Annotated in this window: 48 protein-coding genes, 2 pseudogenes, 1 riboswitch and 2 other annotated features (1 of these 53 only partly in view); of the genes and pseudogenes, 40 read left to right on the top strand and 10 right to left on the bottom strand. The window is 29.1% G+C overall.

The annotated features are described in order from the left end of the window. Nucleotides 1-1,079: the 5' portion of a type I glutamate--ammonia ligase gene (locus BM027_RS06805; protein WP_090089985.1), read on the bottom strand. It extends 820 nt beyond the left edge of the window; the window shows 1,079 of its 1,899 coding nt (coding positions 1-1,079); the start codon lies at nt 1,077-1,079; its stop codon lies beyond the left edge, outside the window. Nucleotides 1,080-1,498: 419 nt separating this feature from the next. On the opposite strand from BM027_RS06805, the gene murI reads away from it, so the two are divergent. From murI to BM027_RS06775, 6 genes and pseudogenes are all read left to right on the top strand, one after another. Then, on the top strand, nt 1,499-2,278 hold the full coding sequence (gene murI, locus BM027_RS06800; RefSeq protein ID WP_090089982.1) for a glutamate racemase: 780 nt from the start codon (nt 1,499-1,501) through the stop codon (nt 2,276-2,278). A gap of 142 nt (nt 2,279-2,420) precedes the next feature. Then, nucleotides 2,421-2,945, top strand: a complete 525-nt coding sequence (locus BM027_RS06795; RefSeq protein ID WP_090089979.1) for a peptidylprolyl isomerase — start codon at nt 2,421-2,423, stop codon at nt 2,943-2,945. Between the two features lie 134 nt (nt 2,946-3,079). After that, a complete protein-coding gene (locus BM027_RS06790) occupies nt 3,080-3,448 on the top strand; it encodes a DUF3783 domain-containing protein (protein ID WP_090089977.1) in 369 nt (122 codons plus the stop codon). A 1-nt stretch (nt 3,449) separates the two neighbouring features. After that, nucleotides 3,450-4,121 carry a helix-turn-helix domain-containing protein gene (locus BM027_RS06785; protein ID WP_090089974.1) on the top strand — a complete coding sequence of 224 codons (672 nt, stop codon included), beginning with the start codon at nt 3,450-3,452 and terminating at the stop codon, nt 4,119-4,121. A gap of 545 nt (nt 4,122-4,666) precedes the next feature. Then, a pseudogene (locus BM027_RS18695) lies at nt 4,667-6,496 on the top strand (S8 family peptidase); the annotation flags it as partial. Between the two features lie 231 nt (nt 6,497-6,727). Beyond that, entirely contained in the window at nt 6,728-8,056 is a 1,329-nt protein-coding gene (locus tag BM027_RS06775; protein ID WP_090089970.1) for a peptidoglycan-binding domain-containing protein, read from the top strand. 51 nt (nt 8,057-8,107) lie between these two features. On the opposite strand, the gene BM027_RS06770 is transcribed toward BM027_RS06775, so the two are convergent. After that, nucleotides 8,108-9,034 (bottom strand): radical SAM protein, encoded by a 927-nt coding sequence (locus BM027_RS06770; RefSeq protein ID WP_090089969.1) that lies wholly within the window; start codon nt 9,032-9,034, stop codon nt 8,108-8,110. A gap of 341 nt (nt 9,035-9,375) precedes the next feature. Continuing rightward, the gene (locus BM027_RS06765) at nt 9,376-10,434 is read right to left on the bottom strand and encodes a YkvI family membrane protein (RefSeq protein ID WP_090089966.1); all 1,059 of its coding nucleotides are present in this window, start codon (nt 10,432-10,434) and stop codon (nt 9,376-9,378) included. 135 nt (nt 10,435-10,569) lie between these two features. On the opposite strand from BM027_RS06765, the gene BM027_RS06760 reads away from it, so the two are divergent. The 5 genes from BM027_RS06760 to BM027_RS06740 all read left to right on the top strand — a co-directional run bounded on the left by BM027_RS06760 (nt 10,570) and on the right by BM027_RS06740 (nt 15,803). After that, on the top strand, nt 10,570-11,643 hold the full coding sequence (locus BM027_RS06760) for a hypothetical protein (protein ID WP_090089964.1): 1,074 nt from the start codon (nt 10,570-10,572) through the stop codon (nt 11,641-11,643). Nucleotides 11,644-12,009: 366 nt separating this feature from the next. Beyond that, nucleotides 12,010-12,957 (top strand): tRNA modification radical SAM protein MnmL/YtqA, encoded by a 948-nt coding sequence (mnmL, locus tag BM027_RS06755; RefSeq protein WP_090089961.1) that lies wholly within the window; start codon nt 12,010-12,012, stop codon nt 12,955-12,957. Next, nucleotides 12,954-13,679, top strand: coding sequence for a 2-phosphosulfolactate phosphatase family protein (locus tag BM027_RS06750; protein WP_090089959.1), 726 nt, complete (start codon nt 12,954-12,956; stop codon nt 13,677-13,679). Before mnmL ends, BM027_RS06750 begins: the two co-directional genes overlap by 4 nt. A 416-nt stretch (nt 13,680-14,095) precedes the next feature. Then, a complete protein-coding gene (locus tag BM027_RS06745; protein ID WP_090089956.1) occupies nt 14,096-14,920 on the top strand; it encodes a nucleotidyltransferase domain-containing protein in 825 nt (274 codons plus the stop codon). A gap of 103 nt (nt 14,921-15,023) precedes the next feature. Further along, nucleotides 15,024-15,803 (top strand): TrmB family transcriptional regulator, encoded by a 780-nt coding sequence (locus tag BM027_RS06740; protein WP_090089954.1) that lies wholly within the window; start codon nt 15,024-15,026, stop codon nt 15,801-15,803. A gap of 329 nt (nt 15,804-16,132) precedes the next feature. On the opposite strand, the gene BM027_RS06735 is transcribed toward BM027_RS06740, so the two are convergent. Together BM027_RS06735 and BM027_RS06730 are read right to left on the bottom strand one after the other, a co-directional pair. Next, nucleotides 16,133-17,308, bottom strand: a complete 1,176-nt coding sequence (locus tag BM027_RS06735) for a class I SAM-dependent rRNA methyltransferase (RefSeq protein WP_090089951.1) — start codon at nt 17,306-17,308, stop codon at nt 16,133-16,135. A 64-nt stretch (nt 17,309-17,372) separates the two neighbouring features. After that, entirely contained in the window at nt 17,373-17,585 is a 213-nt protein-coding gene (locus BM027_RS06730) for a (2Fe-2S)-binding protein (RefSeq protein ID WP_090089949.1), read from the bottom strand. Nucleotides 17,586-17,970: 385 nt separating this feature from the next. Beyond that, nucleotides 17,971-18,222, top strand: a binding site (T-box leader). A gap of 137 nt (nt 18,223-18,359) precedes the next feature. On the opposite strand from BM027_RS06730, the gene ileS reads away from it, so the two are divergent. The 3 genes from ileS to BM027_RS06715 all read left to right on the top strand — a co-directional run bounded on the left by ileS (nt 18,360) and on the right by BM027_RS06715 (nt 24,125). Next, the gene (gene ileS / locus BM027_RS06725; protein ID WP_090089946.1) at nt 18,360-21,473 is read left to right on the top strand and encodes an isoleucine--tRNA ligase; all 3,114 of its coding nucleotides are present in this window, start codon (nt 18,360-18,362) and stop codon (nt 21,471-21,473) included. A gap of 183 nt (nt 21,474-21,656) precedes the next feature. Continuing rightward, the gene (locus tag BM027_RS06720; protein WP_090089943.1) at nt 21,657-22,655 is read left to right on the top strand and encodes a LacI family DNA-binding transcriptional regulator; all 999 of its coding nucleotides are present in this window, start codon (nt 21,657-21,659) and stop codon (nt 22,653-22,655) included. 81 nt (nt 22,656-22,736) lie between these two features. Beyond that, nucleotides 22,737-24,125: an MATE family efflux transporter gene (locus BM027_RS06715; protein WP_090089941.1), complete on the top strand. Its 1,389-nt coding sequence runs from the start codon at nt 22,737-22,739 to the stop codon at nt 24,123-24,125. Nucleotides 24,126-24,216: 91 nt separating this feature from the next. Here the strand turns inward: BM027_RS06715 and BM027_RS06710 are convergent, their stop codons facing one another. After that, nucleotides 24,217-24,402: a hypothetical protein gene (locus tag BM027_RS06710; RefSeq protein WP_090089939.1), complete on the bottom strand. Its 186-nt coding sequence runs from the start codon at nt 24,400-24,402 to the stop codon at nt 24,217-24,219. A gap of 110 nt (nt 24,403-24,512) precedes the next feature. Here BM027_RS06710 and BM027_RS06705 point away from each other — a divergent pair, with 110 nt between their 5' ends. The 23 genes and pseudogenes from BM027_RS06705 to BM027_RS06600 all read left to right on the top strand — a co-directional run bounded on the left by BM027_RS06705 (nt 24,513) and on the right by BM027_RS06600 (nt 48,698). After that, a complete protein-coding gene (locus BM027_RS06705; RefSeq protein ID WP_090089937.1) occupies nt 24,513-25,088 on the top strand; it encodes a nucleoside recognition domain-containing protein in 576 nt (191 codons plus the stop codon). A 13-nt stretch (nt 25,089-25,101) separates the two neighbouring features. Then, the gene (locus BM027_RS06700) at nt 25,102-25,629 is read left to right on the top strand and encodes a spore maturation protein (RefSeq protein WP_090089935.1); all 528 of its coding nucleotides are present in this window, start codon (nt 25,102-25,104) and stop codon (nt 25,627-25,629) included. Between the two features lie 198 nt (nt 25,630-25,827). Further along, nucleotides 25,828-26,163: a phasin family protein gene (locus BM027_RS06695; RefSeq protein ID WP_090089933.1), complete on the top strand. Its 336-nt coding sequence runs from the start codon at nt 25,828-25,830 to the stop codon at nt 26,161-26,163. 61 nt (nt 26,164-26,224) lie between these two features. Next, a complete protein-coding gene (locus BM027_RS06690) occupies nt 26,225-27,835 on the top strand; it encodes an ABC1 kinase family protein (RefSeq protein ID WP_090089930.1) in 1,611 nt (536 codons plus the stop codon). Between the two features lie 269 nt (nt 27,836-28,104). Next, the gene (locus BM027_RS06685; protein WP_090089927.1) at nt 28,105-29,880 is read left to right on the top strand and encodes an aminopeptidase P family protein; all 1,776 of its coding nucleotides are present in this window, start codon (nt 28,105-28,107) and stop codon (nt 29,878-29,880) included. 260 nt (nt 29,881-30,140) lie between these two features. Then, a pseudogene (locus BM027_RS18875) lies at nt 30,141-31,112 on the top strand (HPr family phosphocarrier protein); the annotation flags it as partial. Nucleotides 31,113-31,193: 81 nt separating this feature from the next. Beyond that, nucleotides 31,194-32,234: a sigma-54 interaction domain-containing protein gene (locus BM027_RS18870; RefSeq protein ID WP_423230323.1), complete on the top strand. Its 1,041-nt coding sequence runs from the start codon at nt 31,194-31,196 to the stop codon at nt 32,232-32,234. Nucleotides 32,235-32,409: 175 nt separating this feature from the next. After that, nucleotides 32,410-33,114 (top strand): MIP/aquaporin family protein, encoded by a 705-nt coding sequence (locus BM027_RS06675; RefSeq protein ID WP_090089923.1) that lies wholly within the window; start codon nt 32,410-32,412, stop codon nt 33,112-33,114. Between the two features lie 333 nt (nt 33,115-33,447). Further along, nucleotides 33,448-34,443, top strand: coding sequence for a dihydroxyacetone kinase subunit DhaK (dhaK, locus tag BM027_RS06670; RefSeq protein ID WP_090089920.1), 996 nt, complete (start codon nt 33,448-33,450; stop codon nt 34,441-34,443). A gap of 25 nt (nt 34,444-34,468) precedes the next feature. Then, nucleotides 34,469-35,104, top strand: a complete 636-nt coding sequence (gene dhaL / locus BM027_RS06665; protein WP_090089917.1) for a dihydroxyacetone kinase subunit DhaL — start codon at nt 34,469-34,471, stop codon at nt 35,102-35,104. A gap of 5 nt (nt 35,105-35,109) precedes the next feature. Continuing rightward, entirely contained in the window at nt 35,110-35,499 is a 390-nt protein-coding gene (dhaM, locus tag BM027_RS06660; protein WP_090089914.1) for a dihydroxyacetone kinase phosphoryl donor subunit DhaM, read from the top strand. A 183-nt stretch (nt 35,500-35,682) separates the two neighbouring features. Continuing rightward, nucleotides 35,683-35,922: a binding site (T-box leader), on the top strand. 61 nt (nt 35,923-35,983) lie between these two features. Then, nucleotides 35,984-37,912 (top strand): methionine--tRNA ligase, encoded by a 1,929-nt coding sequence (gene metG, locus BM027_RS06655; RefSeq protein WP_090089911.1) that lies wholly within the window; start codon nt 35,984-35,986, stop codon nt 37,910-37,912. Between the two features lie 84 nt (nt 37,913-37,996). After that, nucleotides 37,997-39,640 carry a methionine--tRNA ligase gene (gene metG, locus BM027_RS06650; protein ID WP_090089909.1) on the top strand — a complete coding sequence of 548 codons (1,644 nt, stop codon included), beginning with the start codon at nt 37,997-37,999 and terminating at the stop codon, nt 39,638-39,640. A 214-nt stretch (nt 39,641-39,854) separates the two neighbouring features. Continuing rightward, nucleotides 39,855-40,640 carry a TatD family hydrolase gene (locus BM027_RS06645; protein ID WP_090089906.1) on the top strand — a complete coding sequence of 262 codons (786 nt, stop codon included), beginning with the start codon at nt 39,855-39,857 and terminating at the stop codon, nt 40,638-40,640. 283 nt (nt 40,641-40,923) lie between these two features. After that, nucleotides 40,924-41,970: a 3D domain-containing protein gene (locus BM027_RS06640; RefSeq protein WP_090090078.1), complete on the top strand. Its 1,047-nt coding sequence runs from the start codon at nt 40,924-40,926 to the stop codon at nt 41,968-41,970. A gap of 231 nt (nt 41,971-42,201) precedes the next feature. Then, nucleotides 42,202-42,759, top strand: a complete 558-nt coding sequence (gene rnmV, locus BM027_RS06635; RefSeq protein ID WP_090089903.1) for a ribonuclease M5 — start codon at nt 42,202-42,204, stop codon at nt 42,757-42,759. Continuing rightward, nucleotides 42,760-43,602, top strand: coding sequence for a 16S rRNA (adenine(1518)-N(6)/adenine(1519)-N(6))-dimethyltransferase RsmA (rsmA, locus tag BM027_RS06630; protein ID WP_090089901.1), 843 nt, complete (start codon nt 42,760-42,762; stop codon nt 43,600-43,602). It begins immediately after the preceding gene. Between the two features lie 109 nt (nt 43,603-43,711). Next, complete coding sequence (locus BM027_RS06625) at nt 43,712-45,145, top strand: DUF7922 domain-containing protein (protein ID WP_090089899.1); 1,434 nt, start codon at nt 43,712-43,714, stop codon at nt 45,143-45,145. Between the two features lie 14 nt (nt 45,146-45,159). Continuing rightward, nucleotides 45,160-45,732 carry a hypothetical protein gene (locus BM027_RS06620; RefSeq protein WP_090089896.1) on the top strand — a complete coding sequence of 191 codons (573 nt, stop codon included), beginning with the start codon at nt 45,160-45,162 and terminating at the stop codon, nt 45,730-45,732. A 95-nt stretch (nt 45,733-45,827) separates the two neighbouring features. Continuing rightward, nucleotides 45,828-46,601, top strand: a complete 774-nt coding sequence (locus BM027_RS06615) for a prolipoprotein diacylglyceryl transferase (protein ID WP_090089893.1) — start codon at nt 45,828-45,830, stop codon at nt 46,599-46,601. Further along, a complete protein-coding gene (locus BM027_RS06610) occupies nt 46,588-47,424 on the top strand; it encodes a YhfM domain-containing protein (protein ID WP_090089890.1) in 837 nt (278 codons plus the stop codon). The genes BM027_RS06615 and BM027_RS06610 overlap by 14 nt, the downstream gene beginning before the upstream one ends. Before the next feature lie 14 nt (nt 47,425-47,438). Beyond that, nucleotides 47,439-48,281: an Mrp/NBP35 family ATP-binding protein gene (locus tag BM027_RS06605; protein ID WP_090089887.1), complete on the top strand. Its 843-nt coding sequence runs from the start codon at nt 47,439-47,441 to the stop codon at nt 48,279-48,281. Nucleotides 48,282-48,506: 225 nt separating this feature from the next. Beyond that, nucleotides 48,507-48,698, top strand: coding sequence for a ferredoxin (locus BM027_RS06600; protein ID WP_090089885.1), 192 nt, complete (start codon nt 48,507-48,509; stop codon nt 48,696-48,698). Between the two features lie 64 nt (nt 48,699-48,762). On the opposite strand, the gene thiT is transcribed toward BM027_RS06600, so the two are convergent. The 4 genes from thiT to BM027_RS06580 all read right to left on the bottom strand — a co-directional run bounded on the left by thiT (nt 48,763) and on the right by BM027_RS06580 (nt 51,435). Further along, nucleotides 48,763-49,437: an energy-coupled thiamine transporter ThiT gene (thiT, locus tag BM027_RS06595; protein ID WP_090089882.1), complete on the bottom strand. Its 675-nt coding sequence runs from the start codon at nt 49,435-49,437 to the stop codon at nt 48,763-48,765. Between the two features lie 133 nt (nt 49,438-49,570). Beyond that, nucleotides 49,571-49,671, bottom strand: a riboswitch (TPP riboswitch). A gap of 21 nt (nt 49,672-49,692) precedes the next feature. Continuing rightward, nucleotides 49,693-49,899: a hypothetical protein gene (locus BM027_RS06590; RefSeq protein WP_090089880.1), complete on the bottom strand. Its 207-nt coding sequence runs from the start codon at nt 49,897-49,899 to the stop codon at nt 49,693-49,695. A gap of 233 nt (nt 49,900-50,132) precedes the next feature. Further along, a complete protein-coding gene (locus BM027_RS06585) occupies nt 50,133-50,585 on the bottom strand; it encodes a PadR family transcriptional regulator (protein ID WP_090089876.1) in 453 nt (150 codons plus the stop codon). Nucleotide 50,586: 1 nt separating this feature from the next. Continuing rightward, nucleotides 50,587-51,435 (bottom strand): DegV family protein, encoded by an 849-nt coding sequence (locus tag BM027_RS06580; protein ID WP_090089874.1) that lies wholly within the window; start codon nt 51,433-51,435, stop codon nt 50,587-50,589. Nucleotides 51,436-51,912: 477 nt separating this feature from the next. On the opposite strand from BM027_RS06580, the gene BM027_RS06575 reads away from it, so the two are divergent. The 3 genes from BM027_RS06575 (at nt 51,913) to BM027_RS06565 (ending at nt 57,533) form a co-directional block, all read left to right on the top strand. Then, entirely contained in the window at nt 51,913-54,021 is a 2,109-nt protein-coding gene (locus BM027_RS06575; RefSeq protein WP_090089871.1) for an anaerobic ribonucleoside triphosphate reductase, read from the top strand. 405 nt (nt 54,022-54,426) lie between these two features. After that, entirely contained in the window at nt 54,427-55,593 is a 1,167-nt protein-coding gene (nifV, locus tag BM027_RS06570) for a homocitrate synthase (RefSeq protein WP_090089868.1), read from the top strand. 17 nt (nt 55,594-55,610) lie between these two features. Next, the gene (locus BM027_RS06565; protein WP_090089865.1) at nt 55,611-57,533 is read left to right on the top strand and encodes an aconitate hydratase; all 1,923 of its coding nucleotides are present in this window, start codon (nt 55,611-55,613) and stop codon (nt 57,531-57,533) included. Nucleotides 57,534-57,671: the final 138 nt, after the last annotated feature.

Below are 57,671 nucleotides of genomic sequence, written 5' to 3'. Positions count from 1 at the left end.
GAATTATTTGTTGAAGAAATAAATGGATTTATAACTTCATAGTTTTTAAGAATTCCCATAACAGCACCATATCCTATTACACTTAAAAAGTGATCTTTAGGACCATTAAAGATATTAAGCCTCTTTCCGTTCTTTAATTTTAAGCTAACACCTAAATGTGTATGCATTCCAGAACCTGCAACTTCTTCAATTGGTTTTGCCATAAATGTTACCTCAAGACCGTTTCTCCTAAATGTTTCTTGAGCTAATATTCTTACAAACAATTCATTATCAGCAGCTTGAAGAGCATCAGAATATTTCCAGTCAATTTCTATTTGTTCCATTACGTGGTCAAAATTACCTGATGAAGTTAATCTAGCTCTTACACCACCAACTTCTTTATGACCCATTTCAGGTTCAAATCCGTAGTCTTCCATTAAAAGCAGAGTTTCTTCCAATGCGGTTCTTACAGCACCTTTAGTTCGTGTCCAATAATGTTCATGTAGTACTTGAGAAGTTGACAACTCTTCAACTTCAGCTATGTCATTAGGAGTTTTAACCCAAAATTCTAACTCAGTAGCTGATGTAATAATTATTTCTTCCACATCATCAGCAGTAATTCCATAAACTTTTAATATTTCAGGTTTAGTAGTAAATATATTAGTAAGACTTTCTTTAAATGTAGATACAGCTGCACTTAAGATATGTCTAGAATCAACTGGTTTATTATCATGGTATAGGAAACAAGGTATTCTTAATGTTCCAACAGGACTGTTAGTAACTGTATCAATAAAATTAAAGTTATAATCAACAAACCAATTACAATTTAAATCAGTAATCATATCAACTTTAGCATTATTTAAAGTTGCAATGCCAGGTAAAACTACAGAAGAACCATCTGTTTGAACTGCAATTCCATTTAAAAATGAATCAATATCATCTAAGAAAAGTTTAACAGGAATTTTTTCATCAGTATCATTACCTGATAAATCAATTCCTACAAATGATACAAATTTAATTTGAGTATGCTCCTTTAAGATAGCATTTAAATCCTTAGCATTGTGATGTTCTTTCTTAATAACATAAAGTAAATTGTTCATATAATCAGCTATTACAGAATACTCCTGTAATAAGCTTTTCACATCCTTCCATATATAAAATTGTATAAAAATCAATAAATATCGAATAAAAAATTAAAAATGTATTAAAACATTCGTAAATTTAACTATATGGAAATTCTATTATAAGTACAGAGTGGTGTCAATATGTTTAAGGCTAAATTTAAAAATTAACTATGTATAGTATAATTAGTTGAAGAATAGGACATATAGCTGTTTTAAAATGAAATATAGCATAAAATTTAATTATTAATAAGCACTATATATTGTATGCTTAAAATTATTTTTTAAATAAAAATTAATCTAAAAGTATAGTGAAAAAGCAATTCTATATAGATTTATTCTTAATAAAGTAATAAAATATTTATTAGATAATATAAGGAAAATGGAGTGTGGACACTTTGGATATTAAAAATAGGCCTATAGGTTTTTTTGATTCAGGAGTAGGCGGATTAAGTGTAATGAAAGAAGCTATTCGTTTAATGCCTAATGAAGATTATATATATTTTGGTGATTCAAAAAATGCACCTTATGGAATCAAGGGATTAGAGGAAGTTAGAACGCTTACAACTAAGGCAGTAGAATTATTATTGGAAAAACATGCAAAAGCTATTGTTGTAGCATGTAATACCGCAACAAGTGCTGCAATAGATTTGATTAGGGATAAGTATAAAGATATTCCAATTGTGGGAATAGAACCAGCACTAAAGTTAGCTGTAAGGTATCATAGAAAAGGTAGCATAATAATAATGGCAACACCAATGACATTAAAAGAAGAGAAATTTAAGCATCTTATGGACAAATATAAGGAAGATTATGATATAGTATCATTACCATGTGCTAAATTAGTTGAATTCATAGAGCATGGAATTTTACAAGGTGAGGATTTAGAGAATTATTTAAAGGAAAAATTTAAGCCATATTTAATTAATGATATAGGTGTTGTTGTTTTAGGATGTACTCATTATCCATTTATAAAAGAAACATTATATAAAATAATGGATAAAACTATACCTATTATTGATGGAGGGCTTGGAACTTCACAAGAATTAAAAAGAAGATTAGAAGAAAAAAATTTATTAACTGATAGACAGCAACAAGGGAATATAGTTATACTAAATTCTAATAAAAGCAATGAAATAATTGATCTTTCTAAAAGATTAATAGATATAATAGATTAATACTAAATAATTCATATGTCTTATATTAATTATTTAGTTAATAATAATATTAAGTTTGAGGCACTATAAGAATAATAAAATAGTATTTTAAAATGTTTGGTTAAATACTTTTATAATGCCTAATGTTGAAAGGAGAATTTTCATGAAAAATCCTATTGTTACAATAACTATGAAAAATGGAGGGGCTATTAAGGCAGAATTATATCCAGAAATAGCACCGAATACGGTAAATAATTTTATTGATTTAATTAATAAAGGATTTTATGATGGAGTAATATTCCACAGAGTTATTCCAGGTTTTATGATTCAAGGAGGATGTCCAGAAGGTAATGGAATGGGTGGCCCTGGATATGGCATAAAGGGTGAATTTACATCTAATGGATTTAAAAATACGTTAAAGCACTCAAAAGGTGTATTATCTATGGCAAGAACTATGGATCCTAATTCAGCAGGAAGTCAATTCTTTATTATGGTAGCAAATTCTCCACATTTAGATGGTCAATATGCATCATTTGGTAAAGTTATTGAAGGTATTGATATTGTTGATGATATAGTTGCTACAAAGACTGATAGAGCAGATAGACCTTATGAAGATCAAGTAATGGAAAGTGTCAAGGTAGATACTCAAGGAGAAACTTATAAAGAACCAGAAATAATTGAGGAATAAATTTTAGAATTATATAGTATTTAGGCACATTAAAATAAATAACAAGTCAGTATGACACTAAAATATACGTCGCATCTTTGACTTATTATTTTCTTTAATAAGCCTTATTACAAGGGTGTAAAGGTGGTGTAAGTATGATCCAGAATATTAAATGCATATTAGTTTATGGATTAGAAGATAATGAAATTGTTAAAATAAAGCAACGATATGGTAAAGTTATTAAAGTCACAAGTGATATGAGCCAAATGAAGGTTAAAGATATCATATCGGGGTTGAACATAGTTGATGAATCTCAAGATATGCCCAAAGAATATATGATAGTGTTTAATGGATTTAACGAAGGTGAATTAAAAGCAGCAATTAAGTATATAAGAAGTTTCATTAATGGTGGCGTGCTTGCTGTAACTACACCTACTTCTTGTAATTGGTCTTTTAAATATTTATTAGAACACTTGATAGAGGAAAGAGAGTGGTTCGAAACTCAACAAAAAGGGAGAGAATAATGTGAGCCGTGTAGGGGAGAAAATAAAACAAGCAAGAGAAAAAAGTGATATATCTGCTAAAGTTCTAGCTAAAAAGTTAGGAGTAGCGGAAAAATATATAAATGAAGTTGAAATGGGAAGAAAAGTTGTTACTGAAGAATTCATAGATAGAGCAGCTAAATTTTTAAAAACAGATTTAAATGATATAAGTATGGTTGTTACTGATGAAGATTTAATGCAAGAAAAGAAAAATTTAAGAGAATTACCAAGTGCAAAAAGAGAAAAAGCTTCAGAGGTGTGGACTGACGCATTTGCATCAGTAATTAAAAGTGTACCTATATATGATTATTCTCTTTCTAATAAAAAGGGATTTAAGGAATTACCTATTCATTCAAATAAGGTAGAAGAATATCCGCAAGATAAGGTCTTCTATTTAGAGCTAGAAGATAATGAAATGACGGGATTTAGAATGTTAAAGGGTGATTTGGCTTTTGCACATATAGTTAAGGAAATTAGTAATAATGGATTCTTTTTGATTGAATATAAGGGTAAAAGGAAAATAAGACAAATAAAGAGTTTAGGAAATTCCAAAGTTCTTTTAGTTAGTAATGGTGGTAGTCTGCTTACTGAAACGATGGAAGTAAAAGAACTAAGTGTAATTGCTAAATTGGAGAGAATAGAAATAAAATTATAAAATTATTTAGAATAGTCATATATTTGTATTTAGAATATATGACTATTTTTATATTAAAACAGAGCCAAAAATTGAAAACACAATATTAGGAATGTTCAACAAATAACAAGTCAGTGTGCTAGTCTATTTAGCATCATACTGTGTGAATAAGTTTAGCTAATAGATAATCTATAAGCTAAACTTTTTTTTCTTTCACGTGCTTAATGTATTCAATTAATAATGATGAGAGGCATACATTATTTTATAATGCATATTCAAAAAATAACGAATCAGTATATTAGTCTATTTTGTGTGATAAAGAAGCTCGACTCGTATACACTCGCTGAGTAAGTGATTCACACAAAATCATAGATTGCACGGTGTGAAAGTTCGAAGAATAAAATATAAAATTTCGATTCTCACTTTTGGTTCTCTGCTCATGTCGATAAAATCAGCTAATAGGCTTACTATTAGCTGATATCACCTCCTTGTCTGACATGAAATATACGTCACATCTTTGACTTGTTATTTTTTTATATGCCTAAAAATATTGGGATGTGATTAAGATAGAAAATATAAGACTTCAAACGGCACCCAAAATAGATGCCTCAATAGGTCTACTGCAAAATGTTCCTAAGGCAATATTAAATAAGCTAAATTCGCAATTAAATGTGATTGATCAAAATACACTTATAGAAGTTGTAATTTTATCAGGAGAATCTGCAGATACTATTGCACAATTTGTGGGTGGATTAAGTGGACAATATTATGATTTGGGTTTTGGATTTGGAATAGTTAATATTCCTATAAATGAGTTAGAATCATTAGCTAAAAGTCCAATTATCCAATATATAGAGTTACCTAAAAATTTATATACTACAGATATTCAAAGTAATGGAGCATGTTGTGTACCTCAAGCAACTAGTAGATTTAATGTTTCAGGAGAAGGAGTTCTTATAGGATTTATAGATTCAGGAATAGACTATACTCATCCAGCCTTTTTAAATGATGATGGAACTACAAGAATAAAATATATTTATGATTTAAGTGAAGCAGGAAGGATATATGATAGTAATGAAATAAATAAAGCATTAAAATCTAATGATCCGTTTGAAGTAGTAAGTTCTAAAGATTTAACAGGGCATGGAACTCATGTTACAGGAATTGCTTGCGCTGGAGGAAGAATAGATCTTAAATATATGGGTGTTGCACCTAAAAGCTCAATAGCTATGGTAAAAGCTGCAAGAGGAAGATATGCTTTAAGTTCACAAATAATGAAAGGACTTAAATTTTTACTTAATAAAAGTAAAGAATTAGGGATGCCATTAGTTGTTAATATGAGTTTAAGTACAAATGATGGAGCACATAATGGGAGTAGCTTATTAGAACAGTATATTAGAACTGTTGCTAATTTAGAGAGAGTATCTATTGTTATAGCAGCTGGAAATGAGGGCGATCAAAGTCATCATGTTGGTGGACCTTTAAAAGTGAACCAAAGAGTTTCTTTTAATGTAGCTAATGATGAACCTACTGTAATAATAAATTTATATAAACCTGTTTTACCTGAGTTATCGATTAATATAATAAGTCCAACAGGTAAAAGCAGTGGAGAAATTATATTAAGAGAGGGTTATTTTGAAGGAACAATAGGACGTGATAGATTTCAAATATATGTAGCTGGTCCTAAACCATTTGATTTAGAGGGTGAAATCCAAATAGCTTTAGTTGGACTAGATGAGTATTTAATAGGGGGGGAATGGTCACTAACAATAAATGTTCTAAATGAGTATACAGGAGAATATTCTATGTGGCTACCTATAGCAGAAGGTCTTAATATAAAAACTAAGTTTTTAGAACCATCAGTATTGAATACACTTGGAATCCCTGCAACCGTAGAAAACATAATTGCTGTTGGAAGTTATGATTATATAACAAATACTTTATCTTCTTTTAGTGGAAGAGGAAAGCCCGTGCTGTATGAGGCAATTAGACCAGATTTGGTTGCACCAGGAGAAGGAATACTTGGGCCTATACCGAATAGAAGGTTTGATACTAAGTCAGGAACATCTATGGCAGCACCACATGTTGCTGGAATTTGTGCGTTAATTATGGAATGGGGCATAGTTAAAAAGAATGATTTTTATTTATTTGGACAAAGATTAAAGAATTACTTAGTAAAGGGAGCAAAAAGAGATAGACCACAGGTTAATTATCCAGATCCATATTGGGGGTATGGAGAAGTATGTGCATTTAATACTCTAGAAATAATTTCAGATATAATAACATCTATTTCTAATAGGAGTATTTCAAATAATTTATCTAATATAAATGAAAGTTGTACTATAAGTAGGGAAGTATTAAGTAGATATGATAATTTAGATGAGAAGAAAGGAGTGTTAGTTGAATATATATCTAGTAATGATATACAGAAAATAAATAAAAATATAGAAGGTGCAAGTACTGTAGCATTAGGAGGAAATATTGCCATAGTAGTTTTACCAACAAATAAATTAACAGAGTTATATAAATATATTAGGCATTTTTAATAAACAACTAAAAAAGTTAGTCACAAAAGGCAGTTACTTTTCATAAGATATTTGGAAGAAGAAATATAAAGGGGTAATTATGTGGCTGATAAGGGTAGCTTAAAAGTCCAATGTTTTAATGGTGATAATTATATCCCAGTAGATGGAAGCAAAGTTTATATTAAACAAACTCAGCTTACAACAACTGAGATTGAATTAACTACAAATTCAATTGGATTAACTGAACAAATAGATTTAAATGCACCTCCTATAGAATATTCATTAGACAAAAACAGTAATGAAATTCCGTATAGTTTATATGATATAACGGTACAAAGAGAGGGATTCAAAACTTTAATAATAAGAGGATGCCAAATATTTCCGGAAGAGGTGGCTTATCAAAGATGTAATCTAGTTGAAATTACATCTAGAAATACTAGACAAGAAGAAATTATTAATATTCTACCTAATACACTTAATGGAGATTTTCCTCCCAAGATTCCAGAAGAGGTTGATAAACCATTACCACCACCAAGTTCAGGAGTTGTATTAAGTAAACCAGTAATTCCTGAATATATTGTTGTACATCAAGGAAGTCCTAATGATCCTTCAGCACCTAATTATAAAGTGCCATTTAAAGAATATATTAAAAATGTTGCATCGTGTGAAATTTATTCAACTTGGTCATCAAATGCAATAAGAGCAAATATATTTTGCATGTTATCATTTACTCTAAATAGAATATATACGGAGTGGTATAGAGGTAAAGGAAAGAACTTCGATGTTTCGAGTTCTACAGCTTATGACCATGCATTTAATTATGGAAGGAATATCTATGATAGCATAGGTGCAATTGTAGATGAGATATTTTCTACTTATGTTAGAAGAATAGGTAAGAAACAACCTCTTTTAACTCAATACTGTGATGGTAAAAGTGTTAGTTGCCCAGAATGGTTAAGTCAATGGGGAAGCCAGGGCTTAGGATCCAAGGGTATGCAACCATTTGAAATATTAAAGTACTATTATGGAAATGATATTGAACTGGTAACAGCAGAGAAGGTTGAAGGAAGCCCTAAATCATATCCGGATTATGATTTAACGATTGGATCAGTAGGGGAACCAGTTAAAACAATACAAAATCAATTAAATACAATATCTAAAAATTATCCACTTATTCCCAAAGTGCCTGAAGATGGAGTATTTGGGAAGAATACAGCTGAAGCGGTTAAAGTATTCCAAGGAGTATTTAATTTACCTAAAACAGGTATAGTTGACTATGCAACATGGTATAAGATTTCAGATGTATATGTAGGTGTAACTAAAATAGCAGAACTTAGAGAAAGCTGTTCAAAAGAAAAGATTTTTATTCCACCAATTACAACCCGATTATATGATAAAAATATACCAGAATTCTCTTATTTTGAAGAGTAGTAAAAAATAAGTAGCATCACTTTTGATGCTACTTATTTTTAGTATTAATATTTAGTACTTGCTTGATTTTTTATATACTCCTTCTAAATCAAATGAAGGAACAAAATGAGTGTCATTAGTACCATCATCTTGAATAAATCCATTTTTAATACCGATATTTAAAGCATATTGAATTAAACTGTCATAGTGTTTAGGATTTAAACCTTTATTGATTTCAGGATAATAATATGCATTAAACATAGGTGTATATTGATTCATCAAACTTATATAAACTTTATCACCATATATACTAAATATAGAATCTATAACTTTTTTTGAATCAAATAGGAGTCCTGGAAGTAATAAATGTCTGATAATAACGCCTTTAGTTATATGACCATTTGAATTAAATTCAGGAGTACCAACTTGTTTAATCATTTCATCTATTATCTCTATAGCATTTAATGAATAATCCTTTGCATTAGAATATTTAATAGAATACTTATCATTAAAATACTTAAAATCTGGAAGGTATACATCTATATAGCCATTCAAAGCTTTAATGGTTTCAATAGAGTCATAGCTATTTGTATTATAGAGTATAGGAAGTTTTAATCCATTTGATTTTGAGATTTCTAAGGCTTCCAGTATTTGAGGTACATAGTGAGTTGGAGTAACTAAATTTATGTTGTTTGCACCTTTTTCTTGAAGTTCTAAAAATATTTCAGAAAGTCTTTCAATAGAAATTTCCACTCCATTACATTTTTGACTTATTTCATAGTTTTGGCAAAAAACACAATTGAGGTTGCAATAAGAAAAGAATACAGTTCCAGATCCTTTTTCACATGAAATTGGAGGTTCTTCCCAAAGATGTAATGCAGCTCTTGCAATTTTAATTTTATCTGAAGCCTTACAAAATCCAAGTTTATTATCTAACCTATTAACTTTACAATTCCTATGGCAAAGTGTACATTGTTTTAACATATTTGAATATTTCATTATTTATCTCCTTGAGTTAAGACAGTTGAAAAAAATAATAGATCAAATATATAGGAACACTGGTCTATTAGTTTAAAAAAATACGCCTAACTATTACTTTTAGCTGTTTAATGTCACTATTTATTTCAGCTGTCTAAGGTTTTAATTATCAAATTTTTATTATGTTTATTATAGCATTAGATAGTTTTATGGATATAAAAAATTTATATTTATAAGTAATAAAACATATTCCAAAAAAATAACAAGTCAGTATGACACAAAATATATGTAGCGTCTTTGACTTGTTATTTTCTTTTATATGCTTAATATTAAGTTAGGCTTAATTACATATTTTCATTAAACTAATCAAGTTTTGTTTTATGTTTAAAGTAAAATACTATACATTGGGTTATGAAAATTAAGCTTAATACCCCAAATACAGGATATAACTTTGTGATTAAGTTAGTAAATCCAAATTGAGATATTGGAAGAGCTATTGCTAAAACTATAAGTATTCCTTTTTTAAAATTAATATGAAAACTATGTTCTAGTGTCTTACTTATAGAATAAACATCTGAAACTTCAGTAGAAAACATCTCTAGCCAAATTATAACTAATAGAATAGCTTGAACTATATTTCCAAATCTACTTGCTACAAGAAGTAGGGGAATTTCATAGTTATATATATATGGTTGATTAACTGTTAACATAAGATTTATCATTAAGCAAAGTAAAGTAAGCCCAATAGAACCCATAGTTATTCCTAAAACCATGGTTTTTGTTTTTTTCATTTGTGTACTAAGAGGAACAAGCACACCAGAACAACAAAGAATATTATAACCTGCATATAAAATAGTTGAAATACCAAGTCCTGTTTTTTTAGGTTTAAAACTTGCTATATTTTGTAATGAAATAACATCTTTACAGAATATAAAATATAGAATAGTAATTAATGTAATTGTAGAAATTAAAGCAGGTACAATAAATGAATTTATTTCAATTAAGCCATTAGTATCACGTAACAAAAAGAATAAGGCTATAAATACCATTATTAGCGAACCAATTAATTTTGGGATACCAAAGAATTGATTTATTAGGGCACCACTTCCTGCTAAAATTATAGACGCACTAGAAATAAGGTATAGGGTAGTTATACCCCCTGTAAGCTTACCCAAATAATTAGGACTAATTATGTTAATAACATCTCCATAAGAATTCAATTTATAAAAAATACTTATCTTGGAAATAATAATACCCATAATTACATAAAAGCACCCACATACTAGAATACCTATAAAGCTTTTTATTCCAAAGCATGTAAAAAATTCTGTAATCTCCTTTCCTGATGCTAGGCCAGCACCAACAATTGTTCCAATAAATACTGCAGCGACTTGAAATATATTAATTAATTGCTTTTTCAATTTTTATTCTCCTTAATAATACTTTCATTATTAAGTATATAAGTAAAATATTTTATTTATTCTTTAATTATTAGTATAACAGTACATTTCTTAGGAAAAATAAATACAAGATATTTTAAAAGGAGGCATTTACTTTTGAAAAAGATTATTTCATTAATAATGACTATAATTATGATTTTAGGATTAATAGGATGTAAAAATAATAATTTAAATGAAGAGACTGTAAATTTATATGATAGCAAACAAGCAATAGAAATTGCTAAAGAATATTTAATAAAACTACAAGATGGAGATGTGGAAGGCGCTAAAAGTTTATGTACTAGTCAATTTTCTGCAAATCAAAAAGAAAATCCTTTAGGCGATTTTAAAATTCAGTCCTTTAAGATAAATAAAACCGTAGAAGGTGGGAATAAGTCTTCGGTTGTATTTGATGCAATAAGAGGAGAAGACAATAGACCTAACAGTAATTTAGATATGTATAATGTATATGTTGTAAAAGAGGACGACAAATACAAAATAAATGATTTAAAAACTCAGGATGAAGTAGAAGTATATAATGATCAAAATAGATTAAGAATAAAACAATCATCACAGGGACAAAGTAATCTCTTATTAAGACTTTCAGATGTTCCTAAGGAAGTATATAACAAAGAATCTGGGTCATTGGAAAAAATAGAGAGTCCAGCTAAAGATTTTTCTTCAGCTGGTTTAAGTTATACTGGGAATAAGGTAGCTTACGCTACAACTGATGGCAAGGACAGTTTTGTTGGTGTATTATATGTAAAGGAATCAGTAGGAACTATTACACCTAATAAGGGTGATAATATAGAAGATTCAAGCAAAGGTGCAAATATAACCGAAGATTTAGAAAAATCACAGACTGAGAAAATGAGCAATTTTGGAGTTTTGAAGGAATGTAAAATAGAAAGACTCATATTTAATTCTCTAGAAGATGAACTTCTAATTTCTTATAAAAAACTAAGTAAAGGAACAGGATTAAAAATATTTAATATAGAAAGTGGAGAATTATCTGCTTTAAATATTGAAAACACATTTCCTACAGATAAGTATAATATAAGAGTTATTTATACATCAGAAGAAGATATTACAATTAAGGTTTCTCTTCTAGAAGGAATAAGTGAAGCTGAAGATGGCAAATCAGGAATTTACATAATTAATACAAAAAAGGCTACTATAACCCAAAAATAAAGTATATTATCAATTTAAGGCATATTCAAAAAAATAATAGACCAGTATTATTGTCCGTTATTTATTTTAATATGTCTTATCTATATTTAAAAGTTAAAAGTGTTTTAAATTAAGTTATAATAAAAGTATATAAGGCACATTCAAAAAATAATAGACCAGTGTGAATGTCTATTATTTTCTTTCATGTGCCTAAGGTATTTCTAAATAAATATCTAGTCAGTCTTCTTGTATTTTGTGTACTATACTGTGTCAGCAAATGTAGCTGATAACAGAATTATTAATTTCCTTGTTTAGTTCAAAAAAATCCTAAGAATCTTTGACTAGCTATTTACTTTATAATGCCTAAATAAGTGCCTAGGAGGAAAAATGGATAATTTTTGGAATGGGAAGAGATATCATAGCTTAAATTATTTTTTAAGAAATAAATTTGGTGAGAAAGTTTTTAAAATATCCCTAGATGGAGGCTTTTCATGTCCTAATAGAGATGGAAAGATAAGCAAGGGAGGATGCTTGTTTTGTAGTGAGAGAGGTTCAGGAGATTATGCAGGTGACAGAACTTTTGCGATTACAGAACAATTTAATAATGTAAAAACTATGATGGCTAATAAATGGAAAACCGGAAAGTACATAGCTTATTTCCAAGCATATACAAATACTTATGCTCCAGTTGAAGAATTAAGGAGAAAATATGAAGAAGCTTTAAATCAGGATGGGGTTGTAGCATTAGCAATAGCTACAAGACCAGATTGCTTAGACGATGAAGTTCTTAACCTACTTAAGGAGATAAATCAAAGAGTTTATGTGTGGATTGAACTTGGTTTACAGACTGTAAGCGATAAAACTGCAAAAAAGATAAACAGAGGATATGATTTAAAAATATTTGAAGAAGCTATGATAAAATTAAAACAAATAGAAATAGATGTTGTTGTACATACTATATTAGGTTTACCAGGGGAAGATCGAGAAGATATGTTAAATACAATAGATTATGTAGCTCACTCTGGTGCAAAAGGGATTAAATTCCATTTACTACATTTAATGAAGCAAACTCCTATGGTTGAATTATATGATAAGGGAGATCTTAAGTTCTTATCACAAGAAGACTATATAGATTTAATCTGCACAGGAGTATCTATAATTCCAGAAGATATGGTTGTTCATAGATTAACAGGTGATGCACCAAGAGATTTATTAATAGGTCCTATGTGGAGTTTGAAAAAATGGGAAGTTTTAAATGCAATAGACAAATCATTAGAAGATAATGATTTATATCAAGGAAAAAATTTTAAGTGCATACAGGGGGATATTAAATGAAGATAGATGTTATAATATCAGCTAATCATATAGATGAAAATAAAATTAAGGACAAAATAGTAGTTGTAATTGATATGTTTAGAGCCACATCAGTTATAACAGCAGCAATTAATAATGGTTGTAAGGCGGTAATACCTTATTTAACTATAGAAGAGACATTAGAGGCATCTAAGAAATTTAACAAGGGTGAATATTTATTAGGCGGAGAAAGAAATGCTGTAAGAATAGAGAATTTTGATTTATCAAATTCTCCACTAGAGTATACAAGAAATATGGTAAATGATAAGACAGTTCTTATGACAACAACAAATGGGACAAGGGCTTTAACAAAATCTCTAGGGGCAAAGAGAATTTTTGTAGCAGCAATGATAAATGGGGAAGCAGTAGCAGAGAAACTTATAAATATTAATGAAGATGTTGTTATAGTGAATGCTGGGACTAATGGAGAATTTTCTATGGACGATTATATTTGCGGAGGATACATTATTAATAGCATATTAAAGGAAAAGAAGAGTGTCCAACTTACGGATATAGCTAAAACATCAAATATGATATATGAATCTAATTCAAATATTATAAGTTATGTTAAACATGCTAGCCATTATGCATTAATGAAATCTATAAACTTAGATGAAGATATTGATTATTGTATGAAGAAGAGCATTATAGATGTAGTCCCAGAGTATATTAATGGAAAAATAATACCTTATAATTTAGATTAGGTGCTGTTTTAAAACCGTGTTGATATTATTATATATTGTAAAGTGGACTAAGAAATTGAACTTAAGAACATCTAAATGAGTATAGTCCCATTTTAGCTTGCTCCAAAGGCAAGCTTTGGACAAGCAAGAAAGGTGACAATACTCAAGGAAACTCGACTCACATTCGTTCACTGAGTAAGTTTGAGGTACCAAATGTAAAATGCTCACAGAGAAAGTTCGAGAAACCAAATATAAAATTTGGACTCTTACTTAAGAGTTCTAAAAGTTCAATTTCAATGTCCGCTTTACAAAAATATAACAATATTAACACTCTTCTAAAATATAGACTTAGATTAATATATTATATTTATATAGTAGTATAAATAATACTACCATATAAATATAATATATTATCACCTAATGGGGAGGACTTAGCTATGAATGTTAATACAAATGTAATGAAGATAATTAATGAATTTTCAATGCTAGAAGAAATAGTTGGAATCTTATTAGCAGGTTCATATGTTACAAAAACTAATGATAAAGACTCTGATTATGATATATATATTTATGTATCTAAGGAAATACCTCTAGGGAAAAGAAAAATAATTTCAGATAAATTTTGTAGTTATATGGAATTAAATAATACCTTTTGGGAGACTGAAGATGATGGGATTTTAAAAGAAAGTAATATTCCTATAGAAATTATATATAGAGATTTATCATGGATTGAGTCTTCACTTAATAGAACATTAGTTAAATGTGAGGCTGATGTAGGATATACAACTTGCTTTTGGAGTAATTTTTTAAACTCAATTATACTTTATGACAAAGGTGGATATTTAAAAAGATTACAAAAAAAATACATGATAAGTTACCCTGAAAAATTAAAACAAAATATAATAAAAAAGAATTATGGACTACTAAAACTAAAAATGCCTTCTTATTATTACCAAATCGAAAAAGCACTAAAAAGAGATGATTTTATTAGTGTAAATCATAGAATAGCTGCATTTTTAGCAAGTTATTTTGATATTATATTTGCAATAAATGAGGTAGCTCATCCTGGAGAAAAGAAAATTTTAAAAATCATAAAGGATAAAAATTTAAAAACTCCAAAAGATATGAAAATAAATATTAAAAATATTTTAGAATACTCAGTATCAAGTAATAGAGATATATTATTTGAAATAGATATTTTAATAAATAATTTAGATATATTATTAAAGAGTGAAGGATTTAATATCAACGCTATGTTTTAAGTGAATGTTTATATTGTAATATAAAGCTCATGCACGGTGGAATTTACTTTATCAACATTTTTCTAAAACATAGGCAAGTTTAAAGATATAGGAGACAAGGATAATGGATAAAATAGTAGAATTATTAGAAAAGCTAAACTTTTCAAAGACTGAAGCAGCAGTCTATATTGACTTATTAAAAAACTCAAAATTGAATGGGTATCAGATTGCTAAAAATTTAAATTTTTCAAGATCATCAGTATATTCTGCTTTAGATAATTTATATAAAAAGGGAATTGTATTTTTATTACCAGGAAATACTCAGGTGTATAAGGCAGAGAATCCTTCTACGTTAATTAATAAGATGAAAAATGAATTTGTTGAGACTACAGATTTGTTAGAGGAAAAGTTAAAAGAATTAAAAGTTTCTGATTTGGAGGAAAGATATTTAAATATAGAAGGTTATGATAATATTATTTCAAAAACTAAGCAGTTATTATTAAGTGCACAAAAAGAAGTTTATATAAACACTGATTTTAATTTAGAAAGCTTTTCAAAGGAGTTTATTGAAATTGCAAATAAAGGAGTAAGAATAATTGTGTTTTCATTTTCTAAAGTAGAAAGTAAAGATCTACCAATTGAAGTATATTCCCATAATAATATAAGTTGTTTGGGCAAAGAAACAAGAATGATGCTAGTGGTAGATTGTCAAAAAACATTAGTTGCAGATAGAGGTGCATATAGAGAAAAAATGTTAGGTGCTTTTACAGATAATATTCTTTTATGTTCAATAGTATCTGAACATATTCATAATGATATATATCTTTTAAAATTAAAAAATAGGTGTAATGATAATTTAATTACTGAGGATATTAAGTTAAATACTATGCTAGAAAATCGATAATATATATTTTATAAACGCATTGTGCTAGTTAAAATAAGCCTATTTTTTAATTATGTTATAAAATTTAAAATATCATATATAATTACTCTTAGGACCAGAAAAATTGTCCTAACAGTTTCTATTATTTTAAGTTGCACCCATTATCGATTGCTCCAAAGACAAGGCTTTGGACAATCAAAAAATGGAACAACTTAAAACAATGAAACTGTAAGCATAAATTTTCAATGTCTACTTCGCAATTATATATGATATTTTCTTACTTTATACAGCTTATAATAAGATCCATAAGTTTAATTAGCACAATGAGTTTTATAAAATATTATCTATTTTTAAACTACTTGGAATATTAAGAATTTTAAGTAGTAACTTTCATCTGAATTCCAAAGTATTGGATGATCACACGATTGTGTTCTAAATTCAACTTGTCTTAACATTTTATGAGCATCTTGAGCTGCTTCTAAGATAGTTTTTCTTAAAAGTTCTTCAGTCATGTAATGAGAACAAGAGCAAGTCACAAGATATCCACCAGGATTAACCAATTTCATACCTCTTAAATTGATTTCTTTATATCCTCTTTTAGCTGCATTAATTGTATCTCTTGACTTAGTGAAGGCTGGAGGATCTAGTATTACTACATCAAACTTCTTTTCTTCCCTTGACCAAGCTGGTAATACATCAAAAGCATTATGGCATTCGAATTTAACCTTATCTTGCATATTATTAAGTTCAGCATTTTTTGTAGCACAATCTATAGCATGTTGTGAAACGTCAATACCCAATACTGATTTTGCACCAGCAATAGCTGCATTTAATGCAAATGAACCTGTGTGTGTAAAGCAATCTAGAACATCTTTATCTTTACATATTCTATGAATAGCAGCTCTGTTTTCTTTTTGATCTAAGAAGAATCCTGTTTTTTGTCCGTTTTCTAAATCAACTATGTATTTAACTCCATTTTCAACAATTTCAACATTAGTGTCAAATGGTTCGCTTAAGAAGCCTCTAGTTTGTTCTAAGCCTTCAATTTCTCTTGTAGAAATATCACTTCTTTCATAAATTCCTTTAGCATTGTATTCTTCAGTTAATACTTTAACTACTAAATCTCTATACTGATCCATTCCTAAAGTGGAAATTTGAATTACATAATAATCTTCAAACTTATCTACAGTTAAACCGGGTAAAAAGTCTGCTTCTCCAAATATAATTCTGCAAGAAGAAGTATCAATAACAGTTTTTCTGTATTCAAAAGCTGCTTTGAATCTTTTCTTAAAGAATTCTTCATCTATGACCTCATCTATATCTCTTGACATTATTCTAATAGTTATTTTGCTCTTATCATTTATATAACCTTTTCCAATAAAATATCCTTTATGATTATATACGCCTACAATGTCACCATTTTGATATTCTCCATCATATTCTTTTATTTCATCAGTATAAATCCAAGGACGACCTTGTTCAGCTCTTCCACTACGACCTTTATGTAAATAGAATTTACTCATCATATTTTAAAATGCTCCTTCCAAAATAATTCTTATACGATTATAACATAAGATATGCCTAAGATATTTAGTTATTTATTTCTTTTAAAAGAGTTTTAATTTTGTCAGAGCACTTTCTTCCTTTACAAGAACCTAGCCCAGCTCCAGTGGCCTTTTGAACTTCTTCTAAAGATGAAGCACCATTTTTAATGCATTCTTTGATTTTAGCTCTAGTTATACTTCTACATGTACAAGTTTTTGTTAATTTATCTAAAATTTCTTTATTTAAATTATTTTCCATAATGTTCTCCTTATATTTAAGTAATGTTATTTTAGTATGATTAAATCACGTTATAAAATAATCGTCAATACTTATTAGTTAATATTTATTATTCATAAAATTGAGGAATTAACTCAAATTATAATGAATTATAATTTTAATGTGTCTAAATTTAAGAAAAATATAAGTTTAAATAAATTAAAAAATTACTTCATTGGTAATAATACTTATAAAGTAGTTTTTTATTCTTTATGAAATTATATTATTAAAGAAGTTGTGGATAACGCAGATGCGTAAAAAAATCGACGGCTCCACAGTCGCCTTGACGATTTTTTTATTTGGATTATTTATAATAACCTTAACACCACAATTGACATTTAAAAACTGGTAATATATAATATTACAATAAAAGACTATGATTAGGAAAAGTATCTTAGATATTACTTTTAGAGAGTAGCTGTTTTGGTGTAAAGCTATAGTAAATCTTTGAGAAGATCACCTAGGAGTTGAATACTGAAAGGCAAAATATTGCTGAATAAGTTATTACGTAATAGCCTGCGTTAAAGGATAGAGTATGTATGTACTTGAAAGAAGGCATTTAATTATAAAATTTAATGCTTAACCTTAGGTGGTTTGCGAATTCAACTTCGTCCTGTGGGATGGGGTTTTTTTTTACGTCTAGTAAAGTTACCTCAGAGAAAGAAAAATCTATTGGGGATATATACATAGCATGTAGCAATAAATTTCAATTTTAGACTAATATATAATGTATTCAAATGAAAGGGGAAATTTTAAATGTACAAGAAAGTAGATTCTTCAAAAGGCACTGTAAATATGGAAAAAGATATTGCAAAGCTTTGGAAAGAAAAAGATGTTATAAAAAAGAACTTTGATGCAAATCAAGATGGAGAGTATTTTACGTTTTATGATGGTCCGCCAACAGCAAATGGAAAGCCTCATGTTGGTCATATCTTAACAAGAGTTATGAAGGACATAATTCCAAGATATAAAGTTATGAAGGGATACAAGGTTTTAAGAAAAGCTGGATGGGATACGCATGGACTTCCAGTAGAACTAGAAATCGAAAAGAAGCTTAAAATATCAGGAAAAGAACAAATTGAAGATTTTGGAGTAGAAAAATTCGTTAAAGAGTGTAAAGACAGTGTATTCTCATATGTAAGCTTGTGGGAAAAAATGACTGAACAAATTGGATACTGGGTTGATATGGATGATCCATATGTAACTTATCATGATAACTACATTGAGTCTGAATGGTGGGCTTTAAAACAAATGTGGGATAAGAAATTATTATATCAAGGTCATAAGGTAATGCCTTACTGTCCAAGATGTGGAACTGCTCTTTCTTCTCATGAAGTAGCTCAAGGATATAAGGATGTTAAGGACTTAACTGCAACTGCTAAATTTAAGGTTGAGGGAGAAGAAAACAAGTATATCTTAGCTTGGACAACAACTCCTTGGACATTACCATCTAATTTGGCATTATGTGTTAATAAATCATACACATATTGTGAAGTTAAAGTGGAAGATGAAGTATATATTTTAGCTAAAGATCTAGTAGGAAAAGTATTAGGTGAAAGAGAATATGAATTAGTTAAAGAGTTTAAAGGTGAGCAATTATTAGGTGTTAAATATGAGCAACTATTACCTTTTGCAAAAGTTGAAGGTAAAGCATTCGAAGTAATTCATGGAGATTATGTAACATTAACAGATGGTACTGGTATAGTACATATTGCACCAGCTTATGGTGAAGATGATAGCCTTGTTGCAAAGAAAAACGGAATTGCATTTGTGAATTTAGTAGATGCAAATGGTAACTTTGTGGAAGAAGTTACACCTTGGGCAGGAAAGTTCGTTAAGAAGTGTGATGACAGTATTGTTAAATACTTAGAAGAACGCAATCAATTATTTAGTGCACAAAAGCACACTCACTCATATCCACATTGTTGGAGATGTGACACACCACTTTTATACTATCCAAAAGATAGCTGGTTTGTTGCAATGACTCAAATGAGAGATAAATTATTAGTAAATAATAATAAAATAAATTGGTATCCTGATAATACAAGAACAGGAAGAATGGGTAAGTTCCTTGAAAATGTTATTGACTGGGGTATTTCAAGAGATAGATACTGGGGAACACCACTTCCAATATGGGAATGTGAATGTGGTCATAAAGAATGTATCGGTAGTAGAGAAGAATTAGAAGCTAAAGCAACTACAGATTGTAAGGGAATAGAATTACACAAACCTTATGTAGATAAAATTAAACTAGGATGTCCACACTGCGGAAAAGAAATGACAAGAACTCATGAAGTAATTGATTGTTGGTTTGATTCAGGATCAATGCCTTTTGCACAATGGCACTATCCGTTTGAAAATAAAGAAACTTTTGAAGCAAATTTCCCAGCACAATTTATTTCAGAAGCTGTTGACCAAACAAGAGGATGGTTCTATACATTACTTGCTGTTTCAACTTGTCTTTTTGATACAAATCCGTTTGAAAATTGTATTGTATTAGGACACGTTTTAGATAAAAAAGGACTTAAGATGTCTAAACATAAGGGAAATGTTGTAGATCCATTTGAAGTATTAAATAGTCAAGGAGCAGATGCTACAAGATGGCATTTCTATACTGCAAGTGCACCATGGCTTCCAACAAGATTTTCAATAGATGATGTTGGAGAAGCTCAAAGAAAGTTCTTAGGAACTTTATGGAATGTATATTCATTCTATGTTTTATATGCTGAAATAGATAATTTCGATCCTACAAAGTACTCTGAGTTTGTTTCAGATAATGTAATGGATAAGTGGATTATATCTAAATTAAATACATTAATTGAAACAGTTGATGATGGTTTAAATACTTACCAAATTACTCAAGCGGCACTTGCAATTGAAGACTTTACAGATGAATTATCGAATTGGTATGTAAGAAGAAATAGATCAAGATACTGGTCACAAGAATTAAGTGATGATAAGATAGGTGCCTATGTAACTTTATATAAGGTATTAACAAACTTAGTTAAAGTAGCATCACCATTTGTACCATTTATGACTGAAGAAATTTATCAAAACTTAGTTGTGAATCTTGATAAAAATGCACCAGAAAGTATTCATTTATGCAAATGGCCAGAAGTTAATACAAATAGTATAAACAAAGATCTAGAAAAAGAAATGGATTTAGCTTATACACTTGTTAAACTTGGAAGAAGTGCTAGAAATGCTGCTAATATTAAGAACAGACAACCGCTTTCAGAAATACTTATTTCAACAAAGTCTCTTCCAGAATACTATGGAGACATTGTAAAAGAAGAATTAAATATTAAAGAGGTAGAACTTGGAGCAGATTTATCTAAGTATGTTAACTTTGAAATTAAGCCTAACTTACCTGTTATAGGTAAAATGTATGGTAAATTAATTCCACAAATCAAGAAAGCAATTTCAGAGAAAGACCAAATGGAGTTAGCTCAAAAGATTAAAAATGGTGGAAATGAAGCTATTGAAGTTAATGGTATAGAAATAGTTCTTACTAATGAAAATCTTTTAGTTACAATGCAAGGATTAGAAGGATATGCATTTGCTGGTGAAGGTGAACTTGGAGTAGTTTTAGATACAACAATTACACATGAATTGCAAGAAGAGGGTCATGTAAGAGAACTTATTTCAAAGATTCAAAACATGAGAAAAGATAAAGGCTTTGAAGTTTCAGATAAGATAAACCTTTATGTATCTAATAATGATTTATTATTAGATATTATTAAGAAATTTGCAGAAACAATAAAGAAAGAAACTTTAACTTGTGATATTATTTATAATGGAGAATATGATTATACAGAGATAATTATAAATGGAGAAAAGTTAGAGATGACAGTTGAGGTTGTTAAGTAGAAATATAGTGATGGGGCTAGAATCTAAGGTATCTCCTTTTGATCTCTAGCCTTTTTCTGTAAATAATACAAGTTTAGGCACATTTTAAAAATAATTATTACTTTATAGAAGGTGTTCCTTGATTTTTAACACAATATATTAGTATAATTAGTTACCTAGAAGAATATTAAGGAGGAATAAAAAATGGCTATTTCTATTAAAGATGTTGCAAGAGAAGCAGGAGTTTCAATAGCAACAGTTTCTAGAGTGTTAAACGATATCGATGTCGTTAATGAAGATACTAAGAAAAAAGTAGTGGATGCAATAAAATTGCTGGGATATAGACCTAATATAATAGCGAGAAGCTTAAAGACTCAAAAAACAAAAACGATAGGAATATTATTACCCGATGTGTCTAATCAATTTTATCCAGAAATTGTTAGAGGCGCAGAAGATGTATCTAATATATATGATTATAATGTAATCCTATGTAATTCAGATCTTGATGTAGAAAAGGAAAAGGAATATCTAAGAGTTCTTAGAGAGAAGATGGTTGATGGAGTACTTTATATGAGTAGCTCGCTTCAAGAAGAAATATTAGAATTAATTAATGAGTTAGACCTAAAGACAGTACTTGTTGAAACAAAAGATAAGGATGGTAGACTTCCAAGTGTTACTATTGATAACATAAAAGGATGCTATGATAGCACAAAGTATTTAATTGGAAAAGGATTAAAAAATATTGCATTCGTAGGAACAGAAAAGGATAACATGAATGCATGGGGAGATAGATACATAGGATACGAAAATGCTATGAAAGAAGCAGGAATCAATATAGATACTGATTTAGTATATTTTGATACAATTAAAGTTAAGTCAGGATATGAAGCAGTAGATGAATTCATAAGAAGAGATAAAAAAATTGATGGTGTTGTATGTGCTTCAGATGATATTGCAATGGGAGTTATAAATAGATTAAGAGAAAAGGGATATAATGTTCCAAAAGATGTGAGCGTTATTGGATTTAATGATAATTATGTCGCATCAGTTTTTTATCCTAAGATAACAACTATTTCTCAACCAACATATGATATGGGATCTGTTGCTATGAGGATGCTTATAAAGCTCTTAAATCAAAAAGAATTGGAAGAAGCACATTATGTGTTAGATCATGAGTTGATAGAGAGAGAAAGCACAATTTAATTAATATAAAATATAAACTAAGATAAGGGAGTATGGACAAGATCGATACTTCCTTATTTGTAGTTAATAAGGAGTATATTTATGGATAGTCAGAGAAGATTAGGTGAAATGAACATAGGAAAATTAATATTAGAATTTTCAGTTCCAGCTATTATAGGTATGATGGTTAACACATTATATAATATAATAGACAGAATATTTATTGGACATATAGAAGGAATAGGGAAAATTGCAATGGCAGGTGTTGGAATAACGATGCCTTTAATGACTATAATTTTAGCATTCGGTATGTTAATAGGTATTGGAACTGCAACCAAGATATCTATAAAGCTTGGACAAAATGATAAAGAAGGTGCAGAAAAACATTTAGGAAATGCATTTACTTTGATTATAATAATAAGCATTTTATTAACCATATTTGGAATTTTATTTACTAACCCACTTTTGAAAATGTTCGGAGCAAGTGACAGTACTATAGTATATGGTGAACAATTTATTCAAGTAATTTTTATAGGATGTATATTTAATATGATAAGTTTTGGACTTAATCATTCAATTAGAAGTGACGGAAGTCCTAAGATAGCTATGGCATCTATGCTTATCAGTGCTATTATTAATATCATTTTAGACCCAATATTTATATTTGGATTCGGATTAGGGGTTAGAGGTGGTGCCCTAGGAACTGTTGTTGCACAAATTGTAAGTAGTATTTGGATTTTATACTATTTTACTAAAGGTTCTAGTATTCTTAAGATTAGAAAGAAAAATTTAAAGCTTGATAAGGAAGTAGTATTAAGCATTTTCGCTATAGGAATAAGTCCATTTAGTATGCAACTTGCACAAAGTGCAGTACAAATAGCTTCAAATAATTCGTTGCAAGTATATGGTGGAGATTTAGCTGTAAGTGCGATGACAATAATAAATAGTTTGGCTATGATATTTTTAATGCCTATTTTTGGATTAAACCAAGGACTTCAACCTATAATTGGATATAACTTTGGTGCTAAAAAATATGGTAGAGTTAAGCAAGCTGTAAAATATGGGATTATTACAGCTACTATAATAGTAGTAACTGGATTTATAGTGATTGAAGTTTTTTCAGAAAAATTAGTCATGATTTTTAATAGTGATCCTTCACTTATAGATGCTACTTCCCATGGAATGAAAATATTCTTATCTATGCTACCTCTTATAGGTGGACAAATTATAGTAACTAATTATTTTCAATCAATTGGAAGAGTTAAGATATCAATGTTCCTAAGCTTATTAAGACAGGTTATAATATTAATTCCTCTTCTTTTAATTATTCCAATATTTGAAGGATTAAATGGAGTGTGGATGGCTGGAGCGATGTCTGACTTTTTATCTGTTATAATTACATTTATTGTATTTGTTAGAACGTCAAAAGAAATATTTGGAGATAAGGAAGGTAAAGACATTATACTAGATAAGGCATATTCAAAAAAATAACAATGTTATTTAATATAATTACTAATATAATAAAAAACTCCCAATGGGAGTTTTTTTTGTTACCAAATATGTAATTGGTATTTTATATTGTCTAAAGGATTCCTTCAGTTTTTAAAATATCTTCTAATTTTTGAACTGTTTCTGATAAAGAAATAAATTTTTCTTTTAACTGTTCTCTTGAAGGTGTGTTTGTATTAAGAGATTTTTCCATGTCTTGTACAGTTTTAAGAGCTTCTTCTATATCTTGTTGAGCTATTTTTAAAGTTTCTTCCTTCATAAAGTGTCTCCTTTTAGTAAAATTATATTTAATTACCTATATCCTATCACTACTAAAAAATAAGTGCAAGGCATATAAATGTAAAGAATAATTAGATTTTGGAGGAGAAAATGATAAATTATATTTGGTTTTTTATGATTTTCCTTGGTGTTTTAGTTGGGTTAATAAGTGGAAATGGAGAAATAATTTCCAAAGCAATAGTTAATTCGTCAGGCAGTACTGTTACTTTTATAATTGAACTCACCGGAATTATGTGTTTTTGGTGTGGAGTTATGAAAGTAGCTGAAAAAAGTGGACTTACAGATAAATTATCTAAAATTCTAAAACCTTTATTGAAGCTTATATTTAAAGATGCAGCAAAGGATGAAAAAGCTTTAGGAGCCATAGTTATGAATCTTACAGCTAATATGATGGGATTATCTAATGCAGCAACGCCTTTTGGCATTAGAGCTATGGAAGAAATGGATAGACTCAATAAAGATAAAGAAAAGCCATCCAACGATATGGTGCTTTTCTTAGTTTTAAATGCAGCTTGTATACAAATAGTACCTTCAACAATTATATCTATAAGGGCAGCGTGTAATTCAGTTAATCCTGGAATAATAATATTGCCAGCTCTTATATCTACAGCAACAGCAGCAACAGTTGGAGTGCTTTGCTCTAAGATATTACAAAGATATTTTTAGAAGGAGAGTAGACATGATTAATTATTTAAGTAAAAGTATTATTCCAATAATTTTTTTAATAATAGTAACTTATGGAATGATCAAAGGAAAAAAAGTTTATGAGTGGTTTATAGAAGGTGCTAAGGAAGGACTAGGTGTATGTTTAAGAATATTTCCGTATCTTTTAGCAATGATTATTGCAGTTCAAATATTTAAAGAAGCTAAACTTTTAGATATTCTAAATAATTTAATATCACCTTTGGGAAATTTAATAGGGTTACCAAAGGAAATAATACCATTAATACTTATTAAACCTCTCTCAGGAAGTGGAGCAATTGGAGTATTTACAGATATCATAAAGAGTTTTGGAGCAGACACAAAAATAGGACTAATTTCTTCTGTTATTATGGGAACAACAGAAACAATATTTTATACAATTACAGTTTACTTTGGGGCAGTAAAAGTAAAGAAAATAAGACATACTTTATGGGCTGCTATTTTTGCAGATTTAACAGCTATAATAATGGCTATTTTTATGGTCAATTTATTTATATTTAAATAATATTAAATATTTAAACATATAATAATATCTATTTAATTAATACTTTAATTGAAATTTATATTGAAATATAAATTTTATAAATATAGACGACAATGAAGGTATTCTCTTTTTACTGTAATAATTATAAAACTATTATTTATTTGGAGATGCCTTATTAAAGTAAAATATAACTAAATATGAATTTAGGAGATGGTTGTAATGATTAAAGAAGCAAAAAATTTATTTGTTGCTATGGTAGGGGCAACTACAATGACTTATGAAAAGGCTAATGAAGTAATAAATAATTTAGTTGAAAAGGGTAAAGTAACTATTGAAGAAGGTAAGGAATTGTCAGAAGAATTAAAAAGGGAAGTAAAGGCAAAAACAGATACTGTAAAATGCAAAGCTAATGAAAAAATTCAAGAAATAAAACCAATCACTAAGGAAGATATGTGTGAAGTTCTTGAAAATTTTAATTTTGTAACTAAGGAAGAATTATTAGAACTTAAAAATAGAGTTATTATATTAGAAGAAAAATTAAGAGAAAAAGAATAATAAGGTTATAAAGAAAGCCTCCTTTTGACATGGAGGTTTTTTTCTAAGGAGGAACATTTTTATGGCTAGGAAGTCTTCAGAAAGGTTTAAAAAGATAATAAAAGTTTTTGCAAGCTATGGGTTCGAATATATTTTTGATAGTAAGCATATAGAAGATAAGAAATCTCCTGTAAATTTAAGAAAAGCTTTTGAAGAATTAGGACCAACATTTATTAAGTTAGGTCAAATTTTAAGTACAAGACCAGATATTATATCTCAAGAATATATTGAGGAATTAATAAAATTACAAGACTCCGTGCCTAAAGAAGACTTTGAAGTTATAAAAACTGTTTTTGAAAGTACATTAAATGTTTCTTTAGAAGAATGTTTTGAATATATTAATTATAATCCGGTAGCATCTGCATCTATAGCACAGGTTCATGAGGGAATATTAAAAGATGGTAGAGATGTAGTAATAAAAATACAAAGACCAGATATTTATGAACAAATTCATCTAGATATTTCAATACTAATTAGAATTTTTAAATTAGCAAAAACAAAGATAGTTATGCCGATTGATCCATTAGAAGCATTGCAAGAGATACAAAGCATCGCAGAGGATGAATTAAATTTTATTTTAGAAGGGGAAAATATTGGGAAATTTAGAGATTATAATAAAAATATAGCATCAGTTTATGCACCGTATGTAGTTAAAGAACTATCGAGTGATAAAGTTTTAGTATTAGAAAAAATAGATGGATTTAAAATAAATCAGTTAGATATGATTTCTGAAAATGGATATGATAATAAAGATGTTGCAAAGAAATTAGCATTATCATATTGTAAGCAAATATTTGAAGATGGATTTTTTCATGGAGATCCACATCCAGGAAATTTATTAATAAATGATGGAAAGATATGTTTTATTGATTTTGGAATAGTTGGACAATTAAATAGTGGTATAAAAAAAATATTAAATAATGTTATGATTGCTATAGCAACAAAAGACAAAGAAAAATTAGTAAACTGCATATTATCAGTGGCAATAAAAAAAGGAAAAGTTAATAGAATGCATTTATATGATGGAGTATCATATATGTTTGATGCATATTTGACAACAGCTATAAAGAACATAAAAATATCAGTATTGTTGCAAGAGGTGTTTATTTTAGCGAGAGATAATAACCTACAATTACCGAGAGAGCTAGTAGCATTAACAAGAGGACTTATAATTTTAGAAGGTGTCGTAACAGAGATAGATCCAGAATTAGAAATTATAGAGGTTATAAATCCTTTCATAAAGGCTAAAAATAAAACTATGATTTTAAACTTTTTACAAAGCGAAGATTTGTTGATTTCTCTATATTCTTTTGGCAGAGATAGTATACAGATTCCTTCTAAAACTTTGGAATTATTAACTAAGTTATGTGCTGGAGAAGGAAAATTACAATTAAGAATTAAAGATAGAAATATTATACTGCAAGAAATAAATAAAATGATAAATAAAATTACTGCAGGTGTTTTGGTTGCTGCCTTAATAATAGGTTCTTCAATGATAATGAGTACTAATGTAGGTCCTAAATATAATGGCGTATCACTAATTGGAGCAATTGGATATTTAATATCAGCGATTTTTGCAATAGGCCTATTAGTGAGCATGATTAGGACTAGAGATTTTAAATATAGGAAGTAAATCTAATTTTATATTAAAGAAAATTAGATATATCATATAATTATAGATAGTAAATTTAAAGGTGAATATATAAGAGGTATAGATACAATAATATGATTTGCAACAAGAATAGCATAATAATAAAACTTGGGATGAAATCATTAATATTTCCAAGTTAGAATATCCTTAATTTGTGATATAATTAAGAGGATGCCAAGACAATATTGGTATCCTCTTTTTCTAAGTTTAAATTGATTAATTTATTTTTATAAAGAAAGGTAAGGAATTATATGAGGATAGCAGATAGAATACAAAAATTGAGAGAAATAATGATAAGGGAAAATATAGATTACTATGTAGTGCCAAGCGGAGACTTTCATCAAAGTGAATACGTAGCAGAGCATTTTAAATCAAGAGCTTATATAACAGGATTTACTGGTTCAGCTGGAACTGCTTTAATAGGGAAAGAAAAAGCGATTCTTTGGACTGATGGAAGATACTTTATTCAAGCAGAACAACAATTAGAGGGTTCGGGTATAGAACTTTATAAGATGAAGATTCCAGGATGGCCAACATTAGAGCAATGGTTAATGGAAAACATGAATGATGGAGAAACTTTAAGTTTTGACGGAAGATTATTTTCAATAAATCAATATAAAGAATTTAAAAACATAGAAGATAAAAAAAATATTAAAATATCTATGGATAAAGATTTAATTCAAGAGTTATGGACAGATAAACCTGAGCTTCCTAAAGAAAAGGCATTTTTACATGATGTAAAATATTGTGGTAAGTCTGCTAAGGAAAAGATTAAAGAAGTAAGATATGAAATGAAAAAGATGAGTGGAGAATCATACATTATATCATCATTAGATGATATTGCATGGCTTTTTAATATTAGAGGAAATGATGTGAAGAATACTCCAGTAGTTTTAGCTTATGCAGTAATTAATCAAAATGAAGCAACACTATATATTGATAAAGAGAAGATTTCAACTCAAGATGAAAAATCGCTAAATTTAGAAGGAGTTACAATAAAAAATTATGAAGATATATTTGTAGCTGTTAAAGATATAAAAAATAGCGTTATATTAGATCCAAATAAAGTTAGTGGATATATATATAAGCAAATAAAAGATGATGTGAAAATTGTAGAAGATATAAATATAACAACTAAATTAAAGGCTATAAAAAATTCTACAGAAATACAAAGTCTTAAAGATTGCCAAATAAAAGATGGAGTAGCCATGGTAAGATTTCTAAAATGGCTTAAAGAAAATGTAGGTAAACAGAAGATTACAGAACTTACTGTAGCTGATAAATTATTAGAATTTAGAAATAACGGAGAACTTTTTATTGAAGAAAGTTTTGGTACAATTGCAGGATATAAAGATCATGCAGCTATGATGCATTATTCAGCAAATGAAGATAGCGCATATGAATTAAAACAAGAAGGAATATTATTAGTTGATTGTGGTGGACAGTATTTAGATGGAACTACTGATATAACAAGAAGTTTTATTTTAGGAAAATTAACTGAAGAAGAAAAAAGAGATTTTACATTAGTATTAAAATCACATATTAATCTTATGAAAACCAAATTTTTAAAAGGTACATCAGGTTCAAACATAGATATAATGGCAAGAAAAACTTTATGGAATGAAGGATTAGATTATAAGTGTGGAACAGGACATGGAGTTGGATTTTTCTTAAGTGTTCATGAAGGACCACAAACTATAAGTCCAGTTCCAAACAAAGTAGCATTAGAACCAGGAATGATTTTAACTAATGAGCCAGGGATATATAGAGAAGGAAAACATGGAATAAGGACAGAAAATGTTATGGTGGTAGTGGAAGATAAAGAAAGCAAAGAATTTGGACAATTTTATAAATTCCAAGTTATGTCTTATTGTCCTATAGATTTAGATGGAATAGAAGAATCATTATTAAATGAAGAAGAAAAAGAATGGCTAAATAATTACCATAAGGAAACTTGCGAAAAGTTAATTCCTTATTTAAATGAAGAGGAAAAGAAATTCCTTGGTAAAGTAACTAAAGCAATATAGCAAATGCTTAAAGCCGTCGAATTGTTGACGGCTGTTATTTTCTTTGATAAATTCTATTTTAGGTAGGTTAAGTTTTTTAATTTTTATTCCCTCTATGTTGTTAATTTAGTGGGTAGTATAATTTGGGTTGAATTTTTAAAAAGTTAATATGAAGAGGTTTTCAGTAAGCGACTTCAATGTTAAACTAAGTTATAACAAAATAATAATTTGATTTTAAAAATCTATATTTGTAAAAGTATTGATGGATTAGAGGTGCAAATATGAGAATTGTTAAAGAGATAAAGATTAATTATCTCAAAGGTTTACATCCTAGAGCTGTTGCTATGATTGTTAGAAAAGCTTTTGATTTAGAACAAATATATGATGTTAAGATAATGGTTAAAGTTAAAGGAAAAGGAGAAATACCAGCAACAGCAATAATGGCATTTATGCTTTTAAAAATAAAAGCAGGAGAAAAATTAACATTAATAATAGAAGGAAAAGAAAATGTAGAATTAGCTTTAATGAATATGGAATCATGCTTATTAAGAAATTTTGATGAAATTGGTTACCTTGAAATGAAAGAAATAGATTTAATAATTAATGAAAGCACGATTACAATGGACCATATTTTTAATAGTATTTCTAATGGAATACTTGTTACAGATGAGAATAATATAATAACTATGCTAAACAAATCAGCTGAGGAGATACTTAATACTTCAAGTGAATTTATAATAGGCAAGCTAGCTAAGGATTGCATACCAAATTCTAAGTTGCATTTAGTAGGAAAAGATAGTTCAGTGTCTATTTCAAAGCAAGAAGTTGGAGATATAGCAATTTTAACTTCAAGAAATCCTATATATATAAATGGTATTTTTAAGGGGGCGGTAGCTGTTTTTGAAGACATATCTAAACTTGAACAAGTAACAGATGAACTATTGGTAGTCAAGGAAATGAAAGAAAAACTCCAATTAATATTAGAATCAGTACGAGATGGAATTTGTGTATTGGATAGATACGGATACATATCTTATGCTAATTCGGCATATTTAGAAATATTAAAAGAAGATAAAAGTATTTTAGGAAAACACATTGATAAAATTTCTCCAAATGGTATAAGAAAGAAAGTGTTTTTAACTGGTAAAAGTGAAATAGGACAAGTAAGGCATAAAGACAAAAACATTGATATTGTTGCTTCGGTATATCCTATAATTGTAAATAAAAATGTTGTTGGTATACTATCTATAATTAAAGATTTAAGTACTGTAGAGAAGTTAACAGAACGTTTGACAACAATATCTGAAAAAGCTGATTATTTAGAAGGTGAATTAATTAGAGCTAAGAAACCAGATAAAGCATTTGATAGATTTATCGGAAAAAGTGGAAAGGTTTTAGATGTGTTAGCTTTAGCCACAAAATCAGCAAAAAGTTCAGCTACAGTACTTATTAGAGGAGATAGTGGAACAGGAAAGGAACTAATAGCAGAGGGAATACATTATGCTAGTGAAAGAAGTAAAGGACCGTTTATAAGAGTTAATTGTGCAGCTATACCAGAAAACTTAATAGAAAGTGAGTTATTTGGACATGAAAAAGGATCGTTCACAGGAGCCATAAAGAGAAAGCTTGGTAAGTTTGAATTAGCTCAAAATGGTACTATTTTTTTAGATGAAATAGGTGAAATGGATAAAAATACTCAAGCAAAAATTCTTAGAGTGTTACAATATAAGGAATTTCAACGGGTTGGAGGAGAAGAAACTATAAAGGTAGATGTTAGAGTGATAGCCGCAACTCATAGAAATTTAGAAGACATGTTAAGAGAAGGAGAATTTAGGGAAGATCTTTATTATAGATTAAATGTAATTCCTATATTTATTCCAGCACTAAAAGATAGATCAGAAGACATTCCTATATTAGTAGATCATTTCATAAATAAATTTCAAAAAGATGGAGAATTAAAACAAGTATCAAAGGATGTAATGAATACATTTATGAATTATTCTTGGAATGGAAATGTAAGAGAGTTAGAGAATATAATAGAAAGAATATTAGCATTGAAAGAGGGCGAAATTATAGGATTAAAGGATATACCTTTATATATTAAAGAAGAAACTTTAAAAGTTAAACAGGGACATATCAAGACTTTTCAAGAAAACAATATAAGTAAAAGTGAAATTTTAGATAAAATAGAAAATATAGAAGAAATTTTGCCTATGAAAACATATGAAAAATTGATAATTGAAAAAGCTTTAAGAAAATATGGAAGTTATAATGCAGCTGGAAAGATTTTAGGGCTGAATCATAAAACAATTGCTGCTAAGGCAAAAGAGTTTGGGATAGAAAAAAGAATTAATTGGGAAAAAAGACCAAAATAAACGTTTTCACTTGGTGTTTTTAACCAAGAAGATATATAAATACCAGCAATTATAATTTGGCGAAGTGGTGAAAGGTACTGTTTGTCCTAAATTTAACAAAGTATAAAACTTGGCATAGTAATTGCTATAAATAAAGGTGTAAATAAAATATTTTATAAATGGGAGGTATTATATTATGTCAATTTTTATGGCTGAATTAATCGGAACAATGTTACTTATACTTCTAGGAGACGGAGTTGTTGCAAACGTTGCCTTGAAAAATTCAAAGGGTTCAAATTCAGGATGGATAGTTATAACAACTGGTTGGGCTTTAGCAGTAGCAATTCCAGCACTTATGTTTGGAACATACAGCGGAGCTCATTTCAACCCAGCATTAACTGTAGCACTTGCTGCAATAGGAAGTATACCTTGGTCAGTAGTTCCTGAATATTTCGCAGGTGAATTCTTAGGAGGATTCTTAGGCGCTGTATTAGTATTCATTATGTATTACGATCAATTCGCAGCAACTGAAGATAAAGCTTCTAAATTAGGAGTTTTTGCGACAGGACCAATGACAAGAAATACTGCAATTAACTTCATTGCTGAGGTTATTGGAACATTTGCATTAGTATTTGGTATCTTATTATTAGGCGCTAATAAAATGGCACCAGGTCTTAATACATTATGTGTTGGTGGATTAATATTTGTAATAGGTTTAAGTTTAGGTGGACCTACAGGATACGCAATTAACCCTGCCAGAGATTTATCACCAAGAATAGCACATGCAATTTTACCTATACCAGATAAAGGTGATTCAGATTGGGGATATGCTTGGATTCCAGTTGTAGCTCCAATTGTTGGTGGATTAATAGGAGCATTCTTATATCAAGCAATCATATAGTAGTAAATAATTAACTTAAAAAATAAATAAAATAGCAAGGCCTTGTTAGAGCAAATATAACAAGGCCTAAGCTATATTATTTAGGAAATGCTTAATATTGAAAATAAAGAGTTTACATAGCAAATAATTGATATATTATAATAATTATTTGAAAATAAAAAGACAAAAATAAGGTCTTGTTGGATTGAATCGTTGATACTATGAATTGAGTGAATACAAGAATTTGTTAAATTAAGTATTTAATAATTGTTACAATTGTATTATTTTAAATTTCATATAAACGTATGATGTCTGATAGGATCTTAAATTATATTATTTAGGAGGAGCTTAATAATGAAGAAGTTAATAAATAATCCAAATAATGTCTTATCAGATATGTTAGATGGTATTGTAGCAGCACATCCAGAGTATTTAAAAAAATTGGATAATGCGAATGTCTTAGTTAGATCTAAGAAGGTTGAAAATAAAGTTGCTATAGTAAGTGGTGGAGGAAGTGGACACGAACCAGCACATGGTGGATATGTTGGCTTCGGAATGTTAGATGGTGCTGTATGTGGAGAAGTATTTACATCTCCTACACCAGATCAAGTATATGAGGCAATTAAAGCTACAGACAATGGAAATGGTGTTCTTCTTGTTATAAAAAATTATACTGGAGATGTCATGAACTTTGAAATGGCAAAGGAAATGGCTGAAATGGAAGGCATAAAGGTAGAAGAAGTAATTGTAAATGATGATGTTGCTGTTGAAAATAGCTTATATACAGCTGGTAGAAGAGGTATTGCAGGAACAATATTTGTTCATAAAATATCTGGAGCAAAAGCTGAAAGTGGAGCAAACTTAGAAGAGGTAAAGAGAGTTGCTGAAAAAACAATTCAAAATGTTAGAAGTATGGGAATGTCTTTATCTTCTTGCATAGTACCAGCAGCAGGAAAGGCTAATTTTACATTAGGTGAAGATGAAGTTGAAATCGGAATGGGAATACATGGAGAACCAGGAACTCATAGAGAAAAGATTTCAACTGCTGACCAAGTAGCAGAGCACTTAGTAAGCAAAATTCTAGATGATATTAGTATAGTAAATGGTGATGAAGTGGCTGTTATGATAAATGGTTTAGGCTCAACACCATATATGGAGTTATATATTATAAATAAAAAGGTTAATAAAATTTTAAAAGATAAAGGGATAAATATCCATAAAACTTTTGTAGGTGAGTTCATGACATCTTTAGAAATGGCAGGATTTTCTATTTCAGTATTGAAACTTGATAATGAATTGAAAAATTTACTTGATGCGAAAGCTGATACTCCAGGATTTAAAGTATTTTAAGAATGTATCATAAGGAGGTTCCAATATGGTAACAGTTAAAGACGTAAAAGATATTCTAATGAAAATTAATATGGTTATAGAAGAAAATAAATTATATTTAAGCGAATTAGATGCAGCAATTGGAGATGGAGATCATGGTTTAAACATGAACAAGGGATTTAAAGCTGTTATTGAAAAGGTTAAAGATTTACCAGATACTGATTTGGGTAATATACTAAAAAGTTCGGGAATGGCATTGGTTACAAATGTAGGAGGAGCGTCAGGTCCGTTATATGGAACAGCATTTATGAAGGGATCGATGGTAGTATCAAACAAGAACTCTATGGATATAAATGATTTTGTAGAACTTTTAAAAGAGGCTTTAGCAGGAATAAAAATGCGTGGTAAGGCTCAAGAAGGTGAAAAGACAATGATTGATGCTTTGTCACCAGCAATTAAGGCGGGCCAAAAAGCACTTGAAGAGGAGAAGTTTACAAATGAAGTTTTAATTGCCATTAGAGATGCTGCAAAAAGTGGTATGGAGTATACTAAAAGTATAATTGCAACAAAAGGTAGAGCAAGCTATGTAGGAGAAAGAAGTATAGGACATCAAGATGCAGGTGCTACGTCAATGTATCTAATACTTAATACTATAACAAAAGAATTAGTTAAAGAGGGGTAATATATATGGTTGGAATAGTAATTGTATCTCATAGTAATTTAGTTGCTAAGGGAGTTAAAGAACTTGCGCTTCAAATGTCTCCAGAAGTTAATATTGCTGAAGCAGGTGGCACTTTTGATGGAAGGATAGGCACTGATATATCAAAAATAACTGATGCTATAGAAACAGTATATAGTGATAGTGGAGTTCTTATATTATTTGATTTAGGAAGTGCTTTTATGAATACTGAGATGGCAATAGAATTTTTAGATGATGCTATGAAGGACAATATTGAAATTGTAGATGCTCCTTTAGTAGAAGGTGCAATTACAGCAGCTGTTGAAGCTAGTATGAATAAATCATTACTAGATATAAAAGAAGTACTTAAGCCTATGGCTTTAAATAAAATGCCTTAAGGCACATTCAAAAAAAGAGGTTGGATTTTCAACCTCTTTTTTAATGAAAATATTTGACAGCTAAAGTAATTTATTTTATTATATATTTATATAAGGCATTGTAAAATAAATAACTAGTCAAAAATTCTTAGGATTTTTTGAACTAGACAAGGAAGTTGAATGCAGTTAATTATTTGGAAATGCCTAAATGCAATGAAGAGAAGAGTAATGAAATAGAAGCCTTAAAGAGAACTGATGGTTGGTGAAATTCAGTGGTTATAAATTTCATGAACATGGACTTGGAGCATATTTCCCGAGCAATATTTAAGTTAAGGAAGTACGGTAGCAACCGTTATACTGCAAGGTGATGATAGTCACCTAATGAGTTATTTATTGCGAGATAAATAAAAAATAGAGTGGTAGCACGTATAATACGTCTCTATATAGGATTTAATACCTATATAGAGACTTTTTTATTTAGAAAAAATTTAGGAGGCATAAGCAAATGAGTAAAAAACCATACTATATAACTACACCAATTTATTATCCATCAACTAAACTGCATATAGGAAATACCTATACTACAGTTGCTGCTGATGCAATTGCAAGGTTCAAAAGACTTACAGGATATGATGTTATGTTCTTAACAGGAACAGATGAACATGGTCAAAAAATTCAAAGAGTAGCAGAAGAAAAAGGTATTACTCCAAAAGAGCATGTAGATGAAATCGTTGCTGGAATTAAAGATCTTTGGGAAATGATGAATATAAGTTATGACAAATTTATTAGAACTACTGATGATTATCATATCAAGGCAGTTCAAGATATATTTAAAAAACTATATGATCAAGGAGATATATATAAGAGTTCCTATGAAGGTTTATATTGTACACCTTGTGAATCATTTTGGACTGATACTCAATTAGTAAATGGTAATTGCCCAGACTGCGGTAGACCAGTTGAAAAGTCAAAAGAAGAAGCATACTTCTTTAAAATGAGTAAATATGCAGATAGATTAATAAAGTATATAGAAGAAAATCCAGATTTTATACAACCAGAATCAAGAAAGAATGAAATGTTAAATAATTTCTTAAAACCAGGGCTTCAAGATTTATGTGTTTCAAGAACTAGTTTTGACTGGGGAATTCCAGTAACATTTGATGAAAAGCATGTTGTATATGTTTGGATAGATGCATTATCAAATTATATAACAGCACTTGGATATGGTTCAGATAATACAGAGTTATATCAAAAATATTGGCCAGCAGATGTACATTTAATAGGAAAGGATATTTTAAGATTCCATACTATTTATTGGCCAATAATGCTAATGGCATTAGATTTACCACTTCCTAAAAAGGTATTTGGTCATGGATGGCTTTTAGTTGATGGTGGAAAGATGTCAAAATCAAAAGGTAATGTTGTAGATCCAGTGGTATTAGTTAATGAATTTGGAGTGGACGCTGTAAGATACTACTTACTTAAAGAAATTCCATTTGGTGCAGATGGATTATTTAATAATGAAATATTTATAAAGAAGATAAATTCTGATCTTTGTAATGACTTAGGTAATCTTTTATCTAGAACAGTTGCTATGGTTGAGAAGTATTTTGGTGGAGAGATGCCTGCACAATCAGAAAAAGAATCTATTGATGATGAGTTAATAAACTTAGCATTATCAGCACCAGCTAAAATTGAAGCATCAATTGAAAAACTAAATATACCAGAAGCTTTGGAGCACGTTTTTGAATTAATAGGTAGAGCTAATAAGTATATAGATGAAACAACACCATGGATATTAGCTAAAGATGAAAGTAAAAAAGATAGACTTGGAACAGTTCTTTACAATTTAGCTGAAAGTCTTAGATTTGCATCAGTAATGATTTCTGCATTTTTACCTGATACAGCAAAAAAAATTAATGAACAAATTAATACTTCAGAAGTTTCATGGGATTCATTAAAATCATTTGATGGAACAAAGTCAGGTATTAAGGTAGTTAAGGCAGAAAATTTATTTCCAAGAATAGATGTTGAAAAAAAGCTTGAAGAATTAGAGGCATTAAAGGTAGCTCAAGCACCAATTAAGAGAGAAATTAAACCAATAAAAGAAGAAATAACTATCGATGATTTTGAAAAAATTGATTTAAGAGTAGTTAAGGTAATCGCTTGTGAACCTATAAAGGGAGCTAAAAAATTATTGAAATTAAAAGTAGATTTAGGCGGGGAAGAAAGACAAGTGGTTTCAGGAATATCTAAATACTATAAGCCTGAAGAATTAGTAGGCAAAAATGTAGTATTAGTTGCAAACTTAAAACCAGTAAAGCTTAGAGGAGAACTTTCTCAAGGGATGATACTTGCAGCAGCAACAGATGATGATAGTATATTGTCATTAGTAGATCCAGGAGATCTTGTAACTGGAAGTGAAGTTAGATAGTTTTTGAATAGGCCTAAAATTAAAGCAATCTTCTATTTAGTTAGAAGGTTGCTTTAAAAAAAGCTTTTGAAGGAGGAAAATAGTATGAATGTAATAATTGGAAATGCTTGGCCCTATTCTAATGGAGAGCTTCATTTAGGTAGAATAGCAGTATTATTACCAGGAGATGTATTAGCAAGATATCATAGATTGATGGGAGATGATGTGGTTTTTATATCAGGAAGTGATTCACATGGTACACCTGTAACTATTAAAGCTAAAGAAGAAGGTCTTACTCCAGAAGAAGTTGAAGATAAATATCATAAGAAGTTTGAAAAATGTTTTAAAGATTTAGGATTTTCTTTTGATTTGTTTACAAAAACACATACAGAATATCATTCAAACAAGGTAAAGGGATTTATATTAGAACTTTATAATAAAGGATACATTTATGAAAAGACTATAGAACAAACATATTGCGAAAATTGTAATGAATATCTATTAGATAGATATATTGAAGGAAATTGTCCGTATTGTAATGCTCATGCAATTGGAGATCAATGTGATGAATGTTCGGAAATATTCGAAAGTGAAGATTTAGTAGATAAAAGGTGCATTTTTTGTAAATCAAAGCCGATAATAAAAGAAACAAAACATTTGTTTTTTGAATTATCTAAGCTAGAAAATGATGTTAGAAGAATTTATATAAAACAAAATGGATGGAGAGAAAATGCTCAAAAAATAGCTAAGAGATATTTAGATGAAGGTCTTAGAGATAGGGCAGTAACTAGAGATTTTAATTGGGGAATTGATGTACCATTAGAGGGATATAAAGATAAGAAAATTTATGTATGGATAGAAGCTTTAATGGGATATTTAACAGCAAGTATGAAGTGTATAGATGAAAGAGGAGAGGATTACAAAGAATATTGGGATGGAAAAGACAGCAGAATATATTTTGTGCACGGAAAAGATAATATACCATTCCATATAGTAATCTTTCCAGCAATTTTGTCAGGTCTTGGAATAAAAAATCCTAATATAAGAGAAATATCAAGTGAATACTTAAATTTGGAAGGAAAAAAATTTTCAACAGCAAAGAATTGGGCTGTTTGGGGAGATTATATATTAAAAAATTATAATCCTGATTTAATTAGATATTATTTGACATTGAATGGGCCAGAAACTAAAGATTCAGAATTTACCTGGAAGGATTTTATAACAACTAATAATAATGATTTAGTAGGTTTGTTTGGTAATTTAGTTAGTAGAGTTTTAGTATTTATCAATAAAAATTTTGATGGTCAGATACCTACAGCGACTATGGATAAAAAACTAAAGGATAGTTTGTTTGATTTATACTGCAAAGTAGGAGATAAAATAGAAGAAGGTCGATTTAAGGATGCATTAAAAGATATAATATGTATAATAAAAACAACTAATAAGTTTTTTGATGATGAAAAACCTTGGATAACGGTTGAAAAAGACAAAGCTAAATGTACTGAAGCTATTTATAACTGTGTGCAAATAATTGCGAATTTATCTAATTTAATGGAACCATTTATGCCGTTTTCATCACAAAAAATAAGAGATTTTTTATGTATAAAAAATGCTACATGGACGCCTATAGAAGTTAAACAAGGGAAAATAGATAATTTTGAAATTTTATTCGAAAGAATAGATAAAAAAAATATCTCAGAAGAGATTAAAAGACTAAAAAATAACTGGAATATCTCATTTAGGGGGTGAGATATTCCAGCACCATTAAAATATAATGGTTAAAAGGGGTAAATAATAATGCTTTAACTACTTTACAACTTAAATATTACTATGTGAATATGTCAACTTTGTGACAAAGCTGATTTAATTTTTGGTTCTGCTTTAAAACTGTGTTGATATTGTTACATATTGTATAAAGAGTATTTAAAGAGGATATAATTAATATTGGAAGGATTTGTTATTTATGGAAGATAAATTGAAAATAATTGATAGTCACGCTCATTATGATGATGAAGCATTTAATGGAGACTTAAAAGAAGTATTCGATGAGATTAGAGAAAATGGTGTTATTGGAATTTTAAATTGTGCAGCTTCTTATAATAGTCTAAAAACTACAAATGAATTAACTAAAAGATATGATTTTATACTTGGAGCTTTAGGAATACATCCAGAGAATGCAGATGAATTTAAAGAAGATACATTAGACGAAATTAAAGAATATATTAAATTAAATGATAAGATAGTAGCAATAGGTGAGATTGGATTAGATTATTATTGGGAAGAAAATCCTGAAAAAGATGTTCAAAAAGAAGTTTTTAGAAAACAAATGCAGTTAGCAAGTGATCTTAATTTACCAGTAATAATTCATGATAGGGACGCACATCAAGATACATTAGAGATAATGAAAGAATTTCAAGGGGTAATAGGAGTAGTACACTGTTTTTCAGGGAGTGTAGAATTTGCAAAAGAATGTATTAAATTAGGATATTATATAGGGTTTACTGGTGTGATTACTTTTAAAAATGCAAAAAAACTAGTAGAAGTTGCTAAGGAAATACCTCTTGATAGAATGTTAGTTGAAACTGATTGTCCATATATGGCTCCAGAACCAAATAGGGGTAAAAGGAATAAATCGGATTATATAGAACATATAATAAAGAAACTGGCTAGCATTAAGGAAATTAACCAAAATGAATTAAATTTAAAGGTTAATGATAATTTTTGCAGGTTGATTAGGGAAAAAATATAAAGTAAAATATAAATTGTAATATTTTACAAAATAAATTCCTGATTTATACTTACTTAATAAGAAATATTCTTTTTATAATAACTTTAAAATTAAAAAGCATTGATATATAAACTTCAAAGTGACCCGATTTTTATAGTACAGCTATCATATTTTTATATTTTATATTTTATGCACAAAGTGCATTATGACTAGGGTTCACAGAATGCAAGAGGTCATTAGTTTGACAAGATTAAAGGTTTTAGGATATAATTCAGTAGACGCTCTTGCCAAAGGAGGGAAATCAATGATAGAAAAATTAAAAGATTATTTTAAAAGAAGTTTTTCTAACGGTCCCAAGGCAAAAATTATATTAGTAGCAGTTGTTATAACGGTTGTTGCTACAGCGACAGTAATGAGTATGAGAAAAACGCTCACAATAAGCATAGACGGTAAAGAGGAAACTTTTGTCACTTATAAAGGGACTGTTAAAGATGTGTTGCAAGATAACAAGATAGAGTTATCTGATAAAGATAAAGTGCAACCATCATTAGAATCCAGAGTATCTGAAAAAGCGACCATTCAAGTAAAAAAAGCTATTCCGGTAGATATTGTAGCAAATGGGACAACATTAACAGTACAAACAGCAGAAAATACTATTGGGGATATGCTAAAGACAGAATCAGACACGCTAAAGGAACAAGGCGTCGAATTTAACGAAGCAGTTGATGATGTATCACCGACTTTAGAATCAGAAATACAAGAAGATTTAAAAGTGCAAGTAGTTAAAGTAGAAACAAAAGATGTTGTAGAAAAAGAAGTAATTAATTTTGATACAATAGTAGAAAAAGACTCAAACCTTGATAGTAGCGTGCAAAAGGTTAAGAGTGAAGGAACTAATGGAGAGAAAGAAATTACTTATCAAGTAGTATATAAAGATGGCGCTCAAGTCTCTAAAGAAGTTAAGAGTACTAAAACTCTAGTAGATCCACAAAATAAGGTGGTATTAAAAGGGACAGGCCAAGTGTATGCAAGCAGAGGTGCAGGAAATTTAAACTATAAAAAGAAATTAGATTGTACTGCAACAGCTTATAGCGGGCATAGTACAACAGCTACAGGAAGAACACCAGTTAGAAATGCAGGTAGCTTAAGTACAATTGCTGTAGATCCATCAGTAATTCCATTAGGAAGTAAAGTTTATGTTGAAGGATATGGATATGCGATTGCAGCTGATACAGGGAGTGCAATAAAAGGCAATAAAATTGATTTATTTCTTAATTCTTCAAGCGAATGTAATAGTTGGGGAAGAAGATCAGTAAATTTATTGGTAATAGCGTACCCTGGAGAGTGGTAATTTAGTTTAAGAGGTAACATATTGTTATCTCTTTTTTTTTTGAACATTCTTTATTTAAATGAGTTTAGGCATATTAAAATAAATAACATGTCAGTATTCTAGTTTATTTTGCATCATAAGACAAAATATACGTCGCATCTTTAACTTGTTATTTTCTTTCATATGCCTTAAATTTGATATATTATTATATATATAGAATTAATTACGTAACTAAAGAAAGGGAGTATAAGATTGATAAAAGAAGTAATTGTTGTTGAAGGAAGAGACGATGTGGATGCTGTAAAGAAGGCATTAGATGCAGAAATAATAGCTGTTGGTGGATTTGGAATAAATGCAAAAGTTATAGAAAGAATAAAAGAGGCTCAAAAGAGAAAAGGTGTAATAGTTCTTACTGATCCGGATTTTGCAGGAGAGAAGATACGAAGAATTATTTCAAAGCGAGTTAAGGGAATAAAGCATGCATATATTGCAAAAGAGGATGGACTTAAAAATGGGGATATTGGAGTTGAAAATGCAGTTCCAAAAGTTATTATGAGAGCTCTTGAAATGGCTAAGGTTACAGGTGAAGAAAAAAGAAGCTTCTTTACTATGCAAGATATGTTTTATTTTAAGTTAACAGGAGATGTAACTTCAAAAAATAGAAGAGGTATGCTTGGAAAAATTCTTGGAATAGGATATGGAAATGCAACTCAAATGGTATCTAGATTAAATAATTATGGAATAACAAAAGAAGAATTTGTTAAAAGTATAGAAGAAATAGAAAAACAATTGGAAGTAGGTATAAAATAAATGGATTTAATAGATGTTAAAACTAAAGAGTTAGTAAAAAAGTATAATTTTAGGTTTTCAAAAAGTTTAGGACAAAACTTTTTATTAGATGATTCAGTTCTTGAAGATATAGTAAATGGTGCAGATGTAAATGAAGAAGACTTTATTATAGAAATAGGGCCTGGAGTAGGAACGTTAACCGTTCAATTAATGAAGAGGGCTAAAAAAGTAACATGCATAGAGTTAGATAATGATTTGATTCCTATTCTAGAACAAGAATTGGGAGAATATCAAAAATTTCAATTAATACATAATGATGCATTAAAGGTAGACTTTAATGAAATTATAGGCGAAGAACAAAGTGTTAAGCTTGTTGCTAATCTTCCTTATTATGTAACAACACCTATAATAATTAAATTACTTAAGCAAGGGTATAAATTTAAATCTTTAACTATAATGATACAAAAAGAGGTAGCAGAGAGAATTGATGCAGAACCTAATTGTAAAGCATATGGTGCATTATCTGTTTTAGTACAATATTATTGTAATACTAAAATTATAAGAAAAGTATCACCTGAGAGTTTTATGCCAAGACCAAAAGTCGATTCTATTGTTATAAGATTAGATAGGTTAGAAGAGCCTAGAATTAAAGTTAAGGATGAGAAACTTTTATTTGATATAGTAAGAGCTGGATTCAATATGAGAAGAAAGACTTTGTGGAATTCAACAAAAGTCATAGGTCTTTCTAAAGAAAATTTGCAAAAGGCTTTTGATAAGTCAGGGATAGATCCTAAAAGGAGAGCAGAAACTTTGACATTAGAGGAATTTGCAATTTTAACAGATAGTATATATGAATGTAAATAGTAAATTTTAAAGGACTTACAAGAAATAATTAGTAAAATATTTGCAGTATTTAATCATAATCTCTTAAAGAAGGCATATAATTTATTGAATAAATATATGTGGAGGGATTATGGGGTTGGCACATAATAAATTATATAGAAATTTTATAATATTACAGGAAGATGAAAAAGGGAATGCAGCATCTAATGATAAGGCTTTATCCGGATATGCAAAGGTAGAATCAAAAGGGGATAAATGCAAAGTATCTTTCTATGCTCAAAATCTTAAACAAGAAGCAAATTACTCTATGGTACTTATCTGTTGTAAAAAAGACTCTAAGCAACTAATTAATTTAGGGGATTTAACAATAAATGAAGTTGGAAAGGGAGACACCAGCAAAGAATACTATATTAATAACATAGCTGGTTTAGGCATATCCTATGAAAAAATAGTTGGTGCAGCTATTTGTAGAATTAATAGCGGAGAGTATGTTTTCCTTATGTATGGCTTTATGAATGGGGAAGAACCAAAGGAAAATTGGAAAAAGTTTAAGATAGTTAAAGAAGAAGATAAAAATAAAGATAATAAATACAAGATAGAGACTGAAACAGTAAAGAGTGAACCTTTAAAAGAACCAGTTAAAGATAAAATGGAAGTTAAGAATGAAACAAAAGATAAAGAAAAAACTAAAAGTAATAAAGAGTTAAAAGTTGACATGGAAACAGAATGTGAAGATGAGAAAAATAAGGAACATAAGACAGAATATAAAAAAGAAGAAAAAGCTGAGATTAAAAAAGAAGAAAAAGCTGAGATTAAAAAAGAAGAAAAAACTAAAAGTAATAAAGATTTAAAAATTGATATGGAAACAGAATGTGAATGTGACGAAAATGAGAAACATAAGACAGAAGATAAAGACAAAGAAGAAACAAAAGAAAAACATGAAATGAAAAAAGCAGTAAAAGATGAATGCAAGATTGAAAAATCAAAAGAGTGTAAAGAGATTATTGAAGATATTAAAAAGGAATCGTGCTATTTAAAGCAAGATAATCATAAGAGAATACAAGAAAACAGCAGAATTGATGGTGCTGATTTTGAACAATATGAAAAAGATATTGAAAAGATAAAAAATATTTCTTCATATAATTTTAGTATAAAAGGAAAAATAGGACAATATTTTGAACAGATTGCTGAGGGCTTTGAGGATTATAATCAAGAATTAGATGGAGTAAAATATTGTAAGTGGTATAAGATCCCTGTTAATGCAATGGATGATTTATGTAATATATCAAATTATAATAAATACACTTTAGCATATTATCCAATGTTAAACTATTATCCTTATATCAATAAAAATAAACACTTTTTATTGGGATATAAATGTGATGCTACAGGAGACTTAAAATATATTGTTTATGGAATACCAGGAAGCAAAGATAATGTTGAACAACCTTATGAAGGGAAGACTGGCTTTGTAACATGGACACATAGTGAAATGAGAAATGAAGGTTATTGGCTTATGTTTTATGATTTTAAGAACTCAACTATTGTAGTTCCAATGAAATAAATGAGATCATTATTATGAACAAAAAGCAAGTAATAGTTATGTCGATATTGGTTTCATTAATGCTAGTACTCGGGATAACCCAATCATTTTTCAAACAAACATTTACAGAAGTAGCTCTTGTAGAAAATGGAATAACTGAGTTTAATGAATATAACTTTGAAGAAGGAAAATATTCTTTTTCATTACCAAATGAATGGATAGTATCTGAAAAACAAAATAAAGAACAGTATATTAGTTATAAAGCGGACTTTAAGGATAAAGAAAATAAAATAACAGGATATTTACAAGTTATAGATACACAAAATGATTTAGGAGTTTTTGCAGAAAGTGATTTAAAGAATTTACCATTATCCTATAGAAATGAACAAATAATGCCATTTAAGATTGAAAATGTATCGGGAATATTATCACAGTATAAGACTACAGTGGAAAAAGACTATATTTTAGAGAATGTTTGTTATTATTTGAATAGTGATGATGGCAAAATAATAAAAGTATTGTTTAATATAAAAGAAGATTGTTATAAGGAAAATATAAAAACAGTATTTAATACTATTGTTTCTAAGGTCAATACGCAAGCCAAATAACATTTGCCATTGATAAGCATAAGTATTATAATTTAAATATGAAGGAGAAGTGTTAAAGCTTCTCCTTCATATTTAAATAATGTTAGGAGATATACATGAGGATAATTTTATTCGAAATTTTTGGATTACAAATAAAGAGTTATGGATTAATGATCGCCATTGGAATATTAGTTGCATCCTCTTTACTTTTGAATAAAGGTAAAAATAGAGGATATGATGAAGATTCATTATTAAATTTAATTATTTTGACCATAATATCAGGAGTATTAGGTGGGAAGTTGCTTTTTATTATAACTGAATTTAAAAGCATATTAAATGATCCAAGTATATTAATGAACTTTGGTTATGGCTTTGTAATTTATGGCGCCATAATGTTAGGTGCGTTAAGTGTATTTTTATATTGTAGAAGAAAAAGGTGGAATACATTAGAAGTGTTGGACATAGTTGCACCAGGACTTGCAATTGCCCAAGGATTTGGTCGTATTGGATGTTTTCTAGCTGGATGTTGTTATGGAGCAGAAACTCATCTTCCTATAGGTGTTGAATTCCCAGTAGGATCGCTTGCACCAACAGGAATACACTTACATCCAACTCAACTTTATTCATCAGCTTTTGATTTTTTACTAGGTTTATTTCTTTTATATTATGCTAAGAAAGAGAAAAAGTCAGGGAGAGTACTTTCTATGTATTTAATAATATATAGCATAGGAAGATTTATAATAGAATTTTTTAGAAATGATCCAAGAGGAAATGTGGGAGCATTATCTACATCACAGTTTATAGCTATTATGACCTTAGTTCTTGGGATTATTATCTTTAATATTCATAAGTTTTTTAAGGGAGAGAATAAAAGCGTTGAAGAAGAATAAGTTTTTAATTATAGTTTTAACTTTAGTATTGGTTATGACAAACATATCTGGATGTACTACTTATGATAATATAGCAGTCAAATTAGGGCTAAAAAACAATCAATTTGAGTACATAAATCAAAATAAAGTAGATAAAATTATAATCCAAAGTGCTAGAGACAGTGGGTTTAAATTTATAATTACTGATAGTAAGGCTATACAGGATATGTATGGATTATTATCAAAAGGCAAGGAAGTATCTAAAAAAAGTTCACTTGATCCAGATTATTATTTTGAAGTATGGATAGGTGATGAGGTTCATAAGTATCAATATATAGTTGGAGCTGATGAAAAAGGAAAAGGTAATTTTTTTAATGATGATATGTTTTTTTCAATATCAAAGCATTTAGATGATACGATAACCCAAAATCTTTCATTTATAAGAAAACCAAGAGACTTTCAGTATGTATATTATGAATCTATTTTATCAGTAATTAAAGCTAAAAAGGATGATTTGAATAATCCTGATAATAAAGTAGGCATAGATACTTCTGGAGATGTGGATTGCCTAAAATACATGTTTTCTATTGACTTGCAGGAATTTAACAAGAAATTAAACAAAGTACTGCCAAATGTTCAACTTGTTAATAAGAACAGTGAAGATTTTGATACAATAATTAAGATCAAAAATAGAGGATATAATAGTACGATTTTTAAAACAATGATAACTGTTGATAATAAAAAAGATAAGGCTTTTGATACTTACTATGTGTCAGCAGAGTATAATTTTAAGAATTGGGATATCAATATAAGCAAACCAAATAAAATACCAGAAGATTGGTAAAAGGAGGATGAAGAATGGGAAGTTGCGAAACTTGTCCAAGCAAGGATGCATGTGGCTCTAAGAGTGATAATTGTGAAAGCTCTTGCTCAAAAACTATGCCTAGATATGGTAATATTAAAAATATAATTGGAGTAATTAGTGGTAAAGGTGGAGTTGGAAAATCAACTATTACAGGTGTAATGGCAACCACTTTGGCTAAAAAAGGTTATAAAGTTGGAGTGCTAGATGCAGATATTACAGGACCATCTATGCCAAGATTTTTTGGTATAAACGATAAGAGGGCTATGATAATGCCTTTAGAAAATGATATGGTAAGATTTGATCCAGTAGTGACAGAAAGTGGTATAAAAATTATATCTATGAATCTTTTAACTGCTGTAGAAGATGAACCAGTTATTTGGAGAGGTCCTGTTATTACAGGTGTACTAAAGCAAATGTTTGTAGAAACTAATTGGGGAGAACTTGATTATTTACTTATAGATATGCCTCCAGGTACTGGAGATATAGCTTTAACTGTAATGCAAGAGTTTCCAATAAGTGAAGTAATAATAGTATCAACACCTCAAGATATGGTATCAATGATTGTTAAAAAGCTTGTTATAATGGCTCAAAAGATTGGTATTAAAATTAGAGGAGTAGTCGAGAATATGGCATATATTAATTGCCCAGATTGTGATAAAAAGATAAAAGTATTTAGTAATAAATCTTCTGAAGAACATGCTGAATATTTAGGTTTACCATTAATTGGAGAATTGCCGATTAATATTGAACTTACTGAAGCATTAGAACAGGGTAAAGCAGAAGACTATGTAAGAGAAAATGATTTGTATTCATTAATCTTTGAAGGATTATATTAGGCACATTCAAAAAAATAATAGACCAGTATGCTTGTTTATTTTGCGTTATACTGTGTCGACCAATTCAGCTAATAGCTTGCTATTAACTGAACTTGTCTCCTTGCCTGACACCAAATATACGACTCATCTTTGGTCTATTATTTTCTTTCATGTGCCTTAAAATACATAACTTAACCTTATTAGGGGATACTATTAATGTAATTCTTTAATGGAAGGGTGAGTAAAATGAAAGCAAGAGTAGATAAAGATACTTGCATAGCATGTGGACTATGCCCATCAATATGTCCTGAATGTTTTCAAATGGATGATGATGATGGAAAAGCTACAACTATAGTTCCAGAAGTACCAACAGCGTGTGAAGATAGCGCTAAGGAAGCTGAAGTAAGCTGTCCAGTTAATGCAATTATAGTAGAATAGTAGAATAGTAATTAAGGTACATAAAAGAAAATAAGAGCTATCATTAATGATAGCTCTTATTTTTTTAAGATTTTGCTGGAATATAAGTAGAATATATTATTCTATTTATAGGAAGCACAGATACAATCACAAGGCATATAATACCTTCTATTCCTATAATAGGACCATTAATAGCTAAGGAATACATAGCAGGAGATACTCCTTCTGGAGCGTAAGATCCAAAGAATGCAATTCCAGAAATGAAATGACATATGAATCTAGCAAAAATTGACAGTGATACACCTAAATATTTTTGCTTTGGAAAGAATCCTGCTATGCCAAGGCATATAAAAGGTAGTGGATAATCAAATAGAACTTGAACTGGATGTAAAATAAATGGATCCATAAAAAGTGTTATTATACCATAAAGAAATCCAGTTAAGAAACCAACTTGTGGACCATACATAAATGCAATGAGTAGTATAGGAATCATACTACCAAAAGTAATACTACCACCTTGAGGAAAATGATAAATTCTAAGCATTTTTAATATGGTAGCTAGAGCTAATGCAATACCAATCCTAGCAATTAATTGAGGTGTGAATTTAATTTTTTTTGTTTTAACTAAAACTATAAGAAGTATAATACATCCTATTAATGTAGCAATAGATAAAGGATTTGAAATAATGGTGTGCACATTTTCTGGCAAGTTTTGATACAGTTTTGAGAACTGTTTTGCCCAATCATTAAAAATTTTCATAAAAAAAACCTCCTTAATTGTGTCTAGGAGATTACTAACCAAATAAGTATAAAGTTTATTGTTATTCAATAATTAGTATATATGAATAACCTATTCTACTCTTTAAATATCTTTACCTAAGGAGTAGAATCACTAGATAAAGATTACACTTCCCTACGCCAGAATTAACTGGATCAGGTTTTAAGGGTTTATGAAATATCAAATCTCAGCACGAAGGCTCCCCTAGCACATTCTAAATATATTTTATATATTTATTTATAAATAGTCAACTATACTATAAGTGTTATATTTATCGTTTTTATTAGTATGAGAGATATAATTAGATGAAATGTTATTCAAATCACTTCCAATACCATTTGTTGTATTGTTTGATAAATTGTTACATGGAACTATTGTGTTAATAGTCTGTTTTCCAATTACAATATCTTCTTTATAAGTTGAATCAATAATAAGACCTTTCATTTTAACACCATCCTTTAATATTATTTTTAGTTATATATAAATAAATATACATATTAAAAGATAATTTTTTATTTTATGAAATATCCTATATATTTAAGAGAAAATAATAAGGAACATAAATAAAATAACAGACCCAATATACAAGCATACAGGTCTGTTACTTTTTGAATGTGCCTAAGTTTAATATGTAAAAATATTGGATTGTTATTTTTCCAAATACCTTATTATACATATTAATAAATATCATTATAGACTATTTTAAATACTTCTAATGATTGTTCGATTTTGGGTTTTAAGAGCTTTTTTTTATTTTTATATTCAATTTTACCTTTTGGTGTTAAATGATATATTTTTTGAAATCTTTTTTCAGGATCATCCCATGTACCTATTATAATTTCATCTTTTTCTAATCTTTTAAGTAAAGGATAAATACCACCTGTGCTAGGTATCCATTTACCATTAGTTCTTATACCTATTTGATTTGAAATTTCATTCCCATTAGTAGGTTTTATAGACAAAATGAATAGAACATATATTGGTAACAGTCCTTTAGTAAAAACTTGACCAACGGCCTCTTTTTCTTTTTTTACTTTTTTTAATTCTGAAATCTTCTTTTTATATTCTTCATAAAGTCTTTTTTCTTCAGCTCTTATATCTTTTATATCAGAAAAGTCAAAATCAGACATTTTAATCTACCTTTTCAACAATAAATCCAAAAAGACCAGGACCAGTATGAACTCCAAGAGCAGGACCAATTGTACCACCTAAATGACATTCTTCTACATTTTCTAAATTTTTTATAGTTTCAAATAATGATTGAGCCTGTTCTAACCCATTTCCACTCATAATCCAAATTCTACATTTATCTTTAGCTAAATATGATTTTAATATTTCAACTAATTTAGATAATGCTTGTTTTTTACCTCTAGCTTTACAATAAGTATGATATATTCCATCATCTCCTACAGTTATAACGGGTTTAAGGTTAAGGACCTCACCAATAGTTCCAGCTACCTTACCTATTCTTCCACCTTTTTTTAGATATTCTAAGGTATCTATTGTAAAGAATATATCTATCTTAGATGTAAGTGTTGGGATTATATCTATTATTTCATTAAATGATTTTCCTTCTTCGATTAGTTTCGCAGTTTCAAGAACTAATACTCCTTCAGCCATACTTAAAGTTTTAGAGTCATAGACAAAAGTTGTAATATCATTAACATTTTCACATGCTAATCTTATAGAATTATATGTACCAGACAGTTCACTTGATAAGGTTATTATAATAGCATGAGTACAACCCTCTGCAACAGCCTCTCTAAGCGTATTAGTAATTCTTTCAATACTAGGTAATGATGTCGTTGGAATTTCATTTGGAAGAGCATCGTAAAGAAACTCAGGGGTTATTTCTAATCTGTCATCATATTCTTTATCAGAGAAGATGATTTTAAAGGGTAATAATTTTATGTTGTGTTTATTTAAGTCTTCAGTGCTTATATCTGATGCACTATCAGTTATTAATGCTATTTTTCTCATTAGAGTTCCTCCTAAAATATAGTTATATTAAATTTATTATATCATTCTTAATATCTTTATCAATAGTGATATAGTTATCACTATTGATAAAGATATTTTTTATTTCTGTATTTTACAATATATTTTAAATAATATTAATTAATTATAAGACACATAAAATAAAAATGCGCGGTATATTTTGCGTAAGGGCAAGAAGGTAAGCTTTGCTCATAACAGTGTATTTCGGAACTTGCCAACGAAGTATAGAACAAAATATATAAGCATACAGGTCTGTTATTTTTTTGAATATTCCTAAGTCAAATTGATAGTAAGCATAAAAAATGACTAAATCTAGAGCTAATAAGATATATTGCTTGATAATTAAAATATAGTACTAATAAAATTAAAAATTAAAAGCATTGCTAAGGAATATCTTATCAAGTATAATAATACAGTATTATTAATAATACTATATATTGTATTGTGGAGGTAAGCTGAATGCTATATGTTGTAAAAAGAGATGGAAGAAAAGTGGAGTTTAATGGGGAGAAAATATCTCAAGCCATAAAAGGTGCTGCAATTGAAATAGGATTAATATTAAAAGAAAGCCAGGTTTTAGATGCTGTACAAAAGGTGATTGGTTACGTTGAGGAGACAAAAAATAAACAAGTTACAGTAGAGGAAATTCAAAATTTGGTTGAAAAAGCACTGAGAGATGAAAACCATAAAGATATAGCTTTTGCGTATTCAGCATACAGAAGAGAAAGAACAAGAGTAAGAGATATAAAGTCAGATTTAATGAAGGCAATTGAACAAATAGGAGTTGAAACAGATAGGGATAATGCTAATGTTGGTAACAATTTTAGTTCTAAACTATTAAGAATAGCATCTGAATCTAATAAATGGCATAATTTATCTACAATGCCTAAGTATTTATCAAGAGCTCATGAAACAGGAGATCTTTATTATCATGATTTAGATAGTTATAATTTAACGACTAATTGTTTGCATATTCCTACTAGAGAAATTTTAGAAAAGGGATTTAATACTGGATATGGAACAATTAATGCACCTAAGAGAATAGAAACAGCAGCTGAATTATCATGTATTTTATTACAATCAACTCAAAATGATATGTTTGGGGGACAATCACATCCAGATTTTGATAATGATTTAGGAATATTTGTTGAACCAACTAGAGAAGAAATTAGAAAAGAACTAAAAGAGTTAGAAGTTCCAGAAGAAAAGACGGAAGAACTTTTAGAAAAGAGATTAAGAAAAAGAGTACATCAAGCAATGCAAGGTGTTGTTTATAACCTTAATACAATGCACTCAAGGGCTGGTTCACAAGTTCCATTTAGTTCAGTTAATATTGGTATACCAAATAATAAGGATGCTGCCTTAGTGTGTGAAGTATTTCTTTTAGAATATGAAATAGGATTAGGAAAAGGAGAACAACCAATATTTCCTAATATAATTTTCAGAGTAAAAGAAGGCGTTAATAGAGAAGAAAATGATCCATATTTTTATTTATATAAATTAGCATGCAGAGTTGCTGCAAAAAGAATGAATCCAACATTTATGAATATAGATGCAGATTTTAATAAAGAATATTATGACAGAGGATATCTTCCAGCAACAATGGGTTGTAGAACATATCTTATGAAAAATATAAATGGAGAACCAGGATGTAAGGGAAGAGGTAATATAGCACCTACAACAATTAATCTGCCAAGAATAGGACTACAAGCTAAGGGAGATATAGATAAATTCTTTCAAATATTAGATTGTAGATTGGCTTTAGCAAAGGATTCTTTAATGCATAGATATGATGTTTTAAAGAATCTAAGAGTTAAAGACTTACCTTTTATTGCAGGACAACATCTTATGATGGGTTCAGAAAACTTAGGACCAGATGATTCTATTGAGCCATTATTAAAGCATGGTACATGGGGAATTGGGTTTATAGGACTTGCGGAAACATTAATATCTTTAATAGGAAAGCATCATGGAGAAGATGAAGAAGCTAGGAAGTTAGGATTAAAGATTATTAGTCATATCAGAGAATATACAGGTAGATTAACGGAAGAATATAAATTGAATTGGAGTTGTTATGCAACTCCAGCAGAAGGATTATCAGGTAAGTTTATAAAGCAAGATCAAAAAATATTTGGTATTGTAGAAGGTGTAACTGATAAGGAATATTATACAAATAGTTATCATGTACCTGTTGGATATCCAATATCAATTAAAAGTAAAATTGACATTGAAGCACCATATCATAAACTTTGTGATGGTGGTCATATAACTTATATAGAAGTAGATGATGCTCCAAGTGAAGAAGTGGTTATGGATATAATAAATTATTCATACAAAAATACTAATATAAGTTATATGGGAATTAATTTTCATATAAGATATTGTAAAAAATGTGGAACATATTTACACAATAATGAAAGTAAATGTCCAACATGTAATAGTACAGATATACAAGGAATATCAAGAGTTACTGGATATCTAAGCTTAGATGAAAGATTTGGTTCAGGTAAATATCATGAAAGAGAAGATAGAGTATCTCATACAGAAGCACATAAAAATCATTATTAAAAAAGCAAAATAAAATATTTTTAGAGACATCAAGTTATTTGATGTCTCTATTTGTTATGTAGATGAAAAAATATAATACTATATAATAAAAATTACTCTAAACGAGTAATTGATAATAAACTTTAAATAATAAAGCAGTAAAATAGTTAAATTTTTAACTTCGAGCTATATTCATATAAATGCAATGTTTGAAAAAAAACTTGCAATTATAACTCATATTTTGAATAAAATACCTTAATTAATAAGAATGTTTGAATGACAAAACTGATTCTGTTGCAAAAATAGTTAAATTGTCATTCCATTATGTATATATATCGTGTATAATAAAATTATATAGACACGCAAAAAACTTTAACAAAAATAATACAGCAATAAGTTATAAATAAAAGTCAAGGGGGATTTAAAATGGCAGTTGAAAATTTAAATACTGGTAAAAAGATTATTATAGTTGATACAACTCTTAGAGATGGAGAACAAACAGCAGGAGTAGTTTTTGCTAATGAAGAAAAAATAGTAATAGCACAAATGCTAAGTGACTTAGGTGTTGATCAACTAGAAGTAGGAATTCCTACAATGGGTGGAGACGAAAAAGTAGCTATAAAAGAAATAGTAAAAAGAAATTTAAAGTCTAGTATAATGGCATGGAATAGAGCTGTAATTTCTGATATAGAACAATCAATAGATTGTGGAGTTGATGCAGTTGCTATTTCAATATCAGTATCAGATATACACATTCAACATAAACTTAAGACTTCTAGGGATTGGGTATTAGAGAATATGGTTAAGTCTGTAGAATTTGCAAAGAAAAATGGTCTTTATGTGTCTGTAAACGGGGAAGATGCATCTAGAGCGGATAGAGATTTTTTAGTTGAATTTATTAATGCAGCTAAACAGGCGGGCGCAAACAGATTTAGATATTGTGATACAGTAGGAATTATGGAGCCATTTAAGCTTAGAGATGATATTAAATATATATATGATAAGACAGGCTTTGATATAGAAATGCATACTCATGATGACTTTGGAATGGCAACAGCTAATGCAGTGGCAGGTATCAAAGGCGGAGCATCACATGTTGGAGTAACTGTAAATGGCCTTGGAGAAAGAGCTGGTAATGCAGCATTAGAGGAAGTCATAATGGCATTAATGCTTGTTTATGGATATAATGGTGATGGAATAAATACTCAAATGTTCAGAGAAGTATCAGAGTATGTATCAAGAGCATCAGGAAGAGAACTTCCAATATGGAAAGCAATTGTTGGGACTAATATGTTCGCACATGAATCAGGAATTCATGCAGATGGAGCAATAAAAGATCCTAAGAATTATGAAGCATTTGATCCAGCAATAGTTGGTCTTGAAAGACAAATTGTTATAGGAAAGCACTCGGGAAGAGCTTCAATAATAAATAAATTTAGAGAATATAATAGAGAGCTTACACCAGATGAAGCAACAGGTATATTAGAACTTGTAAGAGCTACATCAGTTAAATTAAAGAGAACTTTATTTGACAAGGAAGTAGTTAAATTATATCAAGAATATCACAGACAGTTAGAAGAAAATAAGCAATAGAAATAGGGGGAATACAAGTGAGAGATAATTTAGTATACAAAATTTTAAAGAGTCATGTTATTGAGGGTGAATTAAAGACTGGAGAACCAGTTGGATTAAAAATTGATAAGACTTTAACTCAAGATTCAACAGGAACAATGGCTTATCTTCAATTAGAAGCTATGGGAATAGACAGAGTCAAAACAAAGAAGTCAGTGGCATTTATAGATCATAATATGTTACAGCAAGGGTTTGAAAATGCAGATGATCATAAGTTTATTCAAACTGTAGCATCTAAATATGGTGTATATTTTTCAAAACCAGGTAATGGAATATGTCATCAAATTTTTCTGGAAAGATTCTCAACACCAGGAGATACATTAATAGGATCTGATAGTCATACACCAACAGCAGGTGGTGTTGGCATGCTTGCTATGGGCGCTGGTGGATTAGATGTTGCTCTTGCTATGGGTGGCGGAGCTTATAATATTAACACTCCAAAGGTAGTAAAGATTGAGCTTACTGGGAGATTAAATAAGATGGTAGCGGCTAAAGATGTTATTCTTGAAGTTTTAAGAGTCTTAACTGTTAAAGGTGGAGTAGGTAAGGTATTCGAATATGGTGGTGAAGGTGTTGAAACTCTTTCAGTTCCAGAAAGAGCTACTATTACTAATATGGGTGCAGAACTTGGAGCTACAACTTCAATTTTCCCAAGTGATGAAAGAACATTAGAATTCTTTAAAGCTCAAGGAAGAGAAGAAGATTGGATAGAATTTAAGCCAGATGCTGATGCAGTTTATGATGAAGTAGTAACAATTAACTTAGATGAATTAACACCACTTACAGCTAAGCCACATAGCCCAGATAATGTAGCAAAGGTTAGTGAAGTTGGTAAGAGTAAAGTTGATCAAGTATTTATAGGAAGTTGTACTAACTCTTCTTACGAAGATTTAATGAAAGTTGCTAAGATATTAAAAGGTAATAAAGTAAATCCAGATGTTAGTTTAGTAATTGGACCAGGATCAAGACAGGTTATGGAAATGATGGCCAGAAATGGAGCATTAGCAGATATAATAAGTGCAGGAGCAAGAATACTTGAAAATTCTTGTGGACCATGTATTGGTATGGGTCAAGCGCCTGGAACTAATGGAATATCACTTAGAACTGTAAATAGAAACTTCTATGGCAGAAGTGGAACATTATCAGGTCAAATATATATAGTGAGTCCAGAAACAGCAGCAGTATCAGCAATTAATGGAGTTTTAACTGATCCAACAGTAATGGATGTAAATTTAACAATAGATATGCCTAAAAAATTCTTAATTGATGATTCAATGATTTTGGCGCCAGCACCAACTAATGCTGAAGTTGAAGTTGTTAGAGGACCAAACATTAAGCCATTCCCAATAAGCGAGCCTTTAAGGGAAGAAGTAGATGGAAGAGTATTAATAAAGGTTGAAGATAATATTACAACTGACCATATTATGCCTTCAAATTCAAAGTTATTACCGTTTAGATCAAATATTCCTTATTTAGCGGATTTCTGTTTTAATACAGTTGATACAGAATTTCCAGCTAGAGCTAAAGAACATAATGGTGGATTTATTGTAGCAGGGAATAACTACGGACAAGGATCAAGTAGAGAACATGCAGCTTTAGCACCACTTTATTTAGGTGTAAGAGGAGTTGTTGCCAAGTCATTTGCAAGAATTCATAAGGCAAATTTAATTAACAATGGAATAATACCAATGGTATTTGAAAATGAAAGTGACTATGAAAAAATAGATTTATTAGATGCATTTGAAATAGATAATGTAAAATCTGGACTTAAATCTGGATTTGTAACAGTTAAAAATTTAACTAAAGGAACAAATTTCAAGGCATTTGTAGAATTAACAGATAAAGAAATTGATGTAATTGAAATTGGTGGAAGATTAAACTATGTAAAGTCAAATAACTAATTTCAGTAAATTTAAAAGCACAAGAGTTCATAAATAAAGAACTTTTGTGCTTTTTTTGTTTGATAATTAAGTCATATATGGTAAAAAATTAAAATTTAGAGCTCTATAAAAATACTAGAAAATATGATAAAATATGTA

It is taken from the genome of Clostridium uliginosum (assembly GCF_900112485.1).
GTDB classification, from domain to species: Bacteria; Bacillota; Clostridia; order Clostridiales; family Clostridiaceae; genus Clostridium; species Clostridium uliginosum.
The sequence above is the reverse complement of the archived record's forward strand: the minus strand, read 5'-3'. Positions and strand labels throughout refer to the sequence as shown.

Coding starts and splice junctions, on each gene's coding strand:
- BM027_RS06795 (WP_090089979.1), top strand. CDS start 2,421: ATGAAAAATCCTATTGTTACAATAACTATGAAAAATGGAGGGGCTATT.
- BM027_RS06790 (WP_090089977.1), top strand. CDS start 3,080: ATGATCCAGAATATTAAATGCATATTAGTTTATGGATTAGAAGATAAT.
- BM027_RS06770 (WP_090089969.1), bottom strand. CDS start 9,034: ATGAAATATTCAAATATGTTAAAACAATGTACACTTTGCCATAGGAAT.
- mnmL (WP_090089961.1), top strand. CDS start 12,010: ATGGATAATTTTTGGAATGGGAAGAGATATCATAGCTTAAATTATTTT.
- BM027_RS06750 (WP_090089959.1), top strand. CDS start 12,954: ATGAAGATAGATGTTATAATATCAGCTAATCATATAGATGAAAATAAA.
- BM027_RS06745 (WP_090089956.1), top strand. CDS start 14,096: ATGAATGTTAATACAAATGTAATGAAGATAATTAATGAATTTTCAATG.
- BM027_RS06740 (WP_090089954.1), top strand. CDS start 15,024: ATGGATAAAATAGTAGAATTATTAGAAAAGCTAAACTTTTCAAAGACT.
- BM027_RS06735 (WP_090089951.1), bottom strand. CDS start 17,308: ATGATGAGTAAATTCTATTTACATAAAGGTCGTAGTGGAAGAGCTGAA.
- BM027_RS06730 (WP_090089949.1), bottom strand. CDS start 17,585: ATGGAAAATAATTTAAATAAAGAAATTTTAGATAAATTAACAAAAACT.
- ileS (WP_090089946.1), top strand. CDS start 18,360: ATGTACAAGAAAGTAGATTCTTCAAAAGGCACTGTAAATATGGAAAAA.
- BM027_RS06720 (WP_090089943.1), top strand. CDS start 21,657: ATGGCTATTTCTATTAAAGATGTTGCAAGAGAAGCAGGAGTTTCAATA.
- BM027_RS06715 (WP_090089941.1), top strand. CDS start 22,737: ATGGATAGTCAGAGAAGATTAGGTGAAATGAACATAGGAAAATTAATA.
- BM027_RS06710 (WP_090089939.1), bottom strand. CDS start 24,402: ATGAAGGAAGAAACTTTAAAAATAGCTCAACAAGATATAGAAGAAGCT.
- BM027_RS06705 (WP_090089937.1), top strand. CDS start 24,513: ATGATAAATTATATTTGGTTTTTTATGATTTTCCTTGGTGTTTTAGTT.
- BM027_RS06700 (WP_090089935.1), top strand. CDS start 25,102: ATGATTAATTATTTAAGTAAAAGTATTATTCCAATAATTTTTTTAATA.
- BM027_RS06695 (WP_090089933.1), top strand. CDS start 25,828: ATGATTAAAGAAGCAAAAAATTTATTTGTTGCTATGGTAGGGGCAACT.
- BM027_RS06690 (WP_090089930.1), top strand. CDS start 26,225: ATGGCTAGGAAGTCTTCAGAAAGGTTTAAAAAGATAATAAAAGTTTTT.
- BM027_RS06685 (WP_090089927.1), top strand. CDS start 28,105: ATGAGGATAGCAGATAGAATACAAAAATTGAGAGAAATAATGATAAGG.
- BM027_RS06675 (WP_090089923.1), top strand. CDS start 32,410: ATGTCAATTTTTATGGCTGAATTAATCGGAACAATGTTACTTATACTT.
- dhaK (WP_090089920.1), top strand. CDS start 33,448: ATGAAGAAGTTAATAAATAATCCAAATAATGTCTTATCAGATATGTTA.
- dhaL (WP_090089917.1), top strand. CDS start 34,469: ATGGTAACAGTTAAAGACGTAAAAGATATTCTAATGAAAATTAATATG.
- dhaM (WP_090089914.1), top strand. CDS start 35,110: ATGGTTGGAATAGTAATTGTATCTCATAGTAATTTAGTTGCTAAGGGA.
- metG (WP_090089911.1), top strand. CDS start 35,984: ATGAGTAAAAAACCATACTATATAACTACACCAATTTATTATCCATCA.
- metG (WP_090089909.1), top strand. CDS start 37,997: ATGAATGTAATAATTGGAAATGCTTGGCCCTATTCTAATGGAGAGCTT.
- BM027_RS06645 (WP_090089906.1), top strand. CDS start 39,855: ATGGAAGATAAATTGAAAATAATTGATAGTCACGCTCATTATGATGAT.
- BM027_RS06640 (WP_090090078.1), top strand. CDS start 40,924: ATGATAGAAAAATTAAAAGATTATTTTAAAAGAAGTTTTTCTAACGGT.
- rsmA (WP_090089901.1), top strand. CDS start 42,760: ATGGATTTAATAGATGTTAAAACTAAAGAGTTAGTAAAAAAGTATAAT.
- BM027_RS06625 (WP_090089899.1), top strand. CDS start 43,712: ATGGGGTTGGCACATAATAAATTATATAGAAATTTTATAATATTACAG.
- BM027_RS06620 (WP_090089896.1), top strand. CDS start 45,160: ATGAACAAAAAGCAAGTAATAGTTATGTCGATATTGGTTTCATTAATG.
- BM027_RS06615 (WP_090089893.1), top strand. CDS start 45,828: ATGAGGATAATTTTATTCGAAATTTTTGGATTACAAATAAAGAGTTAT.
- BM027_RS06605 (WP_090089887.1), top strand. CDS start 47,439: ATGGGAAGTTGCGAAACTTGTCCAAGCAAGGATGCATGTGGCTCTAAG.
- BM027_RS06600 (WP_090089885.1), top strand. CDS start 48,507: ATGAAAGCAAGAGTAGATAAAGATACTTGCATAGCATGTGGACTATGC.
- thiT (WP_090089882.1), bottom strand. CDS start 49,437: ATGAAAATTTTTAATGATTGGGCAAAACAGTTCTCAAAACTGTATCAA.
- BM027_RS06590 (WP_090089880.1), bottom strand. CDS start 49,899: ATGAAAGGTCTTATTATTGATTCAACTTATAAAGAAGATATTGTAATT.
- BM027_RS06585 (WP_090089876.1), bottom strand. CDS start 50,585: ATGTCTGATTTTGACTTTTCTGATATAAAAGATATAAGAGCTGAAGAA.
- BM027_RS06580 (WP_090089874.1), bottom strand. CDS start 51,435: ATGAGAAAAATAGCATTAATAACTGATAGTGCATCAGATATAAGCACT.
- BM027_RS06575 (WP_090089871.1), top strand. CDS start 51,913: ATGCTATATGTTGTAAAAAGAGATGGAAGAAAAGTGGAGTTTAATGGG.
- nifV (WP_090089868.1), top strand. CDS start 54,427: ATGGCAGTTGAAAATTTAAATACTGGTAAAAAGATTATTATAGTTGAT.